Below are 42,317 nucleotides of genomic sequence, written 5' to 3'. Positions count from 1 at the left end.
ATTCCTAATTCCTAATTCCTAATTCCTAATTCCTAATTCATAATTCATAACTCCCTGCCAAAACGCCAGTACGTTTACCATCAATACATTACAGCTGTCAGTAGCCATCCAGTGAGTAAGCGTAAAATTATTTCATGAAAACGTATTCCTTTCATGAGAAAGCGTAATTGAGCTCCCTAAAACCTAAAAACGATGTTCTTGTCAGTCTGTCATATCTGTAATTTCTGTAATACATTATTGTTGAGTCAACGGGTAATTGTTTAAAAATAAATCAGTTATAATTAAAAATTAACTAAAAATTATTAGTAAATATGTTAAAATATAGAATTATTGGTAAGGTTATTGAGCTATACAAGGCTCAATAAATTGTTGAACCTAAAACAAAAAGTATGAAAAATGTAGAGAACAACCGATTATCGGTTACGGTAGATCCACAAGTGATCACAGAAGTGAAAAACAGAATTGAGGAAATCAATACACTGTTACCATTTTTAACAGGATTGACTAAAAACGAGCGTGTTACCTTACCTAAAATCAATCGAAGCAACAAGGTTTTTGTAGAAGATGCATTAGATAGTATGCGTAAGAACGGAGACATTCTACCTAATTTTATTAGTGTAGAAGAAGTAGAGAAGGACTATGCTCTTTTTAATGAGTTAAAGTCTCTTGCTTTGGATGTAGAAGAATTATCCCGAAAAGTAAGCGACACTCGTATGCTTGCCGGATCCGAGGCTTTTACCACTTCGTTATTGGCGTATAAGATGTTTGGTGTGGCAGCCAATAGTGGAGTAGCAGGTGCCGAAGCATTGTATACCCGATTAAAAGAACGTTTTAATAGTACTGCAATCCAGACAACAGATACAAGTGTTGAAAACCAAACAGATCAAAATGATCAAAGTACCGATAGTACTACTGATGGGCAGTCCTCCGCAACTGCATCCTAATAGCGGAACAGATTAAATTTTTAATGACATCATGCCTTTCTTCCTGAAAGCGGAAGAAGAAGACACCCCCGGTAGCTGGACGCAACTATCGGGGGTGTTTTTTGGCAATTAGTTCTTCCCTTTGGTAGGGGAAATTATATTTTTTATCGAAAAACACCATAGCTATAGTCCTGCAAACATATATTTTACTATTTTCACTAGCTGAAAACGAAAAACCTACGAGCCTATGGCCTTTCAGGCAAAACTGTTTATCAATGGGGAAGAACGAAATGTTCTGGACAGTACTTTTTTATACAAACAATTAATCGATATCAATGGTCGACCTAAAACTAATGTACAAGGCGGTCAGATTCATTTTGTGATTGAGTCTACTAAGAATGATGAGTTGTTTTATGATTGGATGTTTACCGATCAGCAAACCTATCGTGGACATATCCGTTTTTATCATCGCGATGGATTTAGAAAACTTTTTGATTATGAGTTTGCTAATTGTTATTGTGTACTTCTAGAAGAAAAATTTAGCGCACAGGGCAATGCTCCTTTAAAGATGCACCTTACTTTATCGCCAGGTATCCAGCGGGTACGCGATCAGATTTTTGAAAAAGCCTGGAATCCCAATAATCCTTTTGTAGCCGCTGCGCCAGTGACGGAGCGGGAGGAGAAGGAACCGGAGATTGTAAGTGCAGCTTTTATAGATAGTAATGGAAATGAAGTAAAAAAGGTTACTGAGGGTAATATAATACTTCAGGTTGAAACTAAAGATATGGTTGGAGAAATGATATCTATTGATTTGTCAGATAATAATTATGATTTCTTATATAATGAAGAACTGATCGAGAATGATATATTAGAAGATATTTCAGTGCGTTCTGATCAAATTAGTATAGAATTAAAAGTAATCAAACAAAAAATTAGCTAATGCCAATTATATCACAAAGCAATAATTCCGCTAATAGTTTATCTATCCCTGCAATAGAAGTGGAACGTAAGTTAATTAAAGATGCTTATTTTGCTATAAGAAAAGATGAAGCAGTATACGAAGGAGAAGAATCAACCTATACAGTGGTATCTGGTGACACACTAGGGGAAATTGCTTCTGAGCATAATACTACTGTGGCAAAAATAAAAGCGGATAATGGTCTTTCTAGTACTTTAATTACTATAGGTCAAGAACTAATATTAAGTGCAGCCACTAAAAAAGGAGATAATATAAGTTTTGAAAAGATAAATGGTGCTAAGGTTGGGGATGAAGTGTATATTTTGGTAGAAACGGAAAATGCCCAGGACCTTGATTTAAAAATGAACATAAAACAAGGCTTAGAAAAAGGGATTGTAGAGCTAGATAAGGAACTTATAGTTCAACAAGACGAAAAAAATGTAGCTATAATAAAATCCAAAGTTGGTAATTATTTTAAAGATGATGAAAATGTGCTAAATAAGGATGATTATAAGGATTGGGCAATTGCGAAGGTTATATTAAATCCAGTAGATGATGATACAACCAAAAAATGGAATGAAGATTTAGATAAATTAAAAGATAAAAAGAGTAAGTTTTATATTTTAGTTGATGGACATTCGGATAACGATTTTTACATTACTTATCATGGTCGTAATCCTAATGATGAAGGAAAACCTGATCATAAAACTACTCCCAATTATTGGTTGGATATCGATGGAAAATGGTTTGAAATTGAAAAAGCTTGTGATTGTGGTAAGAGTTTAAATCTTAAATTTAAATGTGTCAAATATGGTAGTCAGTATGGACCTGTTTATTTTGGAACAACAAAAATTGATGCATATTCTGGCTGGAACAATTTAGTAACTCAAAATAAAGTTAGTAGTGAAGAAAAGGAAATTATTATTGCAGTTACTAAAAATGAAGGTAAATTGGATTCTGTTCAATCATATGACAGTGAAATATTTTCCGCTGGTTCCGTACAGAAGACAGTTAATTCATCTGGTAAAGGAGAATTTCCAAAACAGGTTACAAAGTTCAAGAATGATTTTCCAGATAAATACAAGGAATTTTTTGAGGATTGTGGTTGGATATTAGATAATAATACGCTGAGTTATAAAGACCCCTCAGATTCTTCGTCTACAAAGCTTACTGGTAGTACATTGAAGACTAAAATTAGAGAGGGTTTTGATAGTACATCATATGAGAGCAAACTAAAATGTAAAATATTAGAACCAATTGTTAAAGCCATGAAAGATCCAGATTTTCAAAGCTTACAGGTAATTGATGCAAAAAAACGTTTGAATAAAGTCGTGAAATTTAAGCCAAGTGGTTATTCCTATGAAATAAAGAGTTACTTGAAGTCTAAACTGGGTAAAGCAGTAGCACTTGATCATCATATAAATCGACCAGCATATGTAAAACCAGATTTAGCCGAAGCATTAGACAACTTTTTTGCCACTAAGGATGAAGAAGTGGACGAATACAATAAGGATAAGGATAAGAAAGATCATAAAGCTAAAATTTCTAGAAACCCGAATGAATGGGGTGAGAATCATTCAGATTATGAAACTATTATTCTGGAAGATTATGGGGTTAATAGACGGATGTCTAAAAGGGATGGTGTAAGTGTCGCTCCTGGAAGGTATGAACATTTAAAAACAGAATTATGAGATGTATAATAATATTACTATTAATTGCTTTTTCTTGTAAAAAAGAAAAAAAAGATAGTGCAGTTCATAAAAGTGAAGTTTTTTCTGTTGAAACAGTTATTGATAGCGTACAAAATAAAGTAGTTTTAGATACCATTAAATCAATAGTTAGAAATGACACTTTAGTTTTTCAACTAAAGAATCTTTCTATTTCTTTTATTGATAGAAAAGATGACTGTTGGAAGAGCATTCAAATTAAAAACTTACAAAACAAAGTTCTAACCGAAATTGAAACACCGAAAGAGATATGTTTTGAGAGAAATCGTATTTCTGATTTTTCTCCAAACCAAAAATATTTACTACTTCATGCTATTGAAAGAGGTATATTGTCAGATGGAAATTCAGTAGAAGAAGTTGAAAAATACAATTGCATGTTTTTAGATATAGAAAATAAAATTGTATCCGAGAAGTATAGTGATTTGTTCTGTAGTGGCGAATGGAAAAATCTAGATCAATGGATGGTAGATGAAGAAGAAAGTTATGATGGAAAAGATTTGTTTAAGAATTAGTATTGTTCTAATATTGATTTTTACTTCTTGTAAAATTAGTGTAGGTGAAACCTCCAAAGCAAATCCTTCTTTAATTATTGAAAAGGTTAAAAAACAAAAGGGTACAAATAAAAAACGTATTGACACTTTACCACTTGAAAAAGTGAAATTCAATACTAAATCTTTGTTTTTAGATTATTCCCAAATAACAAAAGAAAATGATAGTATACGAATTGTTGAATGGGAGTGTGGAAATCCTTTTAATTGGGAAGGAGAAAAATTTGAACATGTATATAAGGAAGAAGAAGAGTATGTCACTAACGAAAAGAAAGTTGTTTTGTTGAGAGCACCTTTTATCCTTAATAATAAGTTAGAATTTAAAATTGATGATAAAGAGATAACCTTTACTAAAGATACAGAAATTGAAAAATTCAAGAGTTTATTTCCTAACTCAGAAATTTCAGATTATACAAATGAAGGTAAGGGATATATTTGTTATGTAAGCTTTAATACAGATGTAACTGAAAATAGCTGGATGTTTTATTTTGATAAAAATAAAAAATTAGAGAAGTTTGAGCTTTACTGGTGGTTGTGTTAATCAGTGAATATTTGACTCATTAGATATATTGATATATTAAAAAAGCATTTAAAAATAGTTTTAATAAAGACTTATAATGAAAAATTATATATTAATATTGCTGGTTTTTTTTCTTTTCTTACTTGTAAAGGACATATCGACAAGGTTAAATCAAAACCATCATCAGAGCAAAATGTAAACTATAAAGAACCGGAAAAAATAGGGTTACTAATGGACAAGCAAAAGAAGAAACACCAGGAGAAGAGTTAAAGGAAGATTCTTTTTGTCTATTCTTAAAATCTAAAAATATTGCTTGCATTTATGAGGAAGTATATGATGAAAACCATTTTCTTAATGAAGTTTATACTATTAAAAATGTGAATTTGCGTGAAGTATTCACATTGATTAAAGGATATGAGTTTGGTACCGATGTAATAATTTTAGAGAAAAGGAAATTAGAGAATTACAAAGAAGAAAATGAAATACCTTATTACACTCAAACTATTATTAAAAGAGATGATAATACGATTTCAAGAATAAATTGTGAGTTTATGTTTGATGGTGGTGTTACCACAATTAAATTAAAACAACAAGGTAATGATGTTATCTTAAGAGTTGAATATTCTACCTAAGGAGTAAAAAAGTTGAACAATAATAACAAACACAAAAAATGGTATTCAACAAAAACCATTTTATGGAAACTATAAAGAAAATAGTATTAGTAATTTTAGGGCTATTCTTTTTTACTTCTCGTGCTCAAGATGAATACAATAAGGTTAAAGACTATTTGTATGGGGATAGTAACGGTAGTATATATGTTAAAGTAAAGAATTATCCTTTATTACATCCTTCAAAAGATATAAGTAAAGTAAAAGATTCTATTTACATAGACAGAGTGTATATGGCTACTTTAGAAGAAGAGAGAAAAATAAAAGAAGTCATTGATACAAAATCTTTTGTAAAAGTAAATAAAGGAGGTAATTATTATAGAGATAAAAATCACGTCTATATTTATGTTACAAGGCCTCATCCCTTTCCATTTTACTGTTTAAACAGTTCGGATATTAACTTCTTTGGAAAGCATAATGACTATATGATAAACGATAAAAACGAAGTTTACTATCAAGCAAATCGTATAGAAAGTATAGATCCATCAAAATTTGAATTGATGTATTTAAAAAATGAAAAAGAAACTTTTGAATATGAATTATATACAGATGGTGAAACTATTTATATAGAAAATCTTAAATTAGATGAGGAAAGATTAATTCATATGGATCTACCTAAAAAGTATGTAGATTCGCTTAAGGCTGTTTTTTTTACAACCAGAGAGAAATAATAGAAAATTTTCCAAAACATGTAATAGAGAGTATGGGGAAATAGATTTTGTTTTAATGGTTATGTTGAAAAAATGTAAACTATAGTAAAACCATGTCATTTTCCTTTTGAGAACAGAAACTATTACAAATTTTAAACATCAATTTATTATAAAAAAAACGGCATTATATATATTCGTAATTTGTCTTTATTCCTGCAATCCTAACCAAGAAAAGAGATCCACTTCAATAGAAACAAAAGTCTATACAGAAGTTCCAGCTAAGCATACTGTCAAAGAAACCCCTCCAAAGGCAGAAAACGCTACCGAACAGGTCGAAGAACTATACTTAAAAGAAGAGGAAAAAGAGCAATCCATAACGTTAAAAAGTGAAGCTTTTAAACCCGCTCCGTTTATAGCCAAAATACTAGAACAGTTAGACATCCAACCCGTAGCAGTTTATGAAGAATTTATTGTCCAGAAAGTATTGCCTTATGATATAACAAGTACGGTTGTGATCATCCCTACCATTGCTAGTGTAGAAGATGATGGATATTCTTTTTCGTTACACAGTTATGTTTTGGTCGTAGATTCAGAAACAGCTAGTATTAAGCAACAATTTTACGAAAGTGAAAGCTGGTATTCTGATGCTATACGTATAGAGGAAATTTCTATTGACACTGCCAATTATAAAGTAGCAGAAGGCAAGAGAGCTTTTGGAGTCGAACTCTTTTATATAGGTGCTTCCAACCCAAACCCATATAATTCTGGAAGTATTTCTCTTTTTATGCCCGATGAACATAAGTTAGTAAAAGTGCTGGATTCTTTTGAGATACATTCTTATTGGGGAGAATGGGATATGAGATGTACCGGTGAGTTTATTAGTGTTCATAAAACTCTGATTATGGATTCTAATCAGACCGAGGGATTTTATGATATTCAGGTTCGTATTGACACGACCACTATGGAAACCTTTGCGAAAGGAGAAGATGACTGTGATGAAAAGGAAACCACCCAAAAATCACAACAAACCCTGAAATATAAGAAGGGCAAGTATGAAATCTCCAAAAAAGTATATACCCTAGAAACCGAATCTGTTTGTGGGTTACAAATCGTATTAGAAGGCGATCGATATCATATGAAAACGAATAAACGAGAGCATTCAGGAACCTTTTTAGTTAAAGATGGTAGTATTACCTTTAAAGGATTACTTACAGATGATCCTAAAGTTGAAGTCCAAGGAGCTTATGATGGAAATGAAATTATAATACAGAATTATGGAAACGCAATGAATCCATTTACCGTATTTAAAGAATGTGCTGATCAAAAATATTTGCATTTGGTAAAAAAGGAATAATCTTTGTTTCTCCCCAATTAAAAAAGATACGTTAACTTGCCATTTTTAGGATCACTTATGAAGAACATCTTATGTATTGCTATGGTTTTAATAGCTATTCAAAGCTATGCCCAACATAAAGACTATACAGCTACTATTCAGGACATATCTCAAGAAAGAGATAAGATCAAAAACTTATATGATGCGGCAGATGCAGCTGGAAAAAACGCTATAATTGCAACCACCAGAACATATATTTTTCAATCCCTTGTGAATGATGTTTTTCCATTTTGGTACGGAACCCCCTGGGATTTTAATGGGCATACCAAAACTCCAGGAGAAGGTAAAATTGCCTGTGGTTATTTTGTAACCACTACATTACAAGATGTCGGATTTAATATCCCCAGGTACAAATGGGCACAATCTGCTTCAGAAATGTTCATTAAAAAACTAGCTCACCCACAGGTAAAACGTTTTACCAATGCACCACTTACTACAATACAAGAGTTTCTCCGGACTAGCGGTGATGGATTATACCTGGTTGGCTTAGATGACCACACTGGTTTTATTAGTGTAGACAACCAAAAGATACGATTTATCCATGCCAGCTATTACCAACCCGAGATTGGAGTGATGTCAGAGCCTTTAGATTCAGAAAACCCTTTGAAATATTCTAAGTATAGAGTGATTGGTAAATTACTGTCAGATACCATGGTTCGTAATTGGATTCAGGCTCGTCGCTATGATTAATTTAATATTCTTTACCATTTTAATTTAATTATGATAAGAAAACAAATGAAAACCCATCAATTAATGGGGCTGCTTTCAATACTATTTTTTTTCAATGTATTGAATTTATGTTGTCAGGAATACTATTACGTTACTGCAACCAATGGCTTAGTAATACGTGATCAACCTGCGACTACTGGTAAACGCATTGAAAAATTACCCTTTGGCACCCAGGTCGAAGTGATTCATAAAACAGGAATAGAACTAAGCATCAAAGATGATGGAAAAGAAATAAAAGGTGAATGGGTAGAGATTAAGCTTGCATTTCCATTTTCAATAGTAGAAGAGGGCAGTAGTTATGTTTTTAATGGATATTTAAAAGATCATGAAAAGTTTGTTACCACGGTAACTCAAATATTAGAAGCACATGATCTCACTGAGACTTATAATTTACGAACCGATAATAATCCTTTTTATCTAAAAGGAGATTTTAATGGGGATCAAGTAGAAGATCACGCAATCCTTATTAGGGATAAAAATAATAATTCAGAAAATGAACTCCCGGATGGTAAAATAGCCATCATACATCAGGCAGATTCTCCTAAAATTATTGTTTTAGGAAGTAAAGACGATCCATTTGGGGATTCTAATTATAATTGGGTAGGATATTTTGAAAAGGTGTCTAAGGGTACCAAAATCTGGTCTAATTGGGATGATGAAAAAGATGATTTTCTCATGGAAGATCCACCGGAGCATAAAAAACACAAATTGCTAACAGATGCGTTTTTTGTTCATAACCTAGAATCTTGCGGTGGTGGTTATATTTATTGGAATAAAGGAACTTATAAATGGATGCAAGTAGAGTAATATATATTAGACATACATTGGTATCGGTTTTTATGAAATTAACAATAGCATTCCTCTTCTTTTTTGAATGTGCATATGCTCAAATAGACTTTAGTAAAGAATGGGCTGCAATAGAACATGAGTATGTGGATGGGAATGATTCCGTAAAAGAGATTTCGTCATTTCTTCTAGAAGATTATGACTTTAGTTCCATACTACAATATGATTATCCATCATATGATCAGCAATTATCGTTGCCAATGAATGGTATCTTTGGGATTAGAAATGAGAAAATAGAGATTTTCTTTTCAGAAGTGAATCGTTCTAAAAATCCTAGAGAATATGAAGTAAAAGGGAAATCAAACCTAAAAGGTACTATCTGTAACTTTTCAGGAAAGATTACATTGAATAAAGCCGTAATCTATAATAAAAATAAAGAGGTGGAGTATCAGAGAATTGTGGTTATTGGTACATATAATTTAAAAGAAGATAGATCACAAAAGGGTTCAGGTATTTTTAAGGGAGGACTTAAGTTAGTGTTGTTTCCTACACAAAGAATGGATAGCCAAAAAATTTCTTTTAATCTTGGTGCTGATGTTGAGGAAGGAGCGATAAAAGGTTTCGTTGGTACCTGGAAGGGATATGGTAAAGAGAACTTAAAAAAATGCATCTTTGGCTTTTATAGGTTTCCATACGAATATGCTCCGCATTTTGATTTAGGAGCTGGCGAACAAGTTATTCATCTTAAATATGCCAAAACATGGTTCGATTATTCCGAAAAGGAATGGGAAGCAATATATCATAGGGTAAGAAAAGATAAAGACCTGGATTCCATACCCAATAAGGACCCTTATATTTACCTGTTTTATGATAAATATGGAATTCATACCGGCGAACCTACATTTAGGAAAAAAGGAAAAGACAAATGGTATCTAAAAAAATAAAGATGAAGCAGCTACTACTTTTCTCAATGATTGGTTTGTTTTTCTTCTCCTGCAATACGGATGAAAAAAAGAACAGGAAGAGTATTGTTAACCTGGAGGTTATAAGCGAAAAGGTAGAAGAACCAAAAAAAGTAGAAGAAACCGATATTGGAGAACTCACAGATAATAAACACAAGAGATATAATTTAGAAAGGTACAAACCTGAAATCAATCAATTTGGCAATAGGACTGTTTTAAATACTGATGTTGACAATACCGTCCAACTAGAAAAGAATAGTTTTTCATTTTTATTTTATACACCACCTAACGAACCGGAATCAAAAAATCATTATGGTGTTAAAGTAGCGGCTTTTGTTGATCGTGACTTGTTTGGTCAAACCCAAGCAGATACTTCAATAGAAGAAATACAATATTTTGCTATAGGTACTTCTTTAGCCTCCAAAAGTAAACATCATTTGCATATTGATCACATTGCCCATAATTACATTTTTTATAATAATAGTAATTTCTATAGAGCAATGTTAATGCAAAAACTACCGGATGGGGTGCATAAGATCAAATGGGATATTGATAGACTTTTTATTGATGATGGTAGATTAGACGTTACTCTAAAAGAAACTTCAATAAAGACAATATATCTAATTGTTTTTCAGGATTATAACAGGAATGAAATTGTAGATAAAGGAGAATTCATTAAAGTAATATTAGAATTAAGATGACCTTCTGGAATCTAGATTACAAACAGGGGCACCCAAACAAATCAAGAAAACTTGAAAAGTCGATTTTTACCTGATCTTCATCAAAATGAATAATCTGGCGATAAGGTTCTTTATCAATAACCGAAATGTCATTATCATTTCTGTACCCAAAATAATATGTGCCATATTTAGCAAATAACTTAATATGTCCACTATCACCAGCAAATATACAATCAGCCCATAAATGCCTGATATTATATTGATAGTTGTAATGAGCGGTTTCTTTAGGATATGATTTGTAGTCTAAATCCAAATTAATTTTAGAGGCAAAAATTGGCTTTCCATACTTTTGTAATACATCATTATCTAATGTTAATACTACAAAACTTTCACCACATTCTGTAATATGAAATAATACGTTAGTAGCTTTCATTTTGACCCTTCCTTTTTCACAATACACATAAAAATAATCATGAATAAGATGGTTAAAAGCTTTGGTGACTTTTTGGTTCTTAAATAATCGAACAAACGTATTTTGATAATATGGCTGTTCTTTAGTTGTTTTCCCATTGTAGAAAAAATCATCAAGATTTATTTTGGAATAATCTAAAAACTCATCTACATTAAGAAGCACAATACCATTAATATCCTTATTAAATTGGTACACTCCATAAAATCGATCAAACATTTTGTTAACAGAACCAAGGTTTTTATAAGAGTTTTTTATTTCTTTTTTAGTAGCCAAATATCCACCAAACACATATGATGGATCAGTTGATACAGAATCATTCTCGATCTCGTACCATTCTCCATGAATGGGATATCCCTGTTCATCGACTTCATAAGTAATAGCTGTCTTTTTCCTTACAGTCACCTTCGTTCGATAAGGAAGTTTGCCAATTCTTTTACTATTGGGATCAGGTTCGGTTCTTACGGATAATCCATTAGGAGCAGTTACCCAATAACCTTCTGTTTCTTGAGCTGGCACAAGATGGCAACAAAATAAGAGGCAAAGAAAAATAATGATTTTAGGGATTCTTACATGCATATATAGTATAAAGATAGAAAAGTACATATAAAATGTAAGATATTAAAGATATAAACCGGGTTACATCCAAACGATTATACTAATCAGAAAAAAACAGCACCTCCCTTTGGCAAAGGGAGGTGGCTTTCGCGCTTTGTTAAAAGTGCTAAAGACGGTGGGTTTGCTACACGTTTTTATATAAAGAAGATGTATATAACACATTTCTTCCTGAAATCTGGAGAAAACGACAGCCCTGATGGCTATACCCAACCACCAGGCTTTTTATAGTAAGTATTGTATATTAGCCAGAGCAATAGGGCTGGAGGCCTTTATATACCAAATATTGGATGACAATAGCAATGAGAATTTATTATATATGGTTTTTTAGTGTGTGTAACATTTTGGCTATAGGGGCACAAACCAAAAATACGATTACGGTGTCCAGCACAGAAGAATTTATTAAGGCTCTTAATGATAATACAGAGATTATTATACAAAGCGATACCATAGACCTTACTACAGAAAAACTAGAAAAACTCCTGGGAGGCCAGGTTGCTTTCGACTATCAACCAACCCCCAAAAGCTGTTTTGTTTCCTCAGAAGGATTTGTGCTATATGGGTATGAGGACTTAACCATAAGAGCAGAACGCCCGGTTGATCTAATTTCTGATAATGATTTTGATGACATTCTTATCTTTGATCATTGTAGTACTATACGGCTCGAAAACTTGTCGGTCTTTCATACCAATGAAACTTGTAACGGCTCTGTAGTATCGATAATGTTCTCAGACCGAATCCATATCCGATCCTGTGCATTTAATGGTAGTGGTGGTATCGGTATGAATATCATAGGCTCAAAAGATATTAGTGTAGAGGACTCTCAGATTTTTAACAATGTATTCCATGCGGTATATGCCATAAATGCCCATCAAATCCGGTTTTATGACACCCATATCTATGGCAATCATGATTGGGGAGATGCACTGATCCATACCGAGGCAGCCGCAGTACAATTTTTTGATTGTATCATAGAAAACAATAGTGCTCCCAGACTCTGTAACCAACCTTACTGGGACTATAGTCCGGATTTTGTACCTGCCTTTACCCGATGTGATATTGCTAATAATGATACAGACTATACCGTTCCTGAACAAGCTCAGGAAACCACCCCAAAGTCATATCACAGGCAGTATGCCATGCTACAAACATTTCTGGAAATATTAAGAGATGAAGCAGATAGTGATTATGACGCCCGATTACCGGAATTGTTAAGTTTTTTTGAAGAAGATACAGCACGTCTATCCGGTAATGCGATGTCTCGTACAGATTTTAGCGAGTGGTATGATACCTTAAAACAAAGCAAAGACTACCCCGAATTAGAAGTACAGTCGATTACCCCTACTGATCCCAATCGGTTTACAGTAAAGCTGCACATCAGAGGGCGTAACCATGTCTCTGATCAAGAACCCGATAAGGTGATATGGAACTATACCTTTAACAAAAAAGACCAGATCCTGCACATCGAGGAAATAGCACCACAAGAATAAGAGTATTGTAATACAACACCCCCGATAGTTGGACGCAACTACCGGGGGTGTTTTTGTATTTATACCCCCTAATGGGTATTTTCTGATGTGATTTCAAGCAATATATTTAGGGTTATAAAAAGGGGTGTGTTTCTGTTTAGATATTTTATGTTAACAAATATTTTCCCCATTTAACATTTTTTGTTAACTTAGAAGCAACGTAAAATCTTAACAACCCCATATCCGAGGAAATTCTTGGGTATGGGGTTTTTATATAAGGTTATAAAAGAAATACGTTGGCAGCAATTAAAACAAACTAAGATGAAAAATAATCCTAACTACAATTAAAATGAAATATATTTTAAAATTTATATTGCCCATTTATATAATTTCCTGTAATGGACAAGAGCCTAAAAAAGAAATAATAGAAATTGAAAATTATAGTAGTTACAATGATACTGAGTTAAAAAAGGACCAAGAGGTAGACAAAGTAAAAACTAATTATGACACCATAATTCAAAATTCTTTAAGCCTAGTAGGTTTACCAAACTCAGATATAGAAGTTAGAAAGGTGCCTCGATACGGAGCTTATGCTGTAATTTCAAAAAATTGTAAAAGAAGATTTTTCTTATACAATGAGGTGTTTTTTGATTCTGTTATTTCTGTTACAAAATCACATCTCCCTATAAAAAGTATTTGTTTTCATGAATTTGCTCATCATTTTTATAGGCATCCATTAAAGTCCAGATGGGAATCCAAAGTTCATGAATTGGAAGCAGATAGATATTCTGGTTTTCAAATGAGGTTGATTGGAGCAACTTTAGAACAAAGTATTGCTGCTATGCAGCATTTTGGAAATGAAACAGATACTAATACCCATCCAAAAAAATCAATTCGGATAAAAGAAATTGAAGCAGGTTATATTGATGCTAGTATTAGAGTTTTTAAAGATTCCACACTTATCAAAAGAGACAGTTTAATTCAAAAGAATGAAATTCTTTATGCCTTTCAAGAGGTGGATAAGCTTAACAAAGACTTTAAAGATTTCAATAAAAAAGATTTTGAAAAAGATGGAATACTAAGTTTTGAAACCAAATTTACGCTTCCTGCTTATAGCTTTTTAGGCAAAATCCTAATAATAAATAATAACAACGAAGTTTTCGACCTTGCTACTAATGAAAAGGTAGGTAGAATTACTATACCTTACTCAAATGCAGAATTTGAATTATTAAAATTTGAAGCATCTACATACAAGGTCGAAAATGGCATTATATATTCTATGAATCAATTAGGAACACCAATAAAATTAGGAACTAAAATTAACTAACATGAAAAAACTAATACTCTCTATTATCGCTATCCTAACAATTCAATTTGTTATAGCCCAAAACGCATATTATGATGCTCTATTTTTAAAAACCATTAGCGCAGATGGTCTTGATGAGGTTAAAAATGCAAATGGTCAAGGAATTTTTCTTACCGATGAAGAAATAATACAAATTGATTATGCAAAAGATTTTTTAACAAACCCCTTTAAAGATTTTAGCACTTATTTTGATGTTTCTTTAGTTAGGAGTGCGATTAATAAATACAATAAAGCTTTTGAATTTACTGATGGTATGGGGTTTGCAGGAGGAGGTGCATTAGGAATTATAGCAAATGCTATTTCGGGTGACTTCTCATTAAGTGCAGAAGATCAAACAAAAATACTAGATGGTTTGACAAAATATTATGCTGAGGAATTCAAAAAGGCTCAATTACTCACTTATATGCAAACCTTTGAAAGCACAATTGGTCAAATAGGTGAACTACAAGTTTTATTTCCGAATACCTTCGAGAAACTTAAAAATACCAATCCATCTAAATTTCCTGAATTAGGTGATGAGTATAAGGAAATTTTTAATCAAGATTTAAAAGCTCTTATAGATAACCTTATAAAACATGTAGAGAATCATAAAAAAACTGATGCTTTAGAAAGTAAACTTAAATTCTTAAATGAAGCTAATAACAGTAATATAAAAAATAAGTCTTATTATGGCACCTTAAAAATATCTGCTGATATAAGTTCTAAGCTGATTAACAATTATCACCCTGTTGACCTCTTTAATTATTTGGATGAAATTTATTATAAGGAAAGCTATTTATCTGGTGCTACTAAACTTGATGAAAAATTAGGTGTGATTATACATGGTGTAAATCTTTTTCAAAGAAATCTATTAGATACATCTAAAGTCAAAACAGCTCAATTTTCAAATGTTTGGTTGAATCATGAAAAGTTTAATAAAATCAATACTCTTCAAGAATGGAAATATTTTGCAGGATTAATCTATCAACAAGATAAAAAATTCTTTAAAAAAGTATTGTTTGATCCAACTAAGGCAGGTTTCGATTTTTCTACCACGGAAATCCAGTCTATTAAGGAAACTTACATAAAACTACTTTCATCCTTAAATCAAGTGCAAGAATTTAGAAATAACCTTACTGAGGATAATCTAAATGATAACTATTTAGAATATATGAAAATTGTAACTAATGTATTTCAAAATGCTAATTACAATAATGAGGACATCTCAAAGTTCTTAACAATTTCAAATTATGCTTTACACTTATATGATAATGCTAGAAGTAAAGATTACAGCAACTCCATTCACTATCTCACCTTGATTTTGAATGAATTCTTAGGAACAAATGCTACCTACTTAGAAACGATGCAAAAGATTGACCAATACGGCACTTTTATGACAGATGTAATAGATAGTGAAGATTCTGATGAAGTGAAGGAAGTTATAAAAAAACATGCTGCTCCTCCCGCTAGCTTCATTCTCAAACGAGAGTATGCTAGAACCTTTTCAATAACAGGTCAACCAGGTTATTTCATAAGTGGAGAAAGCTTGGATGATGAATTTGGTTTAGTATCTGGAATTACTCTACCTATAGGATTTGAATATACTTTCAAATTAAAACATGGTCAAGAGAATAGTGCTTCCTTTGGGATTTTTGCTCAAGTAATTGATTTAGGCGCCATGTTAAATTTCCGAGTATCTGATGATACATCTACCCTTCCTGATAATGTAGAATTTAGTCAGATTTTTTCGCCAGGCGGTTCCTTGACATACGGATTCAAAAACTCCCCTTTAACTCTCGGTTTAGGTTATCAATATACTCCTGAATTGAGACAAGTAACTCTGGAAAATGGAAATGAGATATCCCCAAATGGACATAGAATTTTCTTAAGACTTGCTTGGGATATTCCGTTTTTGAACATTTGGAAAAGTAAAGCAAAATAACGGCTGCCAATTCTATTACCTCAAATAATCGTCTACATTTCGCTCACGGTATTATGTATAAGATCGATGGAAAGCAACAAAGCATGTATAATGAACAAAAGTTATGTAATGTATTCTTAGATATTAAATATGATAAAGCAAATTTTACTAATTGTATGTATTTTTATAACATACCATCAAGGTAAGTCTCAAAATGATATTTCATTTTCTGATACCGAATTTCAATATGGCATCGCAGCTAAGTTGAGTGTAGAAATCGGATATCGATTTTATAAGAAATTTGCACTCAGAAGAAGTAATTTCTATACGCCCGGATATCGCCTCAGTGTTACGGGCGGAATCGGATATGATGTCAAGGGAGATATAGGATTTTTTCCTGCTTTGCATACCGGGATTATGATGTTTAATAAAGGCAGTATTGGAGCAGATCAGAGCCAACATGGGGCTATACCGCAGTTTCATGTTTTTGCAAGTACCATAGTGGCGGTGGAGTTAGATAAAAAAGACTTCAGCCCATTAGAGCGAAGTGTACCTTTCTACCATTTTGCTGAGTTTACGGCAAATCCTATACAAAATCCTTATAAATCCTCCATTAGTTACGGTGCTAATTGGATACGAGTACAAAAAGGAGCAATACAAAGAGTAGGTTTTTTTAATCTTAATGTTTTAGGGCGCGCACAAGTTTCCTACTATAATGATGGAGGACCAGTATTGGGATGGGCTGGAGATAATAGAGATCGATACTACACAGGAGGGTTAGTAATAAGCTATCACGGTAATATTAAAGATGCTGTTGATTTAATCGAGCTTAGCTATCATAAATATACAGGATATCAGAAATACGCATTCGATGTAGCGGATAAATTGCAGATAGACTACCTTAATTACAATGATACTAACCAGTTTGCCTATAATCAACAGCGATGGAGATTGAACGTTTCTAATATCAATAGTGGGTATGGAGGACATATTTCACTATTTAATGTGAATCGTATTGATTTTCAAGACTATTTGCACTTTAAAACCAATGTGCCATATCACCCTGATTACTATAAAGGGTATAGGATCATGTTTGGAGGAAGATTTGAATATAACAAAGTAAACATCCCACAATGAAAAAATATATTGTTTTAATATTTCTAGGGCTATTATTGTCATCATGTAGTCGTACAGGGCTGTCTATAATTAAGCAGGATTACCTTACAAAGGAGTATTCTCTTCATAAAGAAAAATTCGTACCCGAAGTTCTAAGTTATGAAGTGTCAGAATTTGATATCTATGTCTATAACATTTGTGAAAAGACAAACGATACCATTGATTATACCGAAAGATTCTGTAACTGCCCGCAGGATTTCTATGACAAAACCAATAACCCTAACATGAAAAAAGTAGAGGAGGTATATATCCTTAATCACCAGAACTCAGATTTGGTACTGTATTTTACTACATTTTCTCATAAGTATATAAAAGAGGGAGAAGGTTTTTTGAACGATCCCAAACACTACAAAGATAGAATTGTACTAGATCAGGTAGAATATGTGTATATAGGACGGCTGAATGCTATTGAGCATTGGATTCATTTTCCTAGTGCTAAAAACGAAGAAGATATTATTCTACATTTTGACCCTGATAGCCTTCCTAATGAATTGTGTTTTATAGAAGCAAACATTTCTACCTCAGAAAACAGGTATAATAATTATAAGCCGATACCATTAGGTGGCGTATTTAAGGATGCCTTGGAGTATAGGTTATCACCCAAGTACGCTATTGATTTTTATAAAAACCCTAATAAGATCAGAGATTCCAAAATTACGGCAAAGAACATACAAACCATTAATATCATTTCTAGAAAAGGAGCTACAGAAATTGTCTTTATACCGGAAGATCCTACAGAAAGGTTATATAAAATGGCCTCCAAAAGAATTAGATATAAACCCAATTTTTCGATTATTGAACGGTAGGGTTTTGTTAATTTAATTCTTATATTCGGGGAAATAATAACCCAAAGTAAGAACATGTCCGACATTTTAAAAACCGCTGCGAATAACTTGTTATCAAATCTACAACCTATTGAGATTAAAACTTTTTCTATTAAAATAGAGGATATTAGGAAAGCTATGATAACTGAGAACACTTGGTTTGCAAAAGAAAGGGCAGAAGGATGTTTAGGAAAACTTTTTAAGGATTTAGATAAAATTAATAAAGGAGATTGTCTCTATTGGTATGAAACGGAAAATGAAGAAATTGCTAAGCAAATGGTAATAGATTTAAATAACTTTAGGGAAGCGAATAATAAATATAAAGGTGAAAAAAAGTATAGAAGTCTCTCTGCTAAGGGTAAACCAAGAAACATTGATAGTAAAGTTTTATATGTAGGGACTGTTAAACATAGAAACCGAAAGGATGGTTTAACAACTATTGGTTCCAGAACATTCCAGCATTTAGGGTTTTATGACAAAGGAAGCACTGGTGCATTACATCTTTGGTATTGGGCAAAATACTCTGTGAAGTTAAATGTTATCGAATTACCAGGCGATCTTTCTGACTATAGAAATGTATTCGAAAAGTTACTGGCTATAGAACTAAAACCTTTGATTGGGGTTCATCGTTAAAGCCTAGAAAAACATTATATGGAGGCGAATGCAATGTTGAGAATGTTTTATCAATTCTTTTCAAAACTACAAAGCAGCCTGCCAAATTTCTTTTCAACCTTAGCTTTGCATATAGGTCGTATAGAGTCCTTACATTTTTTAAGAGCTCCACATTTTTTGGTTAAATGATATGTTTTACTCGCTGTGCTATTACAGATATATACTTCTTTTTTACAAATTGTTTTCTTAGACTTTTGATCTTCTTTTTTCTCGATTTTTTCCTGGCTAAATCCTGAAAAACCTAAGAACATAGAGAAAACGAATGATAGTATCTTTTTCATGGTTGAGTAGTTTTATATGCATATAGTGCTATTAGTTGATTTTTTTCTTTGATTTCTTTCGTTTGCGATATAGCCAGGGGGCTATCATCTTTTCATCAGACCATATGCCTTTTTTTTGGAGTCTGGCCTGATCTTCCAAAAGGGTATACGTAGTATCTTTTGAGTATTTCTTAAAATGCAATCCAAACCCATTACTCACTATTTCTTTGTTTAATGTTTTACCCTTGTATTCAATAGTAGCGATAAGTCGTCGATATCGATCGTATTTTCCTTTATTAATAACTTTTACTTCTTTACCAAAACAAAAATCAGAAGTAAACTGTTTGGCTTTTTGCCCAAAAGGTTGTTTCTTTTCAGGGCAATCTATATGCTCTAACCTAATTATAATAGGCTCCTTTTCATATAGGACTTCTAAGGTGTCTCCATCTTTTACTCCGATCACTTTAGCAAAAAACTTGGATGGAGGTTTTTGGTCACTGGTGAACGACAAAAATAATAGAGAGACAAGGAGATATTTTATTGAGTTTGAAATCATCTAAAGTGCTTTTAATTAGAAATATACGACTAATTACACATACTTTTGGATACATAGGTTTTGTTGCCATTAGAGTTGATATAGTAACAACCACCTCTCGGACCCCGATAATATGTTTTTGTAGTTCTTGGTTTATATCGTTTTTTTCTAGTAGTATTACTTTCTAATGAATTAGAGTAGTTAGTCTCAGAATCATAGTTGACCGATTTGGTCAAATATTGCTTACTACTCTTATTACTACCCAATTTTCTATCAATAGAATCGATCCGTCTTTGTATACGTTCTGCCTTCTTAATTAAATCATCTCGTTGTTTCACCAATTCTTTACGCATATAAAGTGCGGTTTCCTTGCTTTGCGAATGGATTTGATAATAAGCCAGAAATAGTAGGAATATTAATATGAGCTTTTTCATCAGTTCAGTAAAATAAAATCTGCCATTACTTTTTCAATACTGGATGGGATATCAGCATTTTTGATCTTGTATTTTTTTATTTCCATTTCATCGAACCACTTTTCCCAATAAGCTTCAATAATATCTTGGGCATATGGATTTTCATCATTATGGCTTGTGATACCAATAACAAGAACTTCCAAATCATTTAGTGCCTTGTTAGCTGGTATAAATCCTAAATCTTTCTTCTCCATTTCATTATTCCAGCTAGCCTTATTTAATTGTAGCTTACTTAAACTTTTAGGTGTTAAATATGATGTGCGGTTTTTCTCATTCATTACTGTTTTATCGTGAAACATATAGCCATCAGTTAGAATAACAAGTATGTTTCTGTGACATTCATCAATAGCATAATCTTGGACATTATCTTTAAAAAAACGCCAAATATCTGAACCAGGATAACCTCCTAAGTTTTCGGCATCATACTTTGCTAAATCGTATAGCTCTGAAGGATTATCTGCATAAAGAGATAATGTTTCCTCTATTTTTGCTTTGGAAGTTTGTTTAGTAAAAACCACTTTTAATTTTTCAGCGATTTGATTTATTTTTTCGTCTGAGGGCTCAGGGTTGAAGAACAATTGCATACGATCTTCAAGCAAAATCAATTTTTTGTGTTTCACATGCTCTACAAATGATTTAGATAAGCTTGATAAATAAGCAGAATCCTTTTCTTTTGTTTTGGGTTCTTCAATTCTATCCGATAAGTCTAATAGAATGCTTATGTTTAGATTATTTTCTTTTTGATCTAATATAAATTTAGGGCACTTGCTGGAAACTTGGACTGGTTTAGTTGTCATAACTACCTCTGCTTCATCTTTGATGTCTCTCTTACAACTGTACAATAAAGAAAGTATAGTGATAGCAATTATTGAATTTACCTTTCTCATGATTATAATGTTTTAGTATATACTTTATTTTGGTAGGTGTCAGTATCCAATTCTAATTCTTTAATATGTTTTTGATAGACATTTTTGCATTCTAGCAATAAGGAATTTTTTTCATCCGGACTGATTGGTAATCCTGCAGATATATATTGTTGCCACCCTTGAAGATATTCTGTAGATAATGCTTTGTAGTTCATTACAGGTAGTATACAACCATCAATAATGTTTTGGAGCTCAGATATTCTAATTTTTATTTTAGATATTTCATCTTCAATTTTTTTGGTCTTGATTCCTAATTTTGAAAGGATCTTTTCTTTTTCAAAAATGGCTTCCTTTTTCTCTCTTATGAATGATTTGATTTTATCGCGATCTGCATGTTCTTTCATTACAAAATCGAACACTAATCCCCAAACTATATAGGATACAAAACCGGCAAAAATGATTAACCAAAAACTAACGCTTTGAAACGCTATAGACACATTAAAATCTTCGCTGTCAAATGTTTTATTTAAGTTATATAATTTCTCATCGATTAGATATGCCATGATGGCATCAAATAAAAATGTAATTATAAATAAAGCTGCAATTTTTAACTTATTGATAATTCCTCTTTTCTCCTGAAACATATGAATTAAATAGCCAAGACCAAAAAACACGAAAGGAATAAAAAGTACAAAGCATAATTCAAGTACACCTTCTTCATAAGCTTTTGTAAGCGCTTTTGGATCGAACATCCCTTGAAATAAACTGATGCCGGGATCAAATTCTCTAAAAAAGGCAGAGAAAGATGTTGAAATATAGAAAACGAATAGATAGGCGGCCAATGGTAATAAAAAGCTTATACCTATCCAGAATTTGGCAGATGCTTTTTTATCGATATCAACAAAGAATTCTTCTGGTTTGATTTTTACTTTTCTGCAATCCTGATTCAGTTTTTCGATGTCCATATTAACTTTACCAACATTATTCTCAATTCGTTCTAGCTCTTCTGTTTTATTTAGTAAAGCCGTTTTTTTCCCTTTTTGCTCTGTGACATAAGGTTGTTTAAGTCGTTCTTGCTCATTAAAGTCTATTTTACACTTATTTTCAAATTTCTGATATATAGTATCTAATGATATTTGCAAATTATGAGAATTGCCTTGACAAGCTTTGGATGTGTTGTATCCCTCATTGTGGTACGTCAATTTATCATTAATTGCCGTTTCAGGTTTAATTATGTCCATTTTCCCATTTTGGGAAGTTAATTGAGTAAGTTTTTTCAATAGTCCCATAGTACTTCAATCTTTAAGTTCATTAAGTATTTCTTCTTTAGATTTATCTTCTTTTGCACTTTCTAACAAGTACTGTGATAAGTCTTTTATGTTTTTTTCGAGGAACCCAAAGCTTTTAATGTATTTTTTGAGTGCTATTTCTTCATCCTTACTAACAACTTCATCAGCCCAAATCATTAAAGCAAAATCATATAGGTATTCAATCTTGTTTTCCAAAGTTTCTGGTATAATGACTTCTCCGGCATATTCTGTTAAAATAGTATCTAACTCAGCTTTCGATATGGCTCTTTCTTGGGCAAACTTGTATAATAATTGCATTTCTAAATGGCTAAAATTATCATCAGATAATGCAATTTGATATAGTCTTAAAAAATGACTTTTTACTTCGGCTGTGATGTTTATTTTTTGCATAATTAATTAGTTTAATAAATTTTGTCTCTACTGAATTCTCTTCGTTTTTTTTCTATTTTTTTTGTTTCTCTTTTGGGTTTATCAAAAAACAGAACTAAAAGAAATAGTATACCTGAAGCGATATCTATTGGAATCCAATATGATTTTATGTACAAGTACATTGGAATTATTGGATTGAATAGGATAGCGATGACACCAAAAACAAGTACCCAAATATTTTTTCTTACTAATGCGTCAATTATTAGTAACGATCCTATAAAGACAACAATTCTTAATATTGTATAATATTCAATTGGTAAATTAAATACAGCTGCAAACAATAGACATGCACATATAGTTGATATCACTTTTATAGGGATTAGGTATCTAATTGTTTTCATAATTTGATTTATTAGGCAATTAAAAAGAAAATGAAAGTACTTGAAGTAATTAATAGTATTAATGATAGGAGGCATCCGCTTCCTTTTGATTTTTTGAAGGTCTTTCGATAGGTCAATCCTGGGATTCCGGTTCTAATGGAATATCCTTTAGAGCTTAAGGAACCTCTCTTAGTTCTATAACTTGGGGTAATTCCGGATTTGCTAATATTCAATCCAAATCGTTTTCCCAGTTTTATTCTTTTGTTGTATTTAAAGCCCATAACTTCTAACTATTATTTAGGAGGTTTTCTTCTATGAGGTTTTACAGGAACTGTTTTTGGTCCAGGTTTTGGTTTATTTGGATTGGGTCTCGGTGTAGGAGAAGGGGTTGACCTTCTATGTGGTTTTACAGGTACTGTTTTCTTTGCCATCTTGTTAGTTTTTATGAATTAGTCTTATATCGATTTCTTTTTCCTCAATGATTTGTTGATTAGGTAGTAACATAAGTTTCTCATCACTTAAGGGGTCATTAATAAGAATGTAACTACTTCTGCAATTCTGATACCTAAATCGCAATGCTTTTAGTCCTGATATTAAACCTTTTTTAGATGTTTCTTCATATATATAATTTGAACAGGATTTTCTAAAAATGCATTGTCTTCTTTTAGATTTTGGAATAAAAAACCAGTATAACTTTATGAGAAATAGGAGTAGGAACTTCATTATGGTTTTTTAAATATAACTAGACCAACATGAGAAACCATATCAGGTTTAGCTCCTAAACCAAAACATCCTTGATTTCCAGGGATTAATTTGTCACTGTATTGATGATTAACATATTCCCAACCATATGAATGTTGAGCATTAATAATATTTTGTAATTCCGCTGACACGTCTTTACTTCTTTCAAAATGAACTACTTTAAATTCCATAATAGATTTTATTGATTATTAATCAAACTTACCTTACTTCATAGTCAATTCCTTGTGGTTTTCCACAGTCACAGATTTATTCAAAAGAAAAAGACCTGTCAAGTTTTAAAAACCTAACAGGTCAGTGTTAAAGCCCGTTACCCCATAACAAGCTTTGTGCTGGATTCCAGTATTTTTTACGTAAGATCTTCAACCTCTGCGATAGAAGCATTTGTCTTTACAGAGTCTATTCCGTTTTCACATGCTTGTTTGGAGGTATACATTTCGCTGGTTGCAATTACTTTACCATTACCAGCATGTAAAGTAAAATAGTATTGATCGTTGCTACTTCTTTTGAGCTCAAATTTTGGATTTGCCATGATATTAGGTTTATATGTTAATACATCACAAACCTAATTTCTTAAGAGAAGAATTCTATGTGGTTTTCCACAATGGAAGTTTTTTAAGATAATTAACGAGAGATATCTTAATTGATTTTAAAGACTGAAACAGAATGTCTTTTGCTTAGAATTTCGTCCCAGATCTCAATTTTAACCTTTTTAATATTTTCAACTGATAACTTTTTCATATTTGCTATATCAATTTTAGTTTTATGCCTTTTATTAAAAAAAGATCTTGTACCGAACTCAAAGCATTTTTTGTCAACATTAAAACCTTTAGTGGAATGTGTATATATCATATTCGTCATTTCAATTTTTTCGCCATTTAATAGAGTGAAAAATAATTTCAAATAAATGTTTGAATAACCAAGGTTCTCTTCCAAACAGATTTCTATTTCGGCATTATAATGATCGCCAATAATGTGTTTTGCAGCTCCAATTTGAAAATCTGCTATTGTGTGATTTTTTTGACAACTTAATAACGTCAAAATTATGGTAATAAGAATAAAACTATTTTTCATGTAAGTAATTCTAGATAATCAAGAAATCAACCCCATTCCATCCACCATATGAATTAATTGGATGGTAGTTTTAGCATCAAAGTCTTGGCGTAGTTTGCGTATTCGGTCCTCGATAGAACGTTTGCTATTGGGCTCGATACCTTTTTCTATAAAATGAAGACTGATTTCATCCTGCTTATACCCATTAGCAAGTAATCTGAGTAGTCGAACTTCATAAGGATCCAACTGTGTTACATTTTTTTGGTGTAATGCATTTTTGGAGACGGGACAGGTAAAGGGGTTTCCCTGATACACCTGGTTAATTGCTTTTTTTAATTCTGATAATCCATAGAGGCCTTTGCAGACATATCCATCAATGCTGTGATTGCCAAAAAGGGATTTGATAATAGCGGATTTATCCTCACCGCTAAAGACAATGATTTTAATATCTGGTTGTATATTTTTTGCTTCTTTAATCAATTCTTTTCCCGAAGTGATTTTATGAGGTATTCGGGTATCCAGGTTAAAGGACAGATCGCTAATAAGTAGATTATACGGCTCTCCTTTATTAATGGATTCCTTTATTCTTGATAACGCTTTATCACAGGATTGTACAGTATCTATCTGCGCTTGGGCAAGATTACTTATAGAAGAAACTATACCTAAATTTTCACTATCAATATCTTCTGCAATAATAATTTTTGTAAACATGCTTATACTGTATTATGGGGCGAACTTCATAATGGATTTAAAACCTTTTTGTGGTTTGGTTTCAAATGTAATAGTTCCTTTCATTTCTGTAATGCGGTTTTCCACATTGCGAAGGCCATTCATATGTTTTTTGGCAATATCAAGGTCTGCACCAATTCCATTATCAGTATACTTTATGATAATGTTTTTTTGCTCTTTTGATATACTTATAGAGACTAAGGTTGCCTGACTATGTTTTTTCATATTGGTTAATAGTTCTTTCAGTACCCAATATAATTCTACTTTTTTATAGGCACTTACCATTGTCCAAAAGTCACCTTCTAACTTATTAGTAAAAATTTTGACGTTTTGATTTCCATAAGAATTTAAAAGCGACAAGAGTTCATCACCATATTCAGATCCGGTTTCTATAGTGTGATCTCGCGAAAAATCTCGTACTTTATGGTAGACAGCATTTAATCCGTTAACGATACTGGTATCATCTAGGTTTTGAGGAAGGTCAGTTTCATTTTGTAATTGTGACATCAAATAGAATACATCATTACCTACCTCATCGTGTAGTTTTTTAGAAAGTCTTTTTTCAGTGGAGTGACGTTCTTTTATTCTTTCAATTCTACTTCGCTGTTTTAAGTAATAAACAATGAAAACTACACCTATACATAATAACGATATTAATGACAAGAGAATTATTCTTTGATTTTTTTGTCTTTGAAGAGATGTTTCCTGTTCTGCATTTTTAGCTTTGACTCTAAGGTTTTCCTCTCGATACTGATCTGTCTCATATTTGATTTTAACGAACTGATTTTTGGCTTGTTGTCTAGCTACATTAGTACTATCATTTAATCTTTCAAACTCAATTGCTTCGAGCTTAGGATTATCCTTAAGTTTGATGAGATAGGAGAGAGCTTCTATTTTTGATTTTGGACTTCGCAATTTATTTGCTATTTCATAGGCGTTGTTGGCATAAGTCAATGCCTTTTTATATTGCTTTCTATCTTGATAATGTTCAGTAAGATGAATATTACTGGCAAATTGCCCAGCAAGGTCATTGAACTCTTTTCTTAATTCTAATACTGCTATTAATTCTTCTTCTGCTTTGGGATAACTTAGTTTTGATTTTGCAAAAGCAAGATTATCCATAACTCTAGCCTTTAGCTTTGGTTTTTTTTCGATAACCGGGTATTCTAATATTTTATGTAGATCATTTATAGAAATATTATAATTACCTTGTTTTATAGAAGCTAATGCTATGTTATTTCTTATTCCTAAACTCTTAAGAGTATCTTTAGTTAATTCTAGTGCTTTTTTATACCATTTTATAGCATCAACATAGTTTTTTTGTCTATTAGTAGTTATCCCCAAGTGATTATATATCCCCAATTTATGTTTGTCATTTATTGAATCTGGAAGAGATTCACTTAGAAGTAATGCATAGATTGATGTGTTTTCACTTGAATTAAGGTCACCCAACTTTTTTTGAATACTTGCGATATGCCTTAACTTTTCAATTACTTTGGTTGTATCACCCAAAGAAAGATTTAATTCTTTTGATTTAGTATAATATTTTGCTGACTCAAAAGGTGAGTTGATTTTTCTGTAATAAGCGGCTAACTTATTATAGGCGTTTAATTCAAAATATTGATTATTGATTGATCTAGCATTTATTAGTAGTAAATGGCTCTGATTTATTGCACTGTCCAGTTTTTCACTCTTTTTAAGAGATATAATTTTTTTGGAAAGATTACTCAAGTATAATGAATCTACTTTCTGGGTATAGGAAGAAACGAATATTAAAAAAAAGAGGAATGAAAAAATAAGTTTTGTCATTCCTCTAAAGTAATAAACTATTGGGAATTCTCCCGTTTTAATTTATCCTTCATCATCATCTTCAGGAAGGATTTCTTCCTCTTCTCCTTCTGTAGCGAATTCTTCGATGCCGATGTCTTCAGCTAAATTAGAGGTTGTACAAGAAAATATTGACATACTAAACATTACTATTGCTATAATTAAAAATGATCTTCTCATCTTTTTTTTGTTTTAAAAAATTGAACAATAGTGTTGCTGTCCGGGGGATAAACCCAGCTTATTATTGCCGTTCAGCGAACACGTTAAATGAGAAGAAGCGCTTCTTCGTTTTTTGAGAAGTATGTTTGGAAATAGTCAGACAGAAAAAGCTTGTCGTACTTCTCGGATCAACTTACAGATCCTGTCTTGTATTTCCGGTTTTGAATTAGTTTGTATACATTTGTCTTGATATCTAATCAAGACTTGAACTAAGTCTGAGACAAAGATACAATCACGTTACCCCACTACAGGTAAGGGATTCCAAAGATTCCAAAGAATCTTTTTATTCCAATTATTCCATAACACTAAATTTTAAAAATTATGAGTGGTATTACCTATGAAGAGTATGTCAGTGCAATTCGAAATAAGTATGCTTTACAAAGTGGGGGAGACCTAAGTAGTTTATTGGCTAAGCCAACTAGAGCGAGTCTTAAGAAAGCCTGTATAGAAGCTTTTGATATACGAAAGCAACAAAGTGATAAAAAAATTCTAAAACAATTTTTCGATATTCAAGATGAAGATGGTTTTAATATCAAAAAAGAATTTGATAAGGATAAATTCGTACCAATTATTAACTTTTTAAAAGGAAAAACTGATTTAATCCAATCTTCTACTTCCTTAGAATTAGTAGCATTATTAATTGATTTTAAGCCAAGACCATTTTTAGAGTATAAGAAGAATACTATTAACATAGCTAATCCTGCGTTACAAAATAAACCAGAAAATCAAATTAATCAAGAACCAAAAACTCCTTGGAAAACCATTACAATTACTATAAGTTTTATTTCGATTATATCTGCAATAGTATATTTTGCCTTTAACTGGAAACAAAAAGATTGTATGACTTGGTCAGAAGATCATTATGAAAAAATAGCTTGTGATGATACACCAGGTTCAGAAAACAAAATAGCTGATCAAGAGATTTTGGAAAAATTTGTAAAAGCCAAGATGGATACTATAGAAACCTTTTTTGATAATGGTAGACCATTATATTGGTATACTAAAACAGATGGAGAAATTGAACTTTTTACCGCAGAAGGAGAACATCCAATATCTGGTAAAAAATTAAGACCAATTACAGAAATAATAGTCAGAAAATATGTATATAAGGAAGATTTGTAATGCTATTGTATATTTTTAGATGTTAAGCTAAACAAATTAAATATGTGGATCATAATCATTTTAGTAGCAATTTTAGCATTATTGGGCGCCAGTACCAGAAATCCCAGATCTCGTAAGAAATCCGTTAAGTATCGTAGATTTGATAGAAAGAAGTAGCATTGATATATGAAAGAGATTTTATATAAATTTCTAGTAAGAAAATGGTGGTTACCATTATTAGGGGTATTGATAATCAGTATTCTTTTTGTATATGGATTACAATATGATGAGGGGATTGTAAGAATAGTAACCAGATCATTTTTTTATATAGCTATTGTTATTGGTTTGGTTTCTTGGTTTTGGCAGATAGTCAGTGGTAAGTGGTATATCACAATTATACAGTTTGTAGTGTTACTCTTTATCATAGGAGCTACATTGTCTTTTGAAGTTGTAATGGCTTTTGATACATTAAAAGAAAAAGTAACTATTTCGGAACAAACCACTGGTTTGATCTTGGAAAAAACGGGCTTACAATTAGACAATAAAATTAAGGTGTTGAAATATGATGTGAAGCATACAGAAGGTGCTTTTGATAGTGATTATAGTATATCTATGGAGTTAGAGTATGATGCGATATTCAAGAATATTATTCATAATCAAATTATTAATTCTGTACTATTTGATGCTATTAGAACAGAAAACTATGCTGATCCTGTTTGGGATCATATACATTCTAAAAAGATAAGGGGTATTTGGTGTTACGATACTCAAGGTTTTGAATTTTTAAAAGCAAACAACGATGATAACCTAAAGGAACCGTTTTATTGTACTATAGATACTGTGAACAGAATTATAAAATTAAATATGCATCATTTATAATAATATATTATGCTCTCTAACCAAACACTAACTATCCTAATCATCCTGGGAGTTCTTATGGCGCTAACAGGATTATTTTTATCTTCATTCACCGCTGTTGAAGACAGCGATTTTTTGTTTCGTATAGGGTTATGGCTGATCGAGGTAGCTGGAATGTTTTTGTTATTACGTAATGGTACGTTTCTTAAAACCAGATATTCTCGTATTGTCATGGGGTTACTTGCATTTACGTTAATAGGAGTTGCTTTTATGGTTATGCATTGGCCTTATGGTACTTTTCTTTTGATAGGTGGATGCATCGGTATTGTAATATCTTATGGAATTCATTTCTTTAAGAAACCCATCAAAAAGAGATTAGATTATTTAAAATTAGCTTGGGTAGCTGTATTATATATTGGGGCTGTATTACGGTTATATCATCTTATTCCCAGAGACTATAGAATTCTTACTACAGTATTGATGATATTAGCGGTAATGGATTATATGTTACCTAAGATTAAGAATAAAACCTTGTTTGAGTAAATATAGATCATCTAAGGCGGTTACAATTGTATTTGCCCTAAGAAACTTCTACGTCAAAAATGAAGAGAGTGCAGCGTAACATAAAATTCGTGGAGTGTAGAACGCCTCAATATTATGGAATTATTATTGATTTTTTTAAAGTCTTAGCAATACAATAAAGTTTCATTTTATGTAGTGAAGCGAAGGATATTTTTAGTAGAAGTTTCTTCAGGCTAGCGTTTTTTGGTTCTTTTTTTGGCAATGCAAAAAAGAACAGAATAACTATTCGGACTTCGAACCCCTCAGTCCCCAACAATAATCTGAAATGTCATACTAACATTGCTTTGGATTCCGGGTCCCACTTAAGGCGGCAGGCAAGCCCGGAATGACAAAAATATTCCATTGTCATTCCTGCGTCCGCGTATCACTGAAGCTTTAGTGGAGACGCAAGGCAGCAATCCATTAATAGAACCCATCTAACTAACTAAATTATTGGTCATACCGATGTATTATGCCAAAATGGAGTAGCAGTGAATCCTGTTTATCATATTGCTATGAATAAGGATTCAAACTCCTCACCCTTTTAGGCGGAGGTGCCGCAGGCGGAGGGGGTTGTTTACGTTAACTTGCCTGAGGAGGTATTACCTGTATTATCGATGATATACTATGGAGACAATAGACTTCGACAAACCTGCCTATCGGCAGACAGGCTCAGTTTGACACCTTCGTCCCAACATTAGTTCGAAATGTCATGCTAACATTGCCTTGGATTCCGGGTCTAAGCCCGGAATGACAAAAGGATAAGAATTGTACATTTGTTTTTTAATGATCTAAACTATGAATAAATTACTTAGCTATTTACTACTGATTTGGACAGTAACAATTTCTGCTCAGGAGATTAAGATGTTATATCCAACTAAAATTAAAGAACTAAATGAAGAAGGAGAAAAAGCTCAACTTGCAGAAGAGAAACATTATGCAGAAGTTCTAGAGCTTCTGGAAAGAGGCATTAAATTAGAAGATTTACCAGAAGAAGACCAGAATATATATAATTTATTTGATGAAATGCAAGGAAATTATTGGGCAGCAGGTAATCAAGGATGTAGTTGGTATTGCGGTGTTGAGTCAATGGAGTTAAGTGCGTCATCCTATTTATCATCTCAAGGTAAATCAAGTTACATTCCTGATAATGCCCATGATTTTTCTTATAAATCAGCCTGGGTTGAAGGGGTTGAAGGACATGGTATTGGTGAATATCTTCTTTATAGTTTTGGTCAGGAAAACCCTAGAATTACTGAGATTATTATAGCTAATGGATATGTTAAAAGTGGTGCGGCATGGAAAAATAATAGTCGAATAAGGAAACTAAAAGTTTCTGTGGATGATCGACCTATTGCTATTTTAAATTTAACTGATCAAAGAGCAGTTCAGCATTTTACCTTAGATCCCATAGGAAATAGTGATAGAAGTAATTATGAACAGCTTAAAACACTTCCAAGATGGGAGTTGAAATTCGAAATTCTGGAAGTTTATCCTGGTGATAAATACCAGGACACCGTAATATCTGAGATTTATTTTGATGGTATTGATGTACACTGTTTTGCAAAAGGAACAATGATTACGATGGCAGATCATACACAGAAACCTATAGAACTACTACAAGTAGGTGATACTGTCTTATCTTATGATCTAGATACCAAAACGCATTATCATGCAATGATTAAAGCACTAGATAATCCAAAGCACAGGGATCTCATTAAGATTTCACTAGATAATGGTACTAATATTACCAGTACCAAAGATCATCCGTTTATTTCTTCCGATGGAGCGTGGGTATCTTATGACCCAACAAAAACTCAAAAAGATTATAATTACGATATAGTAGGTACTTTGCGAATAGGAAGTGTGTTGCAAACCAACTTTGGAAGTGGTATGGTCATAGATATACGTTCTGTTCCTAAAACACAACAAACCTATACTATAGTATCTCTTAATAAAGGAAACACATTTTTTGCTAACAACATTTTAGTGGGAACAGAACCTTTGCGCAATAAAAAATGTGATCAACATAAGATTATAACCAGGTAAATTATTTGATAAGGTTCAGTGCTAATAATCAATCTTATGGTTTGTGTAAAATTTTAACAAAACCTGTTAAAGAAAAACGCTAATATCTCTAAAAACCTCCAAAACCCACCCCTAAGGGTTGGGTGATGGACTTCAGACCTCCGTTTGGGGTAGTGTAAACCTCGGTGCATTCGAGCGCTGAGCATAGTGTGTCCGAGGGTAAACCATCGATTGGGGTAGCTTTACCCTTCGGTTGGGGAGTATCAAACCATCGATAAGGGTAGTCCAAACCATCGATGACCCTAGTCCAAAGCTCGGTGACACCGAGCAAAAACCATCGACCAGGGAGGCTTTGATCCTACTAACACCGAGCTCTAAGGGTGGGGGTACTACTCTTTTATGTACCCTAAATCAATAGCTAACTGTTAATTTTTTAACGTGAGTTCGACGTAAGAAAATTTACGTCAGTCTGAGTGATTTTCGGTAGAAAATTGTATCGAAGACAAGTGAATTTTCAGATCAAAGCCTAATTTCGATACAATTTTTCTTCGTTTCACTGCGAAAAACCACTCAATTTGACGGCTTTTACAGATTCGTGAATTACATCTAACTCACATTATTTTAACATATAAATCCTATATTCGTACTTCGAAAATATATGATTTAAATTGAGAAATGGTATTAGTTATGTCTTTATTAAGTTAGACCAAAAGACTTAATTGTATAGATATAAAATCGAATTGCTGTTTATATTATTGTATAAAAACGTCCTAAGAAAATTCAGTGTCAAAAATGAAGTGAATAAAGCGTGAAATTAAATTCGCAAAATAAATATTGCTTATATAGTACTATAATTCAATTGGTCAGTACTTAAGAAAGAGTTTTGTTGCGAAACTTCATTTAATTTAGCGGTATGAACGAAATTTTTAACTGAAGTTTCTCAAGACTAGACTTTTTTGATTCTTTTTTGGGCGATGCAAAAAAGAATATAATACTTAAAAAAAAATCAACAATAAATCAAATCATTAGATATTAAGTATATATGAAAAAAACACTAACCATAATTATTAGTCTTGTAACCACGTTAAATTATGCCCAATTAAAAGACTGTTCGCAATGTGATACTGTACAATACACTCCGGTTGATATTGCCAATAACAGTATATATGAGCTCAATGTATTACGCAATGAGATTTATGCCCGGCATCAGTATGTTTTCGAAAATGAGCGGTTACGTTTGTATTTTAGAAAGAAACCTTGGTATAAACCTAACTATAGCAATCCAGCCAAAGTAACCCTAAATAAAACCGAAGAATATAATATTACACTGTTTAAAACTCGACAGGCTGAGATCGAAGCAGAACGTAAAGTATTGTTTAAAGAGCTTAAAACACTTAAGAGTGCTTTAAATACCAAAGATCTACAAACGGCAAAAAGCTTTGTAGCCAAAGAAGTGAAAGCGCTGGAGGATTTGAATTCTCTTACTGAGCTTAAAGAAATACTAAACGCCATTGACCTGGAGGATGTGAACTGGTATAAAGACAAAGCACTATATCAGGTAAAGATCGATAATGGTTTTATCGTACGCGAAACACATTTATATATCGAGGGGTCCAAAGTTACCCTAAGCACTGCCGATCAGCAGCATTCCAGCATTATGGATGAACCCTTTGCCTATGGTAGTGACTACCACTCTGAGGACGAGTTTAACTCCTGGTGGATCTTTAGCTTTGACGGCAAAAAACTTACCCTAAAAGAACGCCAGATGGCTGGATAGGGTATCTATTGGTATTCCTATAAAAAAATATTACAGCTCCTCTCCCTAATAGGGAGAGGTGGCCACGCCTAAGCGTGGTCGGAGAGGGTTGCCAAGTACTGTTAGCCTGGTAAAGTATATTCCATATTTAGACAAAAGCAGTATAACCGTATTGATACTGCATTCTATAGAGAAAAACAAGTATAAGGTTGGTCGAGAGCAAAGAAAGAAGCCTTGATGAGAGGGGATTTGGATGCGCTGCCCGGATTGTCTATTGCGTATCGTGATAAAGGTTAGGTGACTAAGGCTCTCGAACCCTGAGTGTAAGCATAAAACATTGTTTGAGTAAAAATATATTCTGGATCCCACTTAACGCGGGCTGTTAAGTACGGAATGTTTTTGTCATGCTAACATTGCTTTGGATTCCGGGTCTAGGCCCGGAATGACAAAAATATTTCGTTGTCATACACACTGAGCCTCCTCCTGAGGCGGACAGGTGTCGAAGTGCTGCCAAAGCACAACACTCTGGTATATCTTAAAAACTTGATATATATCATTATTCTACTATTAAAAATATAATATATTCACTATCTTAGAATAAGTATAACTCTTAAAAACAGTACGTTATGGAATTCATGGAATTTAAAGACAAGGATGGTCAGATGCATTATATCAACCCTGGTCATATATCTGCACTCACAACAAAGGATGGCCGATGTAAAATTAATTTAATGGGACATGATTATATAGTAACCGCAGAAACCCTGGAAGAAGTAAAACTTCACCTGATGTCCTTTAAACATTGGTAGGTAGCACACCCAAGAATTTCTAGGAGCTACAATATTCTGATATTTTAATAGTATCTTTCTAGATAGGTGGATATGTGCTTAATATGGAAATTAGCTATGGGAGTTATTCCCTTCTTGAGTAGGGAAGTGCAACGTAGTAGAGCAGGGGTGTGTGATTTTCTGTATGTTTGTATTGTTGACAAATTGATAATCTCTAGACTTCAAAAGGTAGTAGTATTACCTTAACATCTTCATACTTATAGTCACCCTCCCCAAGAAGGGAGTTTTTATGAGTAAAAGAATAACCCAAAGCTTAACAGAGTATACTCGTGAACTTAGGAACAATAGCACTAAATCAGAGATTTTACTTTGGCAAAAGTTGAAACGAAAACAAATGTATGGTTATGATTTTCATAGACAAAAACCTATAGATAATTATATTCTTGATTTCTTCTGTTATAAACTGATGTTGGGTATTGAGGCCGATGGATATTCACATCAGTGAATAGAAGTGCAGAAGAAAGATACCAGAAAAGAAAAAAGAATGAATCAGTTGGGTATTACTGTACTGAGTTTTACAGATCAAAGGTATACAGGGATATGTTTAATGTGTTGCTGGCTATTGAGGATTATATCCAAAAGTATGAAGGAAACAATTCCCCTCTCGAGAGAGGTTAGGCTTGCCTGCCAAATAGGTAAGGGTGTGTCAGGGTATGAAAGTAAGTTTGTGTATAACACACCCAAGTACTTCTAATCCAGCTAGCTGAAGACTTCTTATAGATTTTTTTGTTTTGTATAGTTCATACCCTTACCTGTCTGTAGATGAGGTAAAATCCCTATCTTAGAGAACCCTTTGTTTTAGAGATGCATACTAAGATCTCTAACACATCTCCTTTCCTAAAGCTTGTATAGCATCAAGTAATAAAATCAAAGCCATGAGTAACACAGGACTAAAAAGAAGTATTACATTTCCAAAGCTACTTTTTTATGGATTAGGGACTATGGTAGGAGGAGGTTTTTATGCCTTACTGGGAGAAGTGGCAGGAGAGGCAGGGTGGGTAACACCGTTGGCCTTTCTATTTGCAGGAATTTTGGCATTGATCAATGCATTTACTTATGGAGAATTGAGTTCAAGGTTCCCGGTAAGTGCGGGAGAAGTACAATATGTCAAGGAAGCCTTTAAAAAAAAATCCATCTCATTTGTCGTCGGTTGGGTGGTCATCGCTACCGGAGTAGTATCTGCTGCGACATTGGTAGTAGCCACAATAGGATTTTTACAGGACGTAGTTGTTTTTCCGGAGTCTCTGGGCATAGTATTACTGGTTGTAATTATGGGAAGTATCAGTATTTGGGGGATAGGAGAATCGGTATGGACTGTTCTTATTATTACCTTTATCGAGGTGGGTGCCTTGATATATGTGGCTTTTATTGCTAGTAATAACCTGCAAAACATTTCAGAAGTCACGTCCCAGTTCACCACTAGCTCTTTTGATATATTTCTCTTAACTGGAATCCTATCCGGGGCATTTCTGGGATTTTATGCTTTTATAGGGTTTGAAGATATGGCCAATATGGCCGAAGAAGTTAAAAAAGCAAAGCGTTCGCTACCCAAAGCTATGTTAGGTAGTGTAATCCTTACGACTCTTATATACGTAATCGTATCCACTTTTGCCATATTAAGTGTATCTCCGGAAGAGTTGGCCAAAGCATCAACTCCTCTTGCCAGGGTCGTCGAGGGAGCCGGGAATTCTTCTAAAGCTTTTCTTACTGCGGTAAGTATATTAACCGGAATTAATGGTGCTCTTGTACAAATCATCATGGCATCAAGAGTACTCTACGGTATGGGAAAAAAATCAGAGTCTCTGGCAGTCTTTTCTCAAGTACATTCAAAAACACAAACTCCTATCAAAGCTACCCTGATGGCAGTAGCCATTATACTGGTATTGGCATTATTCTTTCCATTAAGAGGACTGGCTGAAGCTACCAGTGGTATCATTTTATTTCTTTTTGCATTACTAAATTTAGCACTGCTAAAAATAAAAAAGACGGTCCCCATAGTATCTGAGGGAACTGTAACGTATCCATCCTGGATTGCGATGCTTGGATTGGTGATATGTCTGGGTATGCTTGTCTTTAAATTGTGGACCAGTATTATATAACCTATATTTTTCTTAAAAACCTGCCATGATAAATATGATGTCCTAAAAGGGTATCAATGGAGTATAAGGACATCGGACTTTGATTTCGAGAACCTCAGCCCTCAAATCCTAGTAATAATGAAAATAAAGGATAGCAATAACTGAGCGAAGCCGAAGCGAAAACGGGCTTGGACTCCGCGGATGCTGAGCCTGCCGAAGTACAGTCCTCGGGAGTAAATAATAGTGAAAATGAAGGATAGCAAACACTACCGTTGACCGCCTCATCCTAAATCTCAAGAGGAAAGTATACTAGTACAAAAAAACACTACTCATACTAGTGAGTAGTGTTTTCTTTTTTATGATACCAAAAATGGTATTATACTATTGTGGTAAGGGAGTAGGGCCGCCATCGCCACCGCAGTCTTGTACTGAGATCACTTCTGAATATTCGATAGAGGATCCACAGGCATTTGTTGCTTTTACAAATACATTGGTTGTATAAGGAAATGAAGGAAAGGTGGTGAAATGCACCTCGGTACCTTTAGGATTTTGATCTACATAGGTATGACCACCTCCTCGCCATTCATAATGCACACCGGCATAATCCGGATGATTGTCTTGCACCAGGGCGATCACATTCTGATTAAGGCACGGTGAAGATGAATAAAACGTAATGTTTGTTGGAGTTCTTGGCCTTCCGATCCATAAGTTTTTACGAAGCGTTTGACCCGAAAACTGCGCTTCAACATAAGCTTCTCCGCTCACAAAACTATTGGTAGACTGTACAGTAATTGCAGTATTAGAGGAAGATACCACCTGGAGGTTAGGAGAAGTTATCCAGTTTACTGTAGAACCGGCACCGGTTAAGTTGTAGGTAACGGCAGTATTGTTGCATATTGGCGAAACCCCTGATAGGATTGCTGAGACAGGAGGAAACAAATATGCTATTGCATTAATATCACCCGTGCTAAAATCATCGATGGAACATGCTTGCCCTCCATTCATTACGGATTGAGAATCTGTTGTTGGTGTTCCAGGGATAAGGTTTCCAAAAGATTGATTAGTATGAGTAAGTCCGACATTATGCCCCAGTTCATGCTGGACATTAGAGATTCTCATATCCTGAGTGATGGGAAATCCACAAGCATTAAAATCAGGATTTACCCAAATTCTTGCACCGGGCAAACCATTGGATGTTGGAAATTCACCTCGTCCAAAAACATTAGGAGCTAAAGTCATGCCTGGATCCTGTGAATCGTACATTATCCGTATATCTGCATTAATTACAGATGTAGTGATAATAAACTGTAAACTGGAGTTAACAGCGTTCCAGCGATCAATGGCATCCTCGGATGCAGCTCTCCAGGCAAAATTCATCCCCGGATTTATATATACATCAATGGTAGAAATAGTAACAGAATTAGGATGTTGTCTTTGTTTAGTATTCGAATTTATTGGCGAATTGTATTTTTTGTTTTTGTAAAAAACCATATCTCCGTCTACCAAATAATATGTTCCCTGATCTTCGATCTCATCATCAGTAAATCCCCAACTCTTTATGGTTTCTAATACAGCATCATCCTGTATCAGGTTTTCATTTTCTACTATATAATCATCTTTAGTACATCCTATTAGGAAGGAAAAGAATAGTGTTAATAGGAATACATTTTTAATTCGTTTTTTCATGATTGTGTGATTTTAAGATTTGCCATACTTTGTGTTAAGGAGTGTTCAGGTCAATTTTTTCTCCTTGAATCTAATATATGCTCGTATACAAGAGAGGATCATAGATTCTACTATGATCTAAGCTATTAAATCCATACTGCGAGTAATAGAGAAAAGTGGTAGAAGAAGTAAATTAGGTGTTGAGTGTGGGTATTGAGTTGACGAAAGCAATAAACTTAACAATATCAGGAAAGCATAGTAATGAGCTGGCTTAAGTTAGGTTTATTCCGTACGGAAACGTGGATTTTCTCATTATTTTTCAGGATAATGGTTTCCTTTTTATAGATAGAAGCAATATGATCGATATTGATATTCACAGAGCGATGTGCCTTAAAAAAACGTTTGTCCGCCAGTAATTTTTCGTAATACTTCAATGAGTTTGATGCTAGCAAGGTTTTACCATTGGTTAAATGAAACTGTGTATAATTACTATCTGCTACATATTTTATGATATCACTAATTTTTACCGCTATATGTTCCTTGCCAATGTGCAATAGTAATTGTGTATCCTGATGACCCAAAAAATCAGAAAGCAATTGGTATTTGCTGATGGTAAATAATCTTTCTTTTAGATTAACATATCGTTCTACGGCAGCAATAAGTTTTTGTGAGGCAATAGGTTTCATAATAAAACTAAAAGCATAATGATCAATGGCTCTTTGGATAAAATTATCATAAGCTGTAATAAAAATAACCTCGAAATTAGGTTGCTTAATAGTATCAAATATTTCAAAGGATAACCCATCTCTGAGTTCTATATCCATAAAAACCAATTCGGGATCTTCCTTATGTATAAGAGCAATCGACTCTTCTACACCATCTGCATAACCGGTAATGTCAATATCATCAAAATTATTGGAAAGAATAGACGTTATATATTCTTTAGCATTAGGATCATCTTCTATGATAATAGTTTTAATTTTAGAAGGTGTACGCATAGGATATAATATAAAATAGTTTATGATGAAAATACTTCTTTTTTTAATACCCTTCTTGATTTTTGAATCGGTTTTTTCCCAACAAAAGAAGACTGTAATTTTTGATCCAGAAAAGGAGTATACCCAGGAGTATATAGATTCTATAATCAACTTTAAAATTCGTCCTGATGTGAATGAATATAAAAAGATGCTGGAATCTAATCCCAATCTAATTGGTTGGAGCAAATATTATTATGAAAAAGCATTTGCAAACTTTCCTAAGCATATTGATTCTGTCTTGTATTATACCGATGAATCTATTTCATCCTACGCTGAAGCAGCTATACAAAGACCTGTTGACGAGAAAATTCTGATTTCTGCCTATTATTATAAAGGAAATGCTTACCTGAGATTAAAGGATTTTCAAAAGGCAATCGAGCATTATCAAAACGCGTTGGAACTAACCAAAAGGCATACCTATAAAGGGAAAGCTTTTATTTTTAACGGTATCGCACACGGACATCTGGGGGTTGGTAATGATAGTCTTGCTTTGGAATATTATCTAAAAGCTTCTAAAGATGCCTTTTTTATGAAATTTCCGATTAACAAGGCCTCATTATATACCCGAATCGGTTATGTCTATGATGAATTTGAAGATACTAAGCTAGCAAAGTATTACTATAAAAGGGCTTTACAGGTCTCGGACAGCAGTGACTATAAAAATAATATTGATGCTTTATATGGTAATTTGGGACAGATCGCCAGGAAGGAACACCAAAAAGATTCTGTTCTGTATTATTTTAAAAAGGCCCTACAGGCACATCAACAATATGGGGTATCAAATGCTTTGGATGCGGATTTTGCTTTGATGTATGATTGTTATATAAAAATCCAGGAAGGGCAGGTACAAAAAGCGGTTGATAGCCTAACTGCTATTAAGAATAAACTAAATGATTTCGAAACCATTAGTGAGAATGATAAGGATCTGATGATAATGGTAACTTCTACCCTTGGGCTGGCCTATGAAAAGCTTGGTGATTCATCAGAGTATTCAAAGCTCCTGGAAGAGACCACCGATTTTTTGGATAAATTCCATAAACAGCAATCGGATAAGGATTTAGCAAATTTAGAGGTGCAATATCAAACTAAAGAAAAAGAAGCCTCCATTATACAGTTGGAAAAAAATAAAGCACAACAAAGTACTATTCTAAAGCAACAAAAAATAATCACCTATAGTCTGGGAGGTTTTTTACTGTTGTTATCCGGATTGGCTATTTTATTCTGGAGACAGAATAAGTTAAAATCCCAATACGAAAAGGAGAATTTAGAGCAACGTTTGCTGCGGTCGCAAATGAATCCGCATTTTGTGTATAATGCCCTAAATTCTATTTGTAATCTGGTAGATAAAAAGTCGGATAATACCATACCTTATATTCATAAACTATCCAGCTTGTTCCGTTTGATATTAACGAATTCCAGAGAAGAGTTGGTTAGTTTACAGGATGAGATTATTGCTCTACAAAATTATCTGGAGTTACAATCTAACTTTCATCATAGTTTCGATTTTACTATCGAAGTCAATGATGATATTGATACCGAAGAATTAATTATTCCGCCTATGTTGATCCAGCCATTTGTGGAAAATGCAATTGTACATGGACTTATAAATACCGAAGTGAGGGGAAAGATAATGATTAACATATCAAAACAGGAAGGAGATAGTTTGTTACACTGCAAAATAAGCGATAATGGAGTGGGGTATACAAAAAGTTTAGCGCTAAAAGCCTCAAAAGGCCATAGGTCTTTTTCTGGTGATATTGTTAGAGAACGACTGATTTTATTGAAAAAGAAGTTTAAGGTGAACACAAGATTTACCATTAAAGAAGTGGAAGAAGGAGGAACGGATATCGAACTGTACCTACCCTATGTTAAAGATTGATTTATTACATCGGACTTTGGCTTCATAGGTGTTCAGCCTTCGGCTACGCTTAGGCTTCGAAGAACAATTCAAATGAAAACAAGGGGTAGCGAACGTTGAGCGTAGCCGAAACGAAAGCGGAATCAGATACTACTAGATCCTCGGTTACGGATCCAAATAAAAACGAATAAAGCGATCACTGAGCCCTTCGATTTACTCAGGATAAACTGCACCGAAGTGAAAGCGGGCTTCGACTCCGCGGATGCTGAGCCTGCCGAAGTACAGCCCTCGAAGACGAATAATAATGAAAATAAAAGATAGCGATCACTGAGCGAAGTCGAAGTGAAAGCGAATCGTATTTTCCAAAGAGAAATAAATCATACCTATATTCAACTAACCCTTTCCCTCATCAAAAAGATACGTTCCCTCATTATAGATTGTTCAAGGTAGTAGGTAGCATTAGTTTTAGATTGTAATTATAAAAACAGTCAACTATGAAAGCACTACACTACCTTATGATCTTTATATTAAGTATGGGGATCACCACTGCTCAAGAAATAAAAATAACCGGAACAGTAACTGATACTAAAAAATTACCGCTACCGGGAGTCAATGTTACAATAAAAGGAAACAAACAGGGTGCTCAAACTGATTTTGATGGTAAGTATGCCATCACTGCTAAAATTGGGGACAAGTTAGAGTTTACTTATGT

48 protein-coding genes (1 of these 48 only partly in view) are annotated in these 42,317 nt (G+C 33.2%); 28 read left to right on the top strand and 20 right to left on the bottom strand.

The window, feature by feature from the left end:
* Positions 1-389 precede the first annotated feature (389 nt).
* From J8M14_RS06175 to J8M14_RS06155, 5 genes are all read left to right on the top strand, one after another.
* Positions 390-944: a hypothetical protein gene (locus J8M14_RS06175; protein ID WP_211073707.1), complete on the top strand. Its 555-nt coding sequence runs from the start codon at positions 390-392 to the stop codon at positions 942-944.
* Between the two features lie 226 nt (positions 945-1,170).
* Positions 1,171-1,863: a type VI secretion system tube protein TssD gene (gene tssD / locus J8M14_RS06170; protein ID WP_211073706.1), complete on the top strand. Its 693-nt coding sequence runs from the start codon at positions 1,171-1,173 to the stop codon at positions 1,861-1,863.
* Entirely contained in the window at positions 1,863-3,572 is a 1,710-nt protein-coding gene (locus J8M14_RS06165) for a LysM peptidoglycan-binding domain-containing protein (RefSeq protein WP_211073705.1), read from the top strand. Before tssD ends, J8M14_RS06165 begins: the two co-directional genes overlap by 1 nt.
* Positions 3,569-4,120 carry a hypothetical protein gene (locus tag J8M14_RS06160; protein WP_211073704.1) on the top strand — a complete coding sequence of 184 codons (552 nt, stop codon included), beginning with the start codon at positions 3,569-3,571 and terminating at the stop codon, positions 4,118-4,120. The genes J8M14_RS06165 and J8M14_RS06160 overlap by 4 nt, the downstream gene beginning before the upstream one ends.
* Positions 4,077-4,697 carry a hypothetical protein gene (locus J8M14_RS06155; RefSeq protein ID WP_211073703.1) on the top strand — a complete coding sequence of 207 codons (621 nt, stop codon included), beginning with the start codon at positions 4,077-4,079 and terminating at the stop codon, positions 4,695-4,697. The genes J8M14_RS06160 and J8M14_RS06155 overlap by 44 nt, the downstream gene beginning before the upstream one ends.
* A 145-nt stretch (positions 4,698-4,842) precedes the next feature.
* Here J8M14_RS06155 and J8M14_RS06150 read toward each other — a convergent pair whose 3' ends face one another.
* Positions 4,843-4,995: a hypothetical protein gene (locus tag J8M14_RS06150; protein ID WP_211073702.1), complete on the bottom strand. Its 153-nt coding sequence runs from the start codon at positions 4,993-4,995 to the stop codon at positions 4,843-4,845.
* Between the two features lie 64 nt (positions 4,996-5,059).
* On the opposite strand from J8M14_RS06150, the gene J8M14_RS06145 reads away from it, so the two are divergent.
* The 7 genes from J8M14_RS06145 to J8M14_RS06115 all read left to right on the top strand — a co-directional run bounded on the left by J8M14_RS06145 (position 5,060) and on the right by J8M14_RS06115 (position 10,565).
* A complete protein-coding gene (locus J8M14_RS06145) occupies positions 5,060-5,308 on the top strand; it encodes a hypothetical protein (RefSeq protein ID WP_211073701.1) in 249 nt (82 codons plus the stop codon).
* 62 nt (positions 5,309-5,370) lie between these two features.
* A complete protein-coding gene (locus J8M14_RS06140; RefSeq protein WP_211073700.1) occupies positions 5,371-6,015 on the top strand; it encodes a DKNYY domain-containing protein in 645 nt (214 codons plus the stop codon).
* Between the two features lie 106 nt (positions 6,016-6,121).
* A complete protein-coding gene (locus tag J8M14_RS06135; RefSeq protein WP_211073699.1) occupies positions 6,122-7,348 on the top strand; it encodes a hypothetical protein in 1,227 nt (408 codons plus the stop codon).
* Positions 7,349-7,405: 57 nt separating this feature from the next.
* The gene (locus J8M14_RS06130; protein WP_211073698.1) at positions 7,406-8,077 is read left to right on the top strand and encodes a hypothetical protein; all 672 of its coding nucleotides are present in this window, start codon (positions 7,406-7,408) and stop codon (positions 8,075-8,077) included.
* Positions 8,078-8,122: 45 nt separating this feature from the next.
* Positions 8,123-8,923, top strand: a complete 801-nt coding sequence (locus J8M14_RS06125; RefSeq protein WP_211073697.1) for an SH3 domain-containing protein — start codon at positions 8,123-8,125, stop codon at positions 8,921-8,923.
* Between the two features lie 32 nt (positions 8,924-8,955).
* Positions 8,956-9,846 carry a hypothetical protein gene (locus J8M14_RS06120; protein ID WP_211073696.1) on the top strand — a complete coding sequence of 297 codons (891 nt, stop codon included), beginning with the start codon at positions 8,956-8,958 and terminating at the stop codon, positions 9,844-9,846.
* Between the two features lie 2 nt (positions 9,847-9,848).
* Positions 9,849-10,565, top strand: coding sequence for a hypothetical protein (locus tag J8M14_RS06115; RefSeq protein ID WP_211073695.1), 717 nt, complete (start codon positions 9,849-9,851; stop codon positions 10,563-10,565).
* Between the two features lie 16 nt (positions 10,566-10,581).
* Here J8M14_RS06115 and J8M14_RS06110 read toward each other — a convergent pair whose 3' ends face one another.
* Complete coding sequence (locus tag J8M14_RS06110) at positions 10,582-11,532, bottom strand: SH3 domain-containing protein (protein WP_211073694.1); 951 nt, start codon at positions 11,530-11,532, stop codon at positions 10,582-10,584.
* 386 nt (positions 11,533-11,918) lie between these two features.
* Between J8M14_RS06110 and J8M14_RS06105 the strand changes: the two genes are divergently transcribed.
* From J8M14_RS06105 to J8M14_RS06080, 6 genes are all read left to right on the top strand, one after another.
* Positions 11,919-13,118, top strand: a complete 1,200-nt coding sequence (locus J8M14_RS06105; protein ID WP_211073693.1) for a right-handed parallel beta-helix repeat-containing protein — start codon at positions 11,919-11,921, stop codon at positions 13,116-13,118.
* Positions 13,119-13,446: 328 nt separating this feature from the next.
* Entirely contained in the window at positions 13,447-14,424 is a 978-nt protein-coding gene (locus J8M14_RS06100; protein ID WP_211073692.1) for a hypothetical protein, read from the top strand.
* A gap of 1 nt (position 14,425) precedes the next feature.
* A complete protein-coding gene (locus J8M14_RS06095) occupies positions 14,426-16,384 on the top strand; it encodes a hypothetical protein (protein WP_211073691.1) in 1,959 nt (652 codons plus the stop codon).
* A 129-nt stretch (positions 16,385-16,513) separates the two neighbouring features.
* The gene (locus J8M14_RS06090) at positions 16,514-17,500 is read left to right on the top strand and encodes a hypothetical protein (RefSeq protein WP_211073690.1); all 987 of its coding nucleotides are present in this window, start codon (positions 16,514-16,516) and stop codon (positions 17,498-17,500) included.
* On the top strand, positions 17,497-18,345 hold the full coding sequence (locus J8M14_RS06085) for a hypothetical protein (protein WP_211073689.1): 849 nt from the start codon (positions 17,497-17,499) through the stop codon (positions 18,343-18,345). The genes J8M14_RS06090 and J8M14_RS06085 overlap by 4 nt, the downstream gene beginning before the upstream one ends.
* A gap of 54 nt (positions 18,346-18,399) precedes the next feature.
* Complete coding sequence (locus tag J8M14_RS06080; RefSeq protein WP_211073688.1) at positions 18,400-18,996, top strand: hypothetical protein; 597 nt, start codon at positions 18,400-18,402, stop codon at positions 18,994-18,996.
* Between the two features lie 50 nt (positions 18,997-19,046).
* On the opposite strand, the gene J8M14_RS06075 is transcribed toward J8M14_RS06080, so the two are convergent.
* The 16 genes from J8M14_RS06075 to J8M14_RS06000 all read right to left on the bottom strand — a co-directional run bounded on the left by J8M14_RS06075 (position 19,047) and on the right by J8M14_RS06000 (position 27,776).
* The gene (locus J8M14_RS06075) at positions 19,047-19,316 is read right to left on the bottom strand and encodes a hypothetical protein (protein ID WP_211073687.1); all 270 of its coding nucleotides are present in this window, start codon (positions 19,314-19,316) and stop codon (positions 19,047-19,049) included.
* A 31-nt stretch (positions 19,317-19,347) separates the two neighbouring features.
* Positions 19,348-19,851: a thermonuclease family protein gene (locus tag J8M14_RS06070; protein WP_247672558.1), complete on the bottom strand. Its 504-nt coding sequence runs from the start codon at positions 19,849-19,851 to the stop codon at positions 19,348-19,350.
* A 29-nt stretch (positions 19,852-19,880) separates the two neighbouring features.
* The gene (locus J8M14_RS06065) at positions 19,881-20,264 is read right to left on the bottom strand and encodes a hypothetical protein (RefSeq protein ID WP_211073686.1); all 384 of its coding nucleotides are present in this window, start codon (positions 20,262-20,264) and stop codon (positions 19,881-19,883) included.
* Positions 20,264-21,190, bottom strand: a complete 927-nt coding sequence (locus tag J8M14_RS06060) for a hypothetical protein (protein ID WP_211073685.1) — start codon at positions 21,188-21,190, stop codon at positions 20,264-20,266. The genes J8M14_RS06065 and J8M14_RS06060 overlap by 1 nt, the downstream gene beginning before the upstream one ends.
* A 2-nt stretch (positions 21,191-21,192) precedes the next feature.
* Positions 21,193-22,410, bottom strand: a complete 1,218-nt coding sequence (locus J8M14_RS06055) for a hypothetical protein (RefSeq protein WP_211073684.1) — start codon at positions 22,408-22,410, stop codon at positions 21,193-21,195.
* A gap of 54 nt (positions 22,411-22,464) precedes the next feature.
* A complete protein-coding gene (locus J8M14_RS06050) occupies positions 22,465-22,869 on the bottom strand; it encodes a hypothetical protein (protein ID WP_211073683.1) in 405 nt (134 codons plus the stop codon).
* An 11-nt stretch (positions 22,870-22,880) separates the two neighbouring features.
* Positions 22,881-23,249 carry a DUF6804 family protein gene (locus J8M14_RS06045; RefSeq protein WP_211073682.1) on the bottom strand — a complete coding sequence of 123 codons (369 nt, stop codon included), beginning with the start codon at positions 23,247-23,249 and terminating at the stop codon, positions 22,881-22,883.
* A gap of 11 nt (positions 23,250-23,260) precedes the next feature.
* Positions 23,261-23,509, bottom strand: a complete 249-nt coding sequence (locus tag J8M14_RS06040; protein ID WP_211073681.1) for a DUF4236 domain-containing protein — start codon at positions 23,507-23,509, stop codon at positions 23,261-23,263.
* 12 nt (positions 23,510-23,521) lie between these two features.
* Positions 23,522-23,659, bottom strand: coding sequence for a hypothetical protein (locus J8M14_RS06035; RefSeq protein ID WP_211073680.1), 138 nt, complete (start codon positions 23,657-23,659; stop codon positions 23,522-23,524).
* Between the two features lie 4 nt (positions 23,660-23,663).
* Entirely contained in the window at positions 23,664-23,951 is a 288-nt protein-coding gene (yidD, locus tag J8M14_RS06030) for a membrane protein insertion efficiency factor YidD (protein WP_211073679.1), read from the bottom strand.
* Complete coding sequence (locus J8M14_RS06025; protein ID WP_211073678.1) at positions 23,951-24,160, bottom strand: hypothetical protein; 210 nt, start codon at positions 24,158-24,160, stop codon at positions 23,951-23,953. Before J8M14_RS06025 ends, yidD begins: the two co-directional genes overlap by 1 nt.
* A 176-nt stretch (positions 24,161-24,336) precedes the next feature.
* On the bottom strand, positions 24,337-24,519 hold the full coding sequence (locus J8M14_RS06020) for a YegP family protein (protein WP_211073677.1): 183 nt from the start codon (positions 24,517-24,519) through the stop codon (positions 24,337-24,339).
* 107 nt (positions 24,520-24,626) lie between these two features.
* Positions 24,627-25,061, bottom strand: a complete 435-nt coding sequence (locus tag J8M14_RS06015; RefSeq protein WP_211073676.1) for a hypothetical protein — start codon at positions 25,059-25,061, stop codon at positions 24,627-24,629.
* Positions 25,062-25,079: 18 nt separating this feature from the next.
* Complete coding sequence (locus J8M14_RS06010; protein WP_211073675.1) at positions 25,080-25,751, bottom strand: response regulator transcription factor; 672 nt, start codon at positions 25,749-25,751, stop codon at positions 25,080-25,082.
* A 12-nt stretch (positions 25,752-25,763) separates the two neighbouring features.
* Positions 25,764-27,578, bottom strand: coding sequence for a tetratricopeptide repeat protein (locus tag J8M14_RS06005; RefSeq protein ID WP_211073674.1), 1,815 nt, complete (start codon positions 27,576-27,578; stop codon positions 25,764-25,766).
* Between the two features lie 42 nt (positions 27,579-27,620).
* Positions 27,621-27,776 carry a hypothetical protein gene (locus tag J8M14_RS06000; RefSeq protein WP_211073673.1) on the bottom strand — a complete coding sequence of 52 codons (156 nt, stop codon included), beginning with the start codon at positions 27,774-27,776 and terminating at the stop codon, positions 27,621-27,623.
* A gap of 360 nt (positions 27,777-28,136) precedes the next feature.
* On the opposite strand from J8M14_RS06000, the gene J8M14_RS05995 reads away from it, so the two are divergent.
* The 8 genes from J8M14_RS05995 (at position 28,137) to J8M14_RS05960 (ending at position 37,066) form a co-directional block, all read left to right on the top strand.
* Positions 28,137-28,937: a hypothetical protein gene (locus J8M14_RS05995; RefSeq protein ID WP_211073672.1), complete on the top strand. Its 801-nt coding sequence runs from the start codon at positions 28,137-28,139 to the stop codon at positions 28,935-28,937.
* Positions 28,938-29,102: 165 nt separating this feature from the next.
* Positions 29,103-29,795: a hypothetical protein gene (locus J8M14_RS05990; protein ID WP_211073671.1), complete on the top strand. Its 693-nt coding sequence runs from the start codon at positions 29,103-29,105 to the stop codon at positions 29,793-29,795.
* A 9-nt stretch (positions 29,796-29,804) separates the two neighbouring features.
* Positions 29,805-30,317 (top strand): hypothetical protein, encoded by a 513-nt coding sequence (locus J8M14_RS05985; protein WP_211073670.1) that lies wholly within the window; start codon positions 29,805-29,807, stop codon positions 30,315-30,317.
* 816 nt (positions 30,318-31,133) lie between these two features.
* The gene (locus tag J8M14_RS05980; RefSeq protein WP_211073669.1) at positions 31,134-32,384 is read left to right on the top strand and encodes a Hint domain-containing protein; all 1,251 of its coding nucleotides are present in this window, start codon (positions 31,134-31,136) and stop codon (positions 32,382-32,384) included.
* Between the two features lie 1,021 nt (positions 32,385-33,405).
* Positions 33,406-34,140: a YARHG domain-containing protein gene (locus J8M14_RS05975; protein WP_211073668.1), complete on the top strand. Its 735-nt coding sequence runs from the start codon at positions 33,406-33,408 to the stop codon at positions 34,138-34,140.
* 605 nt (positions 34,141-34,745) lie between these two features.
* Positions 34,746-34,928, top strand: a complete 183-nt coding sequence (locus J8M14_RS05970) for a hypothetical protein (protein ID WP_211073667.1) — start codon at positions 34,746-34,748, stop codon at positions 34,926-34,928.
* A gap of 268 nt (positions 34,929-35,196) precedes the next feature.
* Positions 35,197-35,412, top strand: coding sequence for a DUF559 domain-containing protein (locus tag J8M14_RS23015; RefSeq protein ID WP_247672557.1), 216 nt, complete (start codon positions 35,197-35,199; stop codon positions 35,410-35,412).
* Between the two features lie 430 nt (positions 35,413-35,842).
* Positions 35,843-37,066, top strand: a complete 1,224-nt coding sequence (locus J8M14_RS05960) for an amino acid permease (RefSeq protein WP_211073666.1) — start codon at positions 35,843-35,845, stop codon at positions 37,064-37,066.
* 360 nt (positions 37,067-37,426) lie between these two features.
* Here J8M14_RS05960 and J8M14_RS05955 read toward each other — a convergent pair whose 3' ends face one another.
* Entirely contained in the window at positions 37,427-38,731 is a 1,305-nt protein-coding gene (locus J8M14_RS05955) for a M57 family metalloprotease (RefSeq protein ID WP_211073665.1), read from the bottom strand.
* Positions 38,732-38,955: 224 nt separating this feature from the next.
* On the bottom strand, positions 38,956-39,708 hold the full coding sequence (locus J8M14_RS05950; RefSeq protein WP_211073664.1) for a LytTR family DNA-binding domain-containing protein: 753 nt from the start codon (positions 39,706-39,708) through the stop codon (positions 38,956-38,958).
* A gap of 25 nt (positions 39,709-39,733) precedes the next feature.
* On the opposite strand from J8M14_RS05950, the gene J8M14_RS05945 reads away from it, so the two are divergent.
* Positions 39,734-41,626 carry a histidine kinase gene (locus J8M14_RS05945; RefSeq protein ID WP_211073663.1) on the top strand — a complete coding sequence of 631 codons (1,893 nt, stop codon included), beginning with the start codon at positions 39,734-39,736 and terminating at the stop codon, positions 41,624-41,626.
* Between the two features lie 473 nt (positions 41,627-42,099).
* Positions 42,100-42,317, top strand: the 5' portion of a protein-coding gene (locus J8M14_RS05940) for a VWA domain-containing protein (protein WP_211073662.1). It continues 1,888 nt past the right edge of the window; only the first 218 of its 2,106 coding nucleotides appear in the window; its start codon is at positions 42,100-42,102; its stop codon lies beyond the right edge, outside the window.

This window comes from Aquimarina sp. MMG016 (assembly GCF_018100805.1).
GTDB lineage: Bacteria > Bacteroidota > Bacteroidia > Flavobacteriales > Flavobacteriaceae > Aquimarina.
This window is presented reverse-complemented; position numbering and strand designations above follow the sequence as displayed.

Coding starts and splice junctions, on each gene's coding strand:
- J8M14_RS06175 (WP_211073707.1), top strand. CDS start 390: ATGAAAAATGTAGAGAACAACCGATTATCGGTTACGGTAGATCCACAA.
- tssD (WP_211073706.1), top strand. CDS start 1,171: ATGGCCTTTCAGGCAAAACTGTTTATCAATGGGGAAGAACGAAATGTT.
- J8M14_RS06165 (WP_211073705.1), top strand. CDS start 1,863: ATGCCAATTATATCACAAAGCAATAATTCCGCTAATAGTTTATCTATC.
- J8M14_RS06160 (WP_211073704.1), top strand. CDS start 3,569: ATGAGATGTATAATAATATTACTATTAATTGCTTTTTCTTGTAAAAAA.
- J8M14_RS06155 (WP_211073703.1), top strand. CDS start 4,077: ATGAAGAAGAAAGTTATGATGGAAAAGATTTGTTTAAGAATTAGTATT.
- J8M14_RS06150 (WP_211073702.1), bottom strand. CDS start 4,995: ATGCAAGCAATATTTTTAGATTTTAAGAATAGACAAAAAGAATCTTCC.
- J8M14_RS06140 (WP_211073700.1), top strand. CDS start 5,371: ATGGAAACTATAAAGAAAATAGTATTAGTAATTTTAGGGCTATTCTTT.
- J8M14_RS06130 (WP_211073698.1), top strand. CDS start 7,406: ATGAAGAACATCTTATGTATTGCTATGGTTTTAATAGCTATTCAAAGC.
- J8M14_RS06125 (WP_211073697.1), top strand. CDS start 8,123: ATGAAAACCCATCAATTAATGGGGCTGCTTTCAATACTATTTTTTTTC.
- J8M14_RS06120 (WP_211073696.1), top strand. CDS start 8,956: ATGAAATTAACAATAGCATTCCTCTTCTTTTTTGAATGTGCATATGCT.
- J8M14_RS06115 (WP_211073695.1), top strand. CDS start 9,849: ATGAAGCAGCTACTACTTTTCTCAATGATTGGTTTGTTTTTCTTCTCC.
- J8M14_RS06105 (WP_211073693.1), top strand. CDS start 11,919: ATGACAATAGCAATGAGAATTTATTATATATGGTTTTTTAGTGTGTGT.
- J8M14_RS06100 (WP_211073692.1), top strand. CDS start 13,447: ATGAAATATATTTTAAAATTTATATTGCCCATTTATATAATTTCCTGT.
- J8M14_RS06095 (WP_211073691.1), top strand. CDS start 14,426: ATGAAAAAACTAATACTCTCTATTATCGCTATCCTAACAATTCAATTT.
- J8M14_RS06090 (WP_211073690.1), top strand. CDS start 16,514: ATGATAAAGCAAATTTTACTAATTGTATGTATTTTTATAACATACCAT.
- J8M14_RS06085 (WP_211073689.1), top strand. CDS start 17,497: ATGAAAAAATATATTGTTTTAATATTTCTAGGGCTATTATTGTCATCA.
- J8M14_RS06080 (WP_211073688.1), top strand. CDS start 18,400: ATGTCCGACATTTTAAAAACCGCTGCGAATAACTTGTTATCAAATCTA.
- J8M14_RS06075 (WP_211073687.1), bottom strand. CDS start 19,316: ATGAAAAAGATACTATCATTCGTTTTCTCTATGTTCTTAGGTTTTTCA.
- J8M14_RS06070 (WP_247672558.1), bottom strand. CDS start 19,851: ATGATTTCAAACTCAATAAAATATCTCCTTGTCTCTCTATTATTTTTG.
- J8M14_RS06065 (WP_211073686.1), bottom strand. CDS start 20,264: ATGAAAAAGCTCATATTAATATTCCTACTATTTCTGGCTTATTATCAA.
- J8M14_RS06060 (WP_211073685.1), bottom strand. CDS start 21,190: ATGAGAAAGGTAAATTCAATAATTGCTATCACTATACTTTCTTTATTG.
- J8M14_RS06055 (WP_211073684.1), bottom strand. CDS start 22,410: ATGGACATAATTAAACCTGAAACGGCAATTAATGATAAATTGACGTAC.
- J8M14_RS06050 (WP_211073683.1), bottom strand. CDS start 22,869: ATGCAAAAAATAAACATCACAGCCGAAGTAAAAAGTCATTTTTTAAGA.
- J8M14_RS06045 (WP_211073682.1), bottom strand. CDS start 23,249: ATGAAAACAATTAGATACCTAATCCCTATAAAAGTGATATCAACTATA.
- J8M14_RS06040 (WP_211073681.1), bottom strand. CDS start 23,509: ATGGGCTTTAAATACAACAAAAGAATAAAACTGGGAAAACGATTTGGA.
- J8M14_RS06035 (WP_211073680.1), bottom strand. CDS start 23,659: ATGGCAAAGAAAACAGTACCTGTAAAACCACATAGAAGGTCAACCCCT.
- yidD (WP_211073679.1), bottom strand. CDS start 23,951: ATGAAGTTCCTACTCCTATTTCTCATAAAGTTATACTGGTTTTTTATT.
- J8M14_RS06025 (WP_211073678.1), bottom strand. CDS start 24,160: ATGGAATTTAAAGTAGTTCATTTTGAAAGAAGTAAAGACGTGTCAGCG.
- J8M14_RS06020 (WP_211073677.1), bottom strand. CDS start 24,519: ATGGCAAATCCAAAATTTGAGCTCAAAAGAAGTAGCAACGATCAATAC.
- J8M14_RS06015 (WP_211073676.1), bottom strand. CDS start 25,061: ATGAAAAATAGTTTTATTCTTATTACCATAATTTTGACGTTATTAAGT.
- J8M14_RS06010 (WP_211073675.1), bottom strand. CDS start 25,751: ATGTTTACAAAAATTATTATTGCAGAAGATATTGATAGTGAAAATTTA.
- J8M14_RS06005 (WP_211073674.1), bottom strand. CDS start 27,578: ATGACAAAACTTATTTTTTCATTCCTCTTTTTTTTAATATTCGTTTCT.
- J8M14_RS06000 (WP_211073673.1), bottom strand. CDS start 27,776: ATGAGAAGATCATTTTTAATTATAGCAATAGTAATGTTTAGTATGTCA.
- J8M14_RS05995 (WP_211073672.1), top strand. CDS start 28,137: ATGAGTGGTATTACCTATGAAGAGTATGTCAGTGCAATTCGAAATAAG.
- J8M14_RS05990 (WP_211073671.1), top strand. CDS start 29,103: ATGAAAGAGATTTTATATAAATTTCTAGTAAGAAAATGGTGGTTACCA.
- J8M14_RS05985 (WP_211073670.1), top strand. CDS start 29,805: ATGCTCTCTAACCAAACACTAACTATCCTAATCATCCTGGGAGTTCTT.
- J8M14_RS05980 (WP_211073669.1), top strand. CDS start 31,134: ATGAATAAATTACTTAGCTATTTACTACTGATTTGGACAGTAACAATT.
- J8M14_RS05975 (WP_211073668.1), top strand. CDS start 33,406: ATGAAAAAAACACTAACCATAATTATTAGTCTTGTAACCACGTTAAAT.
- J8M14_RS05970 (WP_211073667.1), top strand. CDS start 34,746: ATGGAATTCATGGAATTTAAAGACAAGGATGGTCAGATGCATTATATC.
- J8M14_RS23015 (WP_247672557.1), top strand. CDS start 35,197: ATGAGTAAAAGAATAACCCAAAGCTTAACAGAGTATACTCGTGAACTT.
- J8M14_RS05960 (WP_211073666.1), top strand. CDS start 35,843: ATGAGTAACACAGGACTAAAAAGAAGTATTACATTTCCAAAGCTACTT.
- J8M14_RS05955 (WP_211073665.1), bottom strand. CDS start 38,731: ATGAAAAAACGAATTAAAAATGTATTCCTATTAACACTATTCTTTTCC.
- J8M14_RS05950 (WP_211073664.1), bottom strand. CDS start 39,708: ATGCGTACACCTTCTAAAATTAAAACTATTATCATAGAAGATGATCCT.
- J8M14_RS05945 (WP_211073663.1), top strand. CDS start 39,734: ATGAAAATACTTCTTTTTTTAATACCCTTCTTGATTTTTGAATCGGTT.